Origin of the sequence: Kribbella pratensis (assembly GCF_004366075.1) — a bacterium.
GTDB lineage: Bacteria > Actinomycetota > Actinomycetes > Propionibacteriales > Kribbellaceae > Kribbella > Kribbella pratensis.
On the sequence record NZ_SODU01000005.1, the window covers coordinates 1 to 56,654 of the forward strand.

Below are 56,654 nucleotides of genomic sequence, written 5' to 3' on the forward strand. Positions count from 1 at the left end.
AGAAGAATCATCCAATGCCTGTGAACGGGGATACTACAATTTCGGCATTGACTTTCGGCACGCTGTTGAGTTCTCAAGAATCGGACGCACACCGCGCTTCAGACTTTCGTTTGAAGCTCCGGGGCAACTCGCCCAACTTTACTGTTTCGCTTCCAGCCGGTCAAATCGGCCTTTTTCGATCCAGTCTCCCTGCGTGACCCAGTGTCCGAAACCCGCCGAGGCGTGTTTCGGCTTCCGAGACCTTCAGGGAGTTTGTTGAAGGGCCGGCCGCTTTCGCGTCCTGCGCCTCGCTCCAACAAGAAGAACATTACTGACATTCGCGGTGCAGATGCAAATCGGGGTCCCGGACCCTCGTCCGAGCCTCCCGGCACCTGCCCTCGGCGCCGTCGTCCAGCGTCGAGGGAAGCAGTGCTGGTCCCTCTGGTCACTCCACTCGCACGCGTCTCCGCGAGCGACACTTCCATCATGCCGCACCCACACAAGTCGTTTTCGGCCGGAGCCCCACGCACCACGTGAGACGCCCGAGGGACGACGTACGAGACGGCCAGGAAGACGACGAGGTGGGAGCCGGTCGGCTCCCACCTGTCACGTACCGCACCGCCCAGCAGACGCCTCTCGGCGAGTGGCCGCTCGTAGCGGCTTAGGTTGAGGCCCGGGGTCATGTTCCGGACGGCATGATGTGTAACCCCCCTCCCCCGAGACCTATTCCCGCACAGCTGACGGTACGAACCGCGCCCCGAGCCGTCGATACTGTCGCTCTATGTCTCGTGCTTTTCAGAGAGCGCTGGCCGCCCTGGCTCGCTTCAACGAAGCGCACCCTTGGTCCCACAACGACGTCTACGCGGCGCTCGTACTCCACCATGCACGTCGCGTCCGCGCAGCCGGCGGCACAGAGGCCCTGGACGTCGGATGCGGGACAGGAAACCTCGTTCACCGGCTCGCCGGTGTCTTTCCCGCGGTCACCGGCGTCGAGCGCGATGTCCCGACCGCGGAACAGGCTCGGCGCACGACAGCAGATCTCGCCAACGTCCGCATCTTGACGCAGCCGTTCGACGAGTTCCACGCGAGCAGCTACGACCTGATCACCTTCGTGGCGGTGCTGCACCATCTGCCGTTGGTCGCCACGCTCGAGAAGGCGCGCGAGTTGCTGCGCCCGGGCGGCCGACTCGTCGTGGTCGGCGTCAGCCGCGAGGCGCCGGCAGATCTTCCGTGGTCGATCGCCTCGATGATCCTGAACCCGATCGTTGGCATCGCCAAGCACCCGCGACGATCACACACGATCCCCACGCACATGACCGCACCGACCGCTATGGCCGCGGAATCGTTCGAGGAGATCGCCGTCGCGGCCAAGCGCATCCTCCCGGGGGCACGGGTCAGCCGCAGCCTGTTCTGGCGCTACACGTTGTCCTGGAGAGCCCCGGCCTCGCCGTAGCCGTTATCGCGACGGCTGAGGTGCCGAACAGTCGATCTTCGGGTTGGCGCCGATGTAGTTCAGCGGACCGGCGACGACCGTCACCAAAATCGTACCGACTCGTGCGCAGGTCGCATCGGAGCCTGAGAAGTAGTTCCGTTGCGCGGCAGCTGCCAGTCCAATGAACAACCAGACCACCAGAACGATCGCAACGACGCGGGACCCATTGGTCGACGCTCTACGAGTGCGCATTTCCACCTCCCGGATTGTGCGCACCCCCGTGCGGACGCCTACAGGTGCCCGGTGTGTGACGTGCGGAAACTCAGAGTTCGCGAACGTCGTAGTACGGCTTGATGTGTTTGTTGACGTACGCGCCGATGCTCGGTGCGGCCAGGAGCGCCGCATAGGTCGGCTGCGGTACGTCGAAGTACTGGTAGGTGTAGCCGTTGACGTACTCGACCTCCAGCGTGCCGTCGGACCATCCGACCGATCGCACGCTCGACGAGTTCACCAGGCGTCGCCTCATCCACGGCTCCTTCCGCGCTCGCACTGCGCCGCCCAGTCTGCCTTTCCCGCGGTCAAGGCGAGGGCGATCGCTCCGGGTCCTCGGCCTGCAAGCGTGCCAGGACACGCGTCAGATCACCGAGCGCCGTGTTGAGCTGCGTCAGCACGGTCTTGTCGATCGGTCCCCGATCCTGGTCCAGGCCGAGGTTCGCCGCGAACCGGAGATGGGCTTCGGGCGGCGCCTTCTTGAGGTAGGTGTCGAGGGCCTCCTGGAGAAAGGGACTGGGCACGAGCTCGGGTCTCTCCCGCCACTTCGTGAGCGTGCGCGGCGAGATGCCGAGCTGCTCGGCGAACGCCTCGTTCGTCAGCCGCAGCGCCGTACGCAGGGCGTGCGCATGCCGGCCGGTCCATTCCTCGATGACAGTCATCCGTGCTCTCCCTTGCGTGTCAGTTACTCCCTGCAATGAGAATATTCGTTTCGGTGAACGCCGGTGGGCAGAATTTGTGCGCTGTGGATACCGGTTGAGTTCCTGGTGAGGACGCCCGGGCGCGCGTTGACTTGGGCCATGGACGAGATCAGCGGGAGAACCGCGACGCTGCTGCGCACCACGCGACAGCGTCATCTGCGCATCGCGAGGAAATCCGGGCCACGCCGCTTCGAACTGGTCCGGTACCGCGACGTCTCCGGTGTCAGCGGTACGGGCGTCGTCGCGGAGGGAGTCGAGTGGAGCGACGGGACAGTCGCACTGCGCTGGGGCGGCCACTACCCGACCACGACCGTGTGGCAGGACGGGATCGACGCGCTCCTGAGCATCCACGGACACAACGGCGCGACCACGATCCGCTGGCTGGACGACTAGCGATGCGTACTCGACTCCGGTGGGGCGGGTCCACCCTGCAGACAGCCCGCCTCACCGGCCTATTCGGTGAAGAACTGCTCCCGGTACGTCGTGCCCGGCTCGGAGCTGGAGCCGTTCAGTTCGGACTGCACGGGACCGGTCTCATGACGGCCGTCCTTCCCCGCGCCGGCGTGCCTCGGCACCGGACGCTGAGCCGACTTCCCCGAGTAGTCCCAGCTCGGAGCGGCGCTGTCCTCGCCCCGAACAGTGCCGCCCCGACTCGGAACAGTGCCCTCCCGACTCGGAACAGTGCCGCCCTGACTCGGAGCAGTGCCGCCCCGGCTCGGAGCGATGCTGTCCTCGCCGGGAACAGTGCCGTCCTGGCTCGGAACAGTGCCGCCCTGACCCGGAGCACTGCTGCCCTGATCCGGAGCAGTGGGGTTCTGGCTCGGTGCAATGTCGTCCTGGTTGGCGTCGGTGAGGTTCTCGATTGCCGTGCTGAAGGCGAGTTCGGCGCGGGTCGGCCGTTGGCGTTCGATCTCCTCGGCGGTTGTCCGCCGTACCGGGAGATCGTTCGCCGCGGCCGACAGTTCAGCGAGAGTGTCGAGCAGGCCGAGCGCCGTCTCGACCTCGCCCGGGTGGTTGACCATCCACCAGACCGCTGCCGATCCAGGCGTGGCGAAGACGTCGTCCTTCAGGTACGCGCGTTTGTCCTGCTCCATCCGGCGTTCGAGCAGCGTGGTCTGCTCGCGCCGATGCAGGGCGGCGAGGTGCTGAAGATGTTTCTGATCCGCGTCCGGCAGCCGCAGTCGTACTTCGGTCGCCCAACTCCGGACCTGCCCCTTCTCGTCCAGCGCCGGCTCGCCGAGAAGGGCCGCCAAGCGGTGCTGGTTGAGCGACTCCTCGGTCACCTGCTGCCGCACGGTCAGCGCTCGCGCCCTCTCCAGCAAAGCATCGACCGCGACCGCGCCGAGGTCCGCGTGACGCGAGCCCGACAGCACCGTCGACCACTGCACGACGGCCGAGAAGCTGAACTGGAAGTCCGGCGAAGCCGACGGCAACCGCACATCGGCAACTGTCCGGGACGGCGGTCCGGAGAAGACCGGCTCGGGATCCGGGAGTACGACGGAAGGCGCCGGCGCCTGCTTCGTGGCCGCAGGGCGAGGTTCGTCGGGCTGCTTCCACACAACGGCCAGCAACACCAACAGCACCAGCGTCAACACCACAGCCGCCCACGCCGGCAGCCCGACAATCAGCGAAACGACATACAGAACCAGCACAATCGCGGCGGCCGTGAGGAGAGAGTTCCGGTGGAGTTTCATAGCGGCGTTCCTTCACCGGCGTCAGGCGGACGACGAGTCCAGAAAAGTCTCACACGCCTAACGCAAAGTAGCCGCCGCGCGCGTGTCGTAGACCTGCGGAGAGGACAAGCGAACAGGGCCGCCTGTGAGTCGGCCCCAACTGCCTTGTTCAGCGCACAGAGCGAGGACCGGCCGATCCCTCCACACGGCCGGTCCTCCTGGCTCCGACTCAGCCATTGGGATCGCTGTGACCAGATTCTTCAGTCGGGTGATCAGCATCGGATGGCACGATGGTGCTCTCGCCGGAGGAGTAGAACTGCTCGCGATACTCGGCAGCGGCGCGCTGTTCGATCCCAGGTCGGCCGGTGGATGCAACGTCTGCCGCACTCGTGAACGGCACCGTCGCGATGGCCTCCGGCCGCGATGTGTCCTCCACGGTCAATGGCGCCGCTCCGTGCGGTTCCTGGACAGTCGTGGGCGCATCGGTGGAGGCTTCGACTATTTCAAACGGATCGGCACCCGACGGCGCAGTAGCAGCAGAGGATTCCGCGCCCGCGGGGTTCGCGGATGTGGTCGAGACAGTCGACGGGAGCGCCGACGTCGGCCCGCTGCTTGAGTCGCCCAATGCGGATGAGGACGACGGCTCTCCAGGTGTGTCGAAGAGCTCGCGGATGCGATCGGCGCGATCGGGGCGGCCGAAGCGGGTCTCCAGCATGGCCAGGGAGTCGGCCTTCAGCGACCGTTCGGGTTCGGGGTGATCGTCGAGGAGCCGTTCGACAGCTGCGTCGAAGTCCATTCGGACCTGAATGGTTCCTGCCGAAGCATCTTCCGCAGTTGACCAGCCGTTCGATGCGTTCCCGCCCATCCGCGGAGCTGTGGTCGGGTCTTCGTCTCGGATGGACGAGAGCCCGGCAAGAGCGGCTTCGTCCCGGCGAGCTCCAAACCCGGCTTCGCTACCGATGGACGTGGTCTCGTGGCGGTCGTGAGCCGCTGCGGACAGGTTGGCGAACGTACCGAAGAGCTCCACGGCTCGGTCGACCTGATCAAGGTTCTGGTTGAGCCACCAGACCGTTGTTGATCCAGGCGACGCCAACACATCGTCACGGAGATAGGCACGCTGCTCCTGCTCGATCTTGCGGTTGATCTCCGAGGCGACCTCACGTCGACGGAGCTCGGTTATCCGCCGCAGGTACTCGGAGTCGGAGGCCGGAAGCCGGAGCTCTACTTGTTGAGCCCAGACACGCACACGCCGCTGGTTGTCGTACTCCGGTGAGGCCAGGCGCGCTGCGACGCTGTGGTGCGCGAGTTCCGTCTCGTCAGCCGCTCGAGATTCCGCCATCGCCTCGGCACGGCGGAGCAGTGCATCCACCGCGACACTCCGCGCCTCGCTCTCCGACAAGTCCGGGCGGACCGGCGACCAGAGCACGCGAGCTGCGAACTCGAACCGGCATCCCTTCGTGGCCGAGGACAAGCGCACCCCCGCGACGTCGTACCACGGAATAGGGGGCTCCTCCTCCGAGCTCGGGACCTCGGCGGATAGATGTTCCTTCGCAACGACCTGTGGAACTCCGAGCGAAGAAGCCCGCAAGCCGAGTGCCACCAGGACGAGCGCGGTCAACAGCCCGAACAGCCAGCCAGGCCAGCCGGTGATCAGCGCGGCGACGGAGGCCAGGACGACGATCGTCAGCGCGACGAACAGTGACGTTCGATGCAACTTCATGAGTGTTCTCCTTCAGCGCTCGGTGCGCTCGCCGGACAGTTGACGGCGGTGCGTACCGCCTGGATGACCGCTGCAGCCGCCGCGCGTCGGTCTGTGGTTGCGTTGCCAGCAGGATCACGGAGGCGGGCGCCGGTCATCCGATAGAGCTGCGCGAGTCGCCGTACGTCGTTCGCGCACAGCGCGACGATTGCTCCGAGCATCAACTCGGCAATCGAATCGTCTGTCGAAACCAGCGTTGCGTGTCGATCCAGCCATGGCGCGACCGCAGATTCCCAGTCGGCGTCGGAGGCATCAGCCAGCAGCGCCTGCCATTCGCCGATGACCAGGTCGGCGAATCGCGGATTCTCAAGCGGCGCAGGCGCTCCGCCGGTCAGCCGCACCGGAGACACAACGGCCCGGAACAGTGTGCCGTCAAAGCGTTCGCGGTCGGTCAAGACGGTAAGGAAGAGTTCCAGCATCGCGTTGTCCGCACACACATCGACGATCGCCCGGCGCGCCTCCAGGCCGGTCGACGACGGGTGGTCACTGAGCCAGCGCAACCGGATCAAGGCCTGTCTGGGCTGAATCTCCAGAAGCGCAGTAGCGCATACTCGGACCATCACGCCCCCGAGCCGGGTTGGCAGCTTGCGGTTCCGAGAATTCTTGTAGAGATAGCTTCGGATCGAGTTCCCACTGCGCTCGTCGAGCAGAACCGTTTCCAGTGTGCGCACCGCGAGCTCGCGGAGATCGTCACGACCGTGCAGCGCCCACGCCTGCACCACCTTGCTCAGATCATGAATGCTCCCGGTCCTCGCAACCTGCTCCGCGAATCGTGCTGCGATCAATCCTCCCTCGCCAGCCGACAACCGTCGGCTCTCGACAAATCGACCGACCCAGTCAGCGAACTCCGCTCGAAGATCCGGATAGGCGTCCCAGAAATGTGAGAGGACGGCCGCGCCGAAAGCCGGCTGATTGAAGGCAACCCGGCCTTCGTCCGAGATCCGCAACCGGCTGCCGGTCGTGCCCTCGAGGGTGAGCCTGGCGATCCTGTCGACGATGCCTGTCTGCGCGAGCCGGTGATCCGGATCCTCCGCCCTGTACCGCAGCGACTCCTTCAACTGCTCCTCGGCGAAGAACGTCGCATCGACCGAGCCTCCCTCAAGCAGGGCCGCCGCCAACAGCAGAGTCCGATCCTCGACGCCCGCCCGCTGCGCGACGAGTGCAGAGACTGCATCGCTGTGGTCAACGAATGCGGCAACGGCTCTGGTGAAGCGATCGGCGATGTCGTCCCGCTGACGATCACGCAGGAGGTTGCCTGCGACCCGTGCGACCTCTCGCAGCGGAAGGTGCTCGAAGACAGCACGATCCTCTTCGCGGACCTTGCGACGGTCCAAGATCATCGATCCGGACCTGAGATGCGCCGTAAGCACCCTCCACGGATCAGGTCGAAGCAGATCTACGACCATTCCGTGCCAGTCTTCGAGGACGAGCTCCGCCTGCCGCGCGTGCGCGATCACCACGAGATGTGCGTGCCGGCTCTCGGCAAGAGCGCGACAGCGCCGCAACTCGACCTCGAGCCGCGCAAAAGTCTCGTCGTCGACATCCGCCACGTCGACGACCAGTGCCTCGCCCTCGGCCACGGCCTCGGCCGACAAGTGGCCGGAGTCCAGCAAGTCGTCGGGCGAGAGTTCGCGGAGCGGCGTCGGCGTCCCTTCCGAACCGCACAGCAGGATCCTGGCGGCAGACCGCCGTCCCGTTCCAGGCATACCGCTCAGGACGATCGCTGCGCCGGGTTTACGAACCCGTTCGGCCAGTTCTGCGAAGCCGGGCGGCTCGACGAAAATGTCCCTGAGCCTCACGATCTGCTCGACCGTCCCCGCAACGCCGTACGGACGCCGTCGAGAACTCAGCTCATCATCCGCCGCGAGGGTATGGATCGCGTAGTAGCTCCCCAGGTAGTTGATCTGCTGCCCTGCGCCGGTGTTGACCGGAGCCGACGGGTCCGTGACGACGCCACCGACATTGCCTCCGATATCCCCGGCACCGCCCTGCCGGGTGCCGATGGAGAGCTCATCGGCTGTCATCGCGGCTCATGCGCTGCGTGGTTGTGTTGGGTGCCGGATCCGCTGTTCGTCGGTCCGGTCGGATCGCTGACGATCGAGCCGACATTGCCGGCGATACTGCCGACCCCACCACGGCGATATCTCGTGTTGTCCTCGACGCGTGCGGTCTGCCTCGGCTCCGGAACAACCTCACCCAGCTGCTCGGCCCTCGACCGCTCCCCAGCCGGATCCTCTGCAGAACGGAATCCACTGGTCAGCAGGTCGCCCGAGGGCAGCGGCACACGCAAATACGCCTGTCCTTCGTAGCGCTTGACCTTCACAGGCACTGCGACATAGAGATCCGGGTCCTCGTCCGTGTAGCGGGCCGCGACGGCGTCCTCGAAGGCACGCGCCGATACGATCGCGGCCACCCGGGTCGCGTCACCCGAGCGGGTCAGCAGATCGCGCACTGGCTCACTGTCGAGCAGCCGATGGAGCTCGACCCGCGCGTTCCCGGCCCCGTCGGACACGCCGTCTGCTCCGGAATCGCTGACCGGGCCGACCGTGACGCTGACCCGCATCCGGATGTCAGCGAATCCGGCTGCGGTCAGCATCCGGCTACGATCGGTCAGTTCGTCTTGGAGGGAGCCGAGGAAGGGGTTCAGGAGGAAGGGCAGACGTTCGGCAGGCAGTCCGATGGCATAACCGTCCCCGGTCGAGTCTGCGAACGAGATCTCGTTCCACAATCCCTCCAGGGCACAGCGCGCGAAGGCGCTCTGCAGGATCTCCGGGATGACGGCGTTCAGGTGGGCGTGCTGCCGGCCCGGCGCGCCGCTGTAGTCCTTCATGTCGACTACCAGCATCGAGCGGTACGGCGGCAGCGGGCCGACTCCGAATCCTGAGTCTTGAGGAGTGGTCATGGGAGCAACCTCCAAGTTCGTTGGCGTGATCCGGTGAGACCAGAGTTCCGAGAACGAGTCAGTCTGGTTGTCCGGAATCGGACAGCGCGGGCGTGAGCTGGACCACGACTGCTGTCAACGAGCGGCCCACTCGCCGAGGCGTGCGAGGTCGGCCACCACGAGCTGCGGTCCCGGTGCGAGGGCACCCGCGGCACGGAGTTTCCCGAGTTGATCGGCCACAGTGCTCCGGGCCATCCCTAGAGAACTCGACAGCTCCTCTTGGGTGAAAGGAATCCGTTCCGGATTCGGCAGGCCCGGTGGTGCGGCTAGTACAACGTCGTGCAGGAGCCTCGCGATGCGCCGTACGGCCGGTCGGTGAGCGAGCTCGACCTGACGGTTCACCGCCTGGTCGAACTTGATCCGCTGGTACTGGTGCAGGACATCGCGCAGGTGGTGCTCGTCGACGAAGCGGTCGAAATCAGATCGCCCCAGGTAGTGCGCAGTACAGCGGTCGATCGTCTCGACGCTGGCGGTACGACGGCCGGACGCGTCGCCGGCGAGCTCGCCGATCAGGTGACCGCTGCCGCGGACGGTGAGCATGAGCTCTGCACCGTCCTCGGCGCGGGCCAAGAGCTTGACCCGACCATGTTCAAGAGCGAAGACGAAGCCACCAGGATCGCCCTGCCGGAGGATCGTGCGGCCTGGATGGAAGCTGCGCAGCGAGCCGCGACGGAGGAGTTCTCTCCACAATGTTGCGCCGATGAGGTCCTGGAACGTCTGCAGCGAACCCAAACCGATCACACCCCGTGCCTCACCCGCTGGGACCACAGAAAGTTTCGCATGCGGCACAGACCGTGGCGATCGCTCTGCGTGTCGGTTAGCCGGTTAGGGAGCGGAGGGCTTGGCGGGAGGGGGTTAGGAGGACTGGTTTGTAGGGGCAGGGTTTGTCGGTGAGGGTTTCGTAGGCTCGGATGGCTCGGTTGGCGGCGTCCCAGCCTTGTTCGGCGGGGGTGCGGCCGAGGCCTCGGTTGCGGACCAGAGCGCCGTAGAATGCGGAGCAGAAAACGGTGGCCTCGTACCAGCCGATGACGGTGCTGGTGCCGATGTAGGTGACGTCGCCCTGGATGCAGTCACGGATGGCGCGTTGCCACTTGCCGATACCGGTCTTGCAGCCGTCGGCGATGACGACGCCGCTGGCGATACCCCACTGGTGATCGAGGAACCAGTCGGCGAGGGACTTCAGCGAAACCTGGGTCTCGCCGTCGGTGGACAGGAAGGACGGCTCCTCGCTGTGATCACCGTGTGCCATCACGTGCAGGACGGTCGACGGGGTGGTGAGGGCTGAGAACGCGGTCTCGTGGTCGCGGGTGCGGACGAAGTTCACGTCGATGAAGGGCTGGTCCCAGCCGGCGTTGATGTTGCCGGTGATCCCCTGCACGAACGACATCGACGCGTCGAACGAACTGTCCAGACCGAGATCCACGAGAGTGACCAGCCGATTCTTCATACGCCCACCCCTCCAACGCTTTTCGTCGCCCGTCGCACCATGATGACCCACGGATCCGACAGTTCGCGTACGGATATCCCGGCCCTGAGACAGCCCGTCCCAGCCGTACGCCGTACGGCGGAATCGGGTGACCGCGGCGGCGGGTGCGGACCGTGATCGGCCTATCGTGGCTGGGCGCGTACGCCGAAGGAGGAGACCGGATGAGTCAGGTTCCAATGGTCACGTTGAGTCACGGAACCGCGATGCCGCGGGTCGGGCTCGGGACATCGCCGATGAACGACGCGGATGCCGAGCGGGCGGTGAGTACGGCGCTCGAGCTCGGGTACCGACTGATCGACACCGCGGAGAACTACCGGAACGAGGTCGGCGTCGGACGGGCGCTGAAGCATGCCCCGCGCGACGAGGTGTTCGTGACGTCGAAGTTCAACAAACGCTGGCACAGCGTCGACGGCGCACGCCAGGCGTTCGAGGCGAGCGCGGAGAAGCTCGGCGTCGAGTACCTCGACCTCCTGCTCATCCATTGGCCGAATCCCGAGCAGGACCGGTACGTCGAGGCATGGCAAGGTCTCATCGCGCTCCGGGAGGCTGGCCTGGTCCGCGCGATCGGTACGTCGAACTTCAAGCCCACGCACCTCCAACGCCTGATCGACGAAACCGGCGTCGCGCCCGAGGTGAACCAGGTCCAGCTCAGCCCGGTGTGGACGAAGACATCCGAACGTGCGTTCCACCAGCGGCACGGCATCGTGACCGAGGCATGGAGCCCGCTGGGGAAAGGCACGGATCTCCTGAGCCACCCGACGGTTCAGGAGATCGCGAAGGCCCACGGCCGATCCGCGGGACAAGTTGTCTTGCGGTGGGAGACGCAGCAGGACGTCGTACCGATTCCGAAGTCAGCCGATCGGGAGCGGCTTGCGCAGAATCTGGCGGTGTTCGACTTCGACCTCACCGACGGCGAGCTCGCGTCGCTGGCAGCCCTCGACGGCACCGGCCGGCCCGCGGCCGACTCGGACCACGCCGGCCACTAGCAAGCTCCTCAGCCCTTGCGTGCGATGTAGTACGCGTTGAACGCGTCGGCCTCGATGTGGGTCACGGCGGTGGACGCGAAGCCGGCGTCGGCCAGCATCTCGAGTGCTTTCTGCCTGCCCCAGACGGTGCCGAGGCCGTCGCCGCCGAGGGAGAGCGACACCGTCATGCAATGCATGGTCGAGATGCCGTACAGGAAGGTGGCGAACGGGTGGTCGACGTTGTCCTCGAGTTTGCTCGACGCCTCGATGTCGACCATCAGGAAGACGCCGCCCGGCCGGAGTGCTGCCGCGATGCCGGCCAGGACATCGGCCGGGCGAGCCTGATCGTGGATCGCGTCGAAGGCGGTGATCAGGTCGAATCGCTCGAACTCCCCCAGCGTCGCGGCGTCCCGGACGACGAACTCCGCGTTCGCGAGCCCCAGCGCGGACGCCTCCGCCTGACCCGCGGCGACGGCTTCGGTCGAGAAGTCGTAGCCGACGCACCGGCTGCGCGGGTACGCCGACGCGATCAGGTTGATCGCATGGCCACTCCCGCATCCGATGTCGGCGACGTCGATGCCGGCCGCCAACCGGTCGGGAAGCCCAGGCACCAGCGGCAGGATCGAATCCAGCAACGCGGCGTCGAAGACCGCGCCACTGTCCTCGGCCATCAATCGATGGAACTCCGTGAACTCGGCGTACGGAACCCCGCCACCGTGACGGAAGCATTCGACAAGCCGCGACTCGACCCCGGCCAGTAGAGCGATGAACTGGGTCGCGCCCGCGAGGTTGTCCGGTCCCGCCGACCGCGTCAGGAACGCGGCGTGTTCGCGCGGCAACCAGTACGTCGTCCGACCGGCGTCGTACTCGACCACTCGGGCGGCGGTCATCGCGCCCAGCCACTCACGCACGTACCGCTCGTTCAGTCCCGTCGCGCCGGCGACCTCGTGACTGGTTGCCGGGGGCAACTCCCCCAGCGCGTCGAAGAGGCCGGTCTGATGTCCGATGCTCATCAGCAGCGCGAGCATCCCGTCGTTCAGTACGTCTCCCATCCGCGCACCGAAAGTCTCGATGCGGGTGGTGTCCAGCAATGCCTCGGTCATGATGGTTACCTCCCAGAGCAGCATGTCTGCGAGGGACAGCACCTGGCATCGGTGAATTCGCCTATTCGCTGACCCGGGTGAGGTAGGCGGCGGCTTCGGTCCGGTTCCGTACGCCGAGTTTGGACAGGATGCTCGCCACGTGGTGCTCGACGGTACGTCGGCTGATGTACAGACGGGCCGCGATCTCCGGATTCGGCAGGCCTTCCGCAAGGATCTTCAGTACGTCGAGTTCGCGCTTCGTGAGCAATCCGGCACCACGAGGTCCGAGACGGGCCGCGCTCGCGCCTGCTGCTCGGAGCCAGGCGGCCGCCCCGTCGGCGTCCGCCGCGGCGCCGAGATCCTCGAACACCGCCAGTGCCATCCGCGCCTCGGCAACCGCGGGCGCCGGGTCGCCGGACGACATGGCGTCGGCCAGCATCATCCGGGTCCGCGCGACCTCGAGTGGCATCTCCAGCAGGCCGAACCAGGTCTGCGCCGCGGAAAGCCGCAGTACCGCTTCACGCGACCTGCCTTCGGCCGCAAGGGTCTGTCCGCACAGCCGTGCACCGCGCGCCGCGATCAGCCCGCTGTCTGTCGCCGAACCGAGCGCGGTCAGACGCGCAGCTTCCGCGGCAGCACCGGTGGTGTCACCGGTGATCAGACACGCCTGCCCCAGCACCTCGCGGAACCGAGCCTCCTCCAGCGGCGTGGTCTGACCGAGTTGGCGCTGGATCAGCGAGGTCGCCAACGCCGCCTCGCCACCGGCCAAGTAGACGGCTGCCAAGACCGGCTGCACGATGGTGCGGTCTTCGAACCCGGTGAGGAGTCGACGGGCCTCAGCCAACCGCCCTTGCGCCAGCCGAAGGTCGGCGAGGAACGCGGCGGCCTCCGCTTGCACGGCGGGCAGTGACTCCTGCGCGAGTTCGGCGGCCGCGGTCAGTTCGATCTCGGCCCGTGGCCAATCGCCGGTGCAGGCGAGAACAGCGCCGTACGACGCCCTGCACGTCGCGTGCAGGTACGGGCAGCCGTAGCGGGCGATGAAGCCGTCGAGCGACCGGGTCCACTGCACGACGCGCGTGAAGTCGGCGCCGCGTACGCAGGACCTCATCAGCAAGCAACTCGTGAAAACCACCGTGTCTGGCCGGGTGCCCTCACCGCCCAGCGCGCCCGCGAGCGCCTCGTCGAGCAGCGCCGTACCCTCGAGCACCTGTCCTTGGTTGATCAGGGCCGCTCCCCACAGGCTCAACGCGCACAGCTCCAGGTCGCGATCGCCGGCCTCGGCCGCGATCTCGTACGCCGCCTCGGACCAGGCAGCGACCTGTGGCGGGTCGTCCGAACAACCTGCCCTGGCGAGCGACGCCCAGGCACTCACGACGGGATCGCCGAGTTGCGACGCGATCCGGACGGCCCGCGCGGCCCAGCCTCGCGCCGCGGCGCGGTCGCCGAAGTTGGCGTCGTACAGAAGGCTCAGGCCCAAGGCTGTGAACACAGCCTGACCGGGGTCGGTACGTTGGAACTCGGCGTAGGCCCGCTCCCAGCAGGAGAACGCCGTACGAACGTCGCCGAGCCACCACTGGGCGTCACCCAGCCCGGCCAGGCCCCGTGCCGTTGCCGAGATCCCGACCGAGTCACCGAACGCGGCCCGAGCCGCAACCCAGTCCCCGGCGCCGAGCGCCTTCTCCCCGGCTGCGAGGAGACCGTCGATCCCCTCCACGACTCGACGGTAGACGCGCTGCGGCCCCCGGGGGAAGTGGGAAGTTCCCGGGGGCCGTGGCGCTGTCAGCTGATGGTCAGCGGCAGGTCAGCTGCAGCCGGAGGTGCTGCCGCAGCCTTCGCAGACGTAGCAGGAACCGCTGGGGCGCATCTTCGTGCCGCAGGTGAAGCAGAGCGGGGCGTCCACCGAGGTGCCGGTGATGAGCTCCAGCATCTCGGCCGTGGTGTGGGCCTCGCCCTTGATCGGCTTGGCTGCTGCCGCGTCGGCCGGCTTCGCCGGAGCATCCGCGATCTCGGCGACCGGCTCGACCGTCTTCAGGGACTCGGCCTCGGACACCTCGACCGGGGCCGGCTCGTAGGAACCGGTGTCGAGCTGCCGCGACCGCTCGTCCGCCGAGTAGATACCGAGCGCGGCCCGCTCGTCGAACGGCAGGTAGTCCAGCGCCAGGCGGCGGAAGATGTAGTCCATGATCGACTGCGCCATCCGGACGTCCGGGTCGTCGGTCAGACCGGCCGGCTCGAACTTCAGGTTGGTGAACTTCTGGACGTAGGTCTCCAGCGGTACGCCGTGCTGCAGCGCGATCGAGATCGCAATCGAGAAGGCGTCCATCACCCCGGCGAGCGTCGAACCCTGCTTGCCCATCTTCAGGAAGACCTCGCCCAGACCGTCGTCCGGGTAGGAGCCGGCGGTCATGTACCCCTCGGCGCCACCGACCGTGAAGGACGTGGTCCGCGACGGCCGCGACTTCGGCAGGCGCTTCCGGGTCGGCCGGTACTCGATGACCTTCTCGATGATCTTCTCGGCGACAGCGGGCTCGACCGAATCCGCGGCAGCCTTCTTCGCAGACTTCCCGTCCGCCAGCGGCTGACCGACCTTGCAGTTGTCGCGGTAGACCGCGAGCGCCTTCAGGCCGAGCTTCCAGCCCTGGAAGTAGACGTCGGCGATCTCCTCGACCGTCGCGGTCTCCGGCAGGTTCACCGTCTTCGAGATCGCGCCGGACAGGAACGGCTGCGCCGCCGCCATCATCCGCACGTGGCCCATCGGCTTGATGGCCCGCTCACCCATCGCGGTGTCGAAGATCTCGTAGTGCTCCGGCTTCAGGCCCGGGGCGTCGACGACGTGACCGTTCTCGGCGATGTACTCGATGATCGCCTCGATGGTCTCTTCGGTGTAGTTGTACTGGCGCAGCGCCCGCGGGACGGTCTGGTTGACGATCTGCATCGAGCCGCCGCCGACCAGCTTCTTGAACTTGACCAGCGAGAAGTCCGGCTCGATACCGGTGGTGTCGCAGTCCATCATGAAGCCGATGGTGCCGGTCGGCGCGAGCACCGAGGCCTGCGCGTTCCGCCAGCCGTTCTTGGCGCCGATCTTCAGCACGCCCTCCCACGCCGCGGTGGCGTGCTTCTGGACGTCCTTGTCGATCTCGTGCAGGGTCCGGATCGCGTCGTTGGCCGCGGCGTGCTTGCGCATCACCCGGGTGTGCGCGTCCTTGTTCCGCTCGAAGCCGTCGTACGCGCCGACGATGCCGGCCAGCTCGGCGGAGCGCTTGTACGACGTACCGGTCATCAGCGAGGTGATAGCGCCCGCCAGCGCGCGACCACCGTCGGAGTCGTACGCGTGACCCGTTGCCATCAGCAACGCACCGAGGTTCGCGTAGCCGATGCCGAGCTGCCGGTACGCGCGGGTCGTCTCGCCGATCGCCTCGGTCGGGAAGTCCGCGAAGCAGATCGAGATGTCCATCGCGGTGATGATCAGTTCGACGGCCTTGACGAACTTCTCCGAGTCGAACAGGTCGTCGTCGCGGAGGAACTTCATCAGGTTCAGCGACGCGAGGTTGCAGGACGAGTTGTCCAGGTGCATGTACTCGGAGCACGGGTTGGACGCGGTGATCCGGCCCGTCTCCGGCGTCGTGTGCCAGTCGTTGATGGTGTCGTCGTACTGCAGGCCCGGGTCGGCGCACGCCCACGCGGCCTGCGCGATCTTGTCGAACAGCGTCCGCGCGTCGACGGTCTCGATCACCGAGTTGTCCAGCCGCGCGCGCAGCCCGAACTCACCCTTCGCCTCGACCGCCCGCATGAACTCGTCCGAGACCCGGACCGAGTTGTTCGCGTTCTGGTACTGCACGGAGGTGATGTCGCGACCGCCGAGATCCATGTCGAAGCCCGCGTCCCGCAGGACCCGGATCTTCTCCTCCTCGCGCATCTTGGTGTCGACGAACTCCTCGATGTCGGGGTGGTCGACGTCCAGCACGACCATCTTCGCCGCGCGCCGGGTGGCGCCGCCGGACTTGATGGTGCCGGCCGACGCGTCCGCGCCGCGCATGAAGCTCACCGGGCCGGACGCCGTACCGCCGGAGGACTGGAGCAGTTCCTTCGAGGAGCGGATCCGGGACAGGTTCAGGCCGGCGCCGGAGCCGCCCTTGAAGATCAGGCCCTCTTCCTTGTACCAGTTCAGGATCGAGTCCATCGAGTCGTCCACGGCAAGGATGAAGCAGGCCGACACCTGCTGCGGCGAGGACGTGCCGACGTTGAACCAGACGGGCGAGTTGAAGCTGAAGTACTGGTGCAGGAGCATCCAGGTGAGCTCGTGCTCGAACACCTCCGCGTCCTTCGGCGAGGTGAAGTACCCGTGCTCCTCGCCGGCCTTGCGGTAGGTCTTCACGACCCGGTCGAGCAGCTGCTTGAGGCTCCACTCGCGGTTGTCGTGGCCGATGGCGCCCCGGAAGTACTTCGTGGTGACGATGGTGGACGCGTTCACGCTCCAGAAGTCGGGGAACTCGACTCCGCGCTGCTCGAAGACCGTCTCACCCGTCTTCCAGTTCTGCTGCACGACGTCGCGACGCTCCCACGTCACCTCGTCGTACGGGTGGACGCCTTCGGTGCTGAAGACGCGCTCGATGGTGAGTCCCGTGGGCGCGTTCTTGCGCCCTCGGAACCCGGCCGCCGACCTCTTGGTCGACCCCGAGTGGCCGGTCACCGTCTCTGTCATGGTTGCTCCTCGCCCTGTGTCTACTGCCGCGGTCTGTCGGGACCGCCCCGTTGGAGTACTGCGTAACGCCACTACTGCGACTACCTGGAACTGCCGTTCCCCCGGTTTATGTCTGCTGGGTCGGCTTCAGCGGGTCCGGCTCGGTGCCCTGCGGCTCCTTCTCGGCCCGCAGCAGCGCGATCTCCGTCTCGAAGTCGTCGGCGGACTCGAACTGCCGGTACACGCTCGCGAAGCGCAGGTACGCGACCTCGTCGAGCTCCCGCAGCGGCCCGAGGATCGCCAGTCCGACCTCGTGCGCGGGCACCTCCGGCGAGCCGCTGCCCTTCAGCGCGTCCTCGACCTTCTGACCCAGGCGCGCGAGCTGGTCGGCGTTCACCGGCCGGCCCTTGCACGCCTTTCCGACCCCGTTGATGACCTTCTCCCGGCTGAACGGCTCGGTCGCGCCGGAGCGCTTCACGACCGTGAGCTGCATCTGCTCGACGGTGGTGAACCGCTTCTCGCAGACCGGGCACTGCCGGCGGCGGCGGATCGCTCCGCCGTCCTCGGCCACCCGGCTGTCGACGACCCGGGAGTCGGCGTGTCGGCAATACGGACAGTGCACGACGAATCACTCCTCCCGTACCCACCCCGAGGGGGTGCGTTGTGGATCAGCCTGGGGACAACTTGTGTAGAACCTGTGTGCAACCAACCACTACCTGTGGAAAATTACACCCGTGTAACCACTACATCTAGGGATCCTAGATCGCTGCTCCGACAGTTTGCAAGCACGCCCCGATTGCCCGCGCGTGTCACAGGTTCCAACACTCACGCGGCCCCGTGTACTCCCGCGTGGCGCCACCGCGACGACCCTTTCGAGGCGCAAACTACGGCCCGCACAGACCACTCCCCAGGACCGGCCGAAGCCGCCCTGGGGAGCTTGTCCACAGATCATCGGGTGGTCGAAACGGACTGCCGTTCGGGTTCGGCCGGGGCACGCGGAGTCCGCAGCGACACGGCCGCCAGTACGGCGCCGACCGCCGCGATCACCGCCGCGCCGACGACGGCCGCCGAGTACCCCTCGGTCAACGCCACGACGTCGTCCAGCAGGTCGGCCCCGTTCGCAGCAGCCACCGCGGTCATCGCCGCCAGCCCGAGGGCTGACCCGATCTGGTAGCTGGTGTTCACGATGCCGGACGCCAGACCGCCCTCCTCAGGACGCGCGGACGACAGAGCGATACCGAGACTGGGAATGAACGCCAGCGACATCCCGGCAGCCGCGACCAGCGAGCCCGGCAGTACGTCGACCCAGAACGAGCCGGTGGGGCGGATCAGGGACAGTCCGACCAGGCCCGCGGCGAGGACCGCCATACCGCCCACCAAGGTCCTCTTCGGACCGACCTTGGCGATCACGCGCGGCGCGACGACGATCATCCCGACCATGGTCAGCGTGGTCATCGGCAACAACGCCGAGCCGCTCGGGAACGCGCTCAGCCCGAGGACCTGCTGCAGATACAGGTTCAGGAAGAACCACATCGGCACCCAAGCCGCGCCGAGCAGGAACTGCGCGATGTTGGCGGCGGCCAGGTTCGGCGTCGCGAGGATCCCGAGCCGCATCAACGGCTCCCGCCGCTTCGCCTGCACTGCGACGAACACTCCGAGCAGTACGACGGCCAGCGCACCGACGAGCACCGTCGAAGCCGATGCCCAGCCGACCTCCGGCGCGCGGACGATGGCGTAGACGCCCGCGGCGAGTCCGCCGGTCACGGTCAGCGCGCCGAACACGTCGACCGATCCGGTACGGCCCGCGGCCCGCGGCATCAGGGCAGGCGTGGCGAGCAGGGCAGCCAGCGCGATCGGAACGTTCAGGTAGAACACCCAAGGCCACGACAGGTACTCGGTGATCACGCCGCCGAGGAACACACCCGCCGTACCGCCCGCGGGCGCCGCCGCGCCGTACAAAGCGATCGCCTTGTTCAACTCACGCGGGTTCGCGCCGAACAACATCATCAGCAGGGTCAGGGCGGACGGTGCGATCAGCGCGGCCCCGATGCCTTGGACGGCCCGGCCGGCGAGCTCCGAACCGACGCCGGTCGCCAGGCCCGCCACCAGCGATCCGACCAGCAGGACGCCCCAGCCGGCCGCGAAGACGCGACGCGCGCCGAGCAGGTCCGACAACCGGCCGCCGAGCAGCAACAGCCCGCCGAACGCCACGACGTACGCGTTGAACACCCAAGACAGGTTGCCCGGGCCGAACCCGAGCTCGGCCTGCATCTTCGGCAGCGCGACGCCGACGATCGAGGTGTCCATGATCACCATGAACTGCGCCGCGGCGATGACGGCGAGCGCCCACCACCGTCGCGACGACTTCGTCTCACTCATATGTAACTCCTTACCGGTATGGGGTATGACCCCAGACCGCAGTGGGTTCAGTCGAGAACTGAAGGATGACCGATACCCTAGGGGGGTATCATTGGAAACACAAGGGCGACCCGGCGGGCGATAGGGTTCGGCGGGACCCAGGGAGGATGTGGTGAGCGTGACCGAACCGGTCGACGAGCATGCGCAGCACGGTTACATCGGCGACAAGAAGGCGTACCTGGCGCGGCTGAAGCGGATCGAGGGCCAGGCCCGCGGATTGCAGCGCATGGTCGAGGACGAGAAGTACTGCATCGACATCCTCACCCAGATCTCGGCGATGACGAAGGCCCTCGAATCCGTCGCGCTCGGTCTGCTCGACGACCACCTCACGCATTGCGTGGTCGACGCCGCCGCGGCCGGCGGGCCGGAGGCCGACGCGAAGATCAAGGAAGCGTCCGCCGCGATCGCACGGCTGGTGCGCTCCTGACCGGCGTGCCTGAGGATGTGCGCATGAAGCCGGTGATTCTCGATGTCGACACAGGCCTGGACGATGCGTGCGCGCTACTGCTGGCGGCACGGCACCCCGAGCTCGATCTGAAGGCAGTGACCTGCGTCGGCGGCAACGTCGGCATCGACGACGTCGTACGCAACACGCTCACGGTCCTCGACGCCGCAGGCCGGCCCGATGTCCCGGTTGCCCGCGGGGCTGCCGTACCTCTGATCCAGCCGGTGCGGTCAGCGCGGCATGTCCACGGTGAAGACGGGCTCGGGGATCTGGACTGGCCGCGGTCGACGCGGTCGACGGACCCGCGGCATGCCGTAGAACTCCTCCGCGACGTACTGCTGGACGCGGCGGCGACCGGTGAGCTCATCACGTGGATCCCGTTGGCGCCGTTGACGAACATCGCGCTGTTGCTGCGAACCTATCCGGAGGCGGCGCGCGGTCTGCGCGAGATCGTGTTCATGGGTGGTGCGGCCGGGATCGGGAACGCGACAGCCGCGGCGGAGTTCAACATCTGGACCGATCCGGAGGCGGCCGCGATCGTCTTGGCCGCCGCGAGGGACCTCGGCATCGCGGTGACCATGTACGGGCTGGATGTTTTCTACGACGTCGTGGTCACGCTCGAGCAGGCGCGCGCCTTGAGCGGGTCGCCCTCGGCTGAGCTGGCGTGCAAGCTGATCGAGAAGCGCAGCGAGCGGTACCAGTCGGACGGCGGCAGCATCGGCGACGGCGGCGCGGTGTGCGCGGTGATCGATCCGTCGGGCCTGACGACGCAGGAGTACCCGGTGCGCATCGAGCTGTCCGGGAGTTGGTCGCGCGGGCGGACCATCGTCGACACGCGGGGCGCGTCGGACGTCGCGAACGATCCTCACGGACCGGCGGCGACGATCCGGGTCGCGACGGCAGTGGACGGCAAACGGTACGCCGAGCTGTGGCTGGCGACCGTCAGCTGATCAGACACCCGCCTACCTCGAGAAGGCGGGCGCGTACGCCGTACAGGAACAGGTCGAGGCCGTCGGCGAACAGGTCCGTGTCGTCGGCGTGGTCCGCGACGACCGCGGCCAGGCTCCATCGGGCGGTGACCTCGAAAAGGTGACGCGCCTCGGGCTCCGGTACGCCGATGCGCACGAGGGCGTCGATCTGGGCGCGGATGAGTTCGGCTCGCGAGCCCGCACCCTGGTCGCGGTCCGGCGTCGCCTTCGACTGCATCAGCCCGGCCAGGCCTGGATGGTCCGCATAGAAGGCGCGAAGCTCTAGCGAGCCGGACCGGGTGAGCTCGATCCACTCGTCGACAGTCGTGAGTTCCTCGTACGCCGTCTTGTCGGCCGTGAACTGGTCGAACGCGTTCCGGGCGACCAGGTCGAGGAGCTCGGACTTGTTGTGGACGTGGTGGTAGAGCGACGGGGCGCGGACGTTCAGGCGCTCCGCGACGGCGCGCATGGTGAGGCCGTCCACACCGTCGGCGTGGATGATCGCCAGGGCGGCGTCGGCGATCGCGGCGACGGTGATGCCGGCCGCCGCATGCGACGAAGGATCGCGTCTGGTCACGAAATCTGTTGTCCGCTGTCGTGGATGGTGGGTACTGTCTAACGTCATTAGACAGCTTAGCCGAGGATGGTGCCGTGACTGGATTCCGACCCGCGTACCCGCTGCTGACCGAGCGGCTGGAGCTGCGGCCGCATCGGATGGACGACCTGGACGACCTGTTCGCGTTCCACTCACGGCCGGAGGTCGTGCGGTACACGCCGTGGCCGGCGCGGAACCGGGAGGAGACGCGGGCCGCGCTGGAGCGGAAGCTGCCGCAGGGTGAGTTGACCGCGGACGGTCAGTGGCTGGTGCTGGCGATCGAACTACGCGAGACCGGGACCGTCATCGGTGAGGTGCTGTTGAAGTGGGCGAGCGAGGCCGATCGCCAGGGCGAGATCGGGTTCGCGCTGCACACCGACTACCAGGGCAAGGGGCTCGCGGCGGAGGCTGCGCGGGAGATGCTGCGGGTCGGCTTCGAGGAGCTCGGGCTGCATCGGATCGTTGCGATTCTCGACGACCGGAACACTGCCTCGGCGCGGCTGCTCGAGCGGTTGGGGATGCGGCGCGAGGCGCATCACCTGCACGCCTTGCAGTTCAAGGGCGAGTGGGGCAACGAGTACGTGTACGCGTTGCTCGAGGACGAATGGCGCGCCGGGCGAGGTTGATCAGCCGGCGACGGGGATCTGCAGGGTCTGGCCGGGGATGATGTCCGCGGGCGTGGCGAGGTTGTTGACGTCGGCGATCTTCTCCACGACCGCGGCGGGGTCCTGGCCGGGGTTGGTGTCCTGGGCGATGGACCACAAGGTCTGCCCCGGGGCGACCTGCACCGGAACGGTGTGGGTGAAGTGCGGGCCGGGCTCGAGGACGCCGGCGACCCGGAGGCCGAGGACGAGGATCGCGGCACCGAAGACGAGGACGGACACGGCGGTCAGCAGCATCCGGCCGCGTCGGGTCAGCCGGAGAGTGGCCGGCTCGGGCTGCACAGCCGCACGGCGGCCGAGGTCGTCGCCCGAGCACCCGCGAACCGGCATCCGGTCGGTGGTCGCACCCTCGATCTGCGGACGCCGGCGCGGCGCCACCGTCGGGGCGGGACTCACCGGCGATCCAGCACGTGCGGCCGGGGTCACAGGCGCCTCGGTGCGGGCGGCCGGGGTGATCCGCGCGTCGGTGCGGGCGGCCGGGACGGGGTTGCGGTGAGCGGGTGCTGGCCGCCGGCGTGGCGGGGTGGCCTCCGGCGAGCGGTGTCGGCCCAGTGCGTCGGCCGCTACGGCTGCTGTGCTCATCGGGTCCTCCAGACCTCTGTTCGGTGCGCGTCCTGCGGTGTCGAGTCCTGTCTACCGGCCGCCTCCGACAGTTTCCGGAGGACCAACCCCGTCCGACCGCCCGAACACCTGTTCGATCGAACGTCTGTACGAATGATTAACCGACAGCCGCCCCTCACGCAACCACTTCCAACCAGGACACGCCCAGGAAATTCCCTGCCGCGGCAGCACCCCGCGTGCGCCTTATAACCTGACACCCGAACAAACATGCGAACCGACACGCCTTCGAACAGATGTTTGAAGAATCTCAGGATTCGGTCTACGGTCATCTCAGTCGAGCAAGTTTCGGCCGGTGGGACGATCGCCGGCCCGACCCGAGGAGCTACCACCGATGGCCAGGACGCCGAGCGGTTCCAGCAAAGATGACCGGGGCGGTGGGGCGGGACAGCAAGGGCCCGCGCGCACTGGCGCGGACAAGGGTGCGGGCAAGGCGGACCGGACCGTCGCGGAGCTGCCGGACGGACCGGCGGACGCCACCGGGCTGACGCCGCGCCAGCGCCGCGTGCTGGACGTGATCCGCGACTCGGTGGACAGCCGCGGCTACCCGCCGTCGATGCGCGAGATCGGTGAGCGGGTCGGCCTGACCAGCTCCTCCTCGGTGTCGCACCAGCTGCGAGTGCTCGAGCAGAAGGGCCTCCTCCGCCGCGACCCGAACCGGCCGCGGGCGATCGAGGTCCGCTACCCCGGCGAGCTGGACGCGGCGGCCCGGCGGTCGGCGGTCGGCTCGGTGCGGCAGACGACGTACGACGAGACCGGGGCCGGCGACGCGCATCCGGACGCGGTGTACGTGCCGGTGGTCGGCCAGATCGCCGCCGGTAACCCGATCCTCGCCGAGCAGGACATCGAAGAGGTCTTCCCGTTGCCCAAGGCAATGGTCGGCGAGGGCACGCTGTTCATGCTGAAGGTCAAGGGCGAGTCGATGATCGACGCGGCCATCTGCGACGGCGACTGGGTGGTCGTGCGGCAGGAGCAGACCGCGGAGAACGGCGACATCGTGGCCGCGATGATCGACGGCGAGGCCACCGTGAAGCGGTTCAAGAAGACCAAGACCGAGATCCTGCTGCTACCACACAACCCCGCTTTCGAGCCGATCGACGGCAAGGACGCGGTCATTCTCGGAAAGGTCGTAACAGTTCTGCGCCGAGTCTGACATATCGGACGGCGAGCGAAGTCGGGCGTGTCGTGTCAGCATTGAGCTATGACGACTGTCTATGACTTCAGCGCCACGCGGATCGAAGGCAATGAACAGTCTCTTGCCGATTTCCGCGACCAGGTGCTCCTGGTGGTGAACACGGCCTCGCAGTGTGCCCAGACCCCGCAGTACACGGGTCTGCAGAAGCTCTACAAGACGTACCGTCGGCAGGGCTTCTCGGTGCTCGGTTTTCCCTGCGACCAGTTCGGCCACCAGGAGCCTGGCGACGAGAACGAGATCGCGAACTTCTGCTCGACGATCTACCACGTCACGTTCCCGATGTTCGCCAAGGTCGACGTCAACGGGTCGCGGACGATCCCGTTGTACAACTGGCTGAAACGCGAGCAGGGCGGCCTGCTCGGCGGCCGGATCAAGTGGAACTTCACCAAGTTCCTGCTCGGTCGCGACGGCGGGGTGATCGCGCGCTACGCGCCGACTCACTCACCCGAGAAGCTGGTCGACAAGATCGAGGCCGCACTGGCGGTGCCGGCGCCGTCCCGGGAAACGAACGACTGAAATTCGGTCATTTTCTGCGACAGTTGAACAGAGAATGTCTCAGCGCCGCAGAACCATTCTCCGCATTTCGAACAATTCGGTCCGCGGCCGCAGGTCTCCAATACATTCAGGGGCGCTCCACGAGGACCGATTCCGGGTTGATGTCGAGGCGTAAACCGCGCCATACCGGATGCCGCAGCCGGCCGTCGCCGCCCCAGCCGGAGTAGGTGACTTCGGCGACCAGCGCCGGGTCGAGCCAGTGCGCGCGGCGCCGGTCCGTCATCGGGATGCCCGACGCGTCGAACGCCGGCCGGTCGATCTCCAGACCGGTCAACTCGGCGCTCAGCAGGTCCAGTGTCGCGAAGTCGAGTCCGGAGCCGACCTTGCCGATCAGCACCAGCTCGTCTCCGGCGTACGCGCCACAGTAGAAGGAGCCGATCTTCCCCTCCCGGTTCCCCTCCCCCGGATGCCAGCCGCACAGCACGACGTCTCTGGTCTGCACCGGCTTGATCTTGATCCAGTCGGCGCTGCGCCGGCCCGGCAGGTACCGCGACTTGCGCCGCTTCGCCACCACGCCTTCGAGCCCTTGCGCAGCAGACTGTTCGAGGGCCTGTTCGCTGTCCAGCAGTGCCGGCGGCACCTCCCAGAACGGGTCGCCGATGTCCAGCGACTCGAGCAGCCCGCGACGATCGTCGTACGTTGCCTCTAGCAACCACTCGCCGTCGAAGCGGAGCAGGTCGAACAGCCGCACGGACACCGGCACCTCGGTGATCAGGTGCCGGAGCTGGCGAGGGTCGCGGACATGCATCCGCCGCTGCAGCAGGCCGAAGGACGGTGCCCCGTTCTCGTCCAGCGTGACGATCTCACCGTCCAGTACGGCGGGCAGCCGCAACCCCGGCGCCTCCGCCAGGCCGATCAGCTCGGGGTAACCGCCGGACACGTCGTGGCTGTTCCGCGACCACAGCCGGCAGACCCCGTCGTCGACCTCGGCGATGACGCGGATACCGTCCCACTTCATCTCGTACGACCAGCCCGCTCCGGACGGCATCTGCCCCAGCGCCGCCATCATCGGCAGCACCGGCGGACCGGTCACCGGACTCATGACTGGCTCATGTGGTCTGCAACCGCTTCAGCGCGCCGAGCACCTTCTCACGATCGGCGGTCGGCCACATCGGGGGCAAGGAGGCGCGCAGGAACGCGCCGTACCGCTGGGTGACGATGCGGGGGTCGAGGATCGCGACGACGCCGCGGTCCGAGCTGCGGCGGATCAGCCGGCCGGTGCCCTGCGCGAGCAGCAGTCCGGCGTGCGTCGCGGCCACGGACATGAACCCGTTGCCGCCCGCCTCGTCGACAGCACGCTGGCGCGCCGCCATCAGCGGCTCGTCCGGGCGCGGGAACGGGATCCGGTCGATGATCACCAGGTTGCAGGTCGACCCCGGCACGTCGATTCCCTGCCACAGCGACAGTGTGCCGAACAGTGACGTCTCGGGATCCTCGACGAACTCACGGGCCAGCTCGCCGAGTTGCGCGTCGCCCTGGCAGAGCACCTTGAGGTCGGTGGCCTCGCGGACCGCGGCGGTCGCCGCCTCGGCCGCACGGCGGGACGAGAACAGGCCGAGGGTCCGTCCGCCGGCCGCGGTGACCAGGTCGATGATCTCCTCGAACTGCTTCTTGCCCAGTCCGTCGCGGTGCGGCGGCGGGAGGTGCTTGGCGACGTACAGGATCGCCTGCTTCTCGTACTCGAACGGGGAGCCGACGTCGAGACCGCGCCACGGCAGTGGAGCGGTCTCGGAGGAGTCGTCCAGCTCGGGCATCTCTTCGTCGTCCGCGAGCTTGTCGGACGGCCGCAGGCCGACCTGGCGGGCGATCGCGTCGAAGTCACCGCCGAGTGTCAGCGTCGCGGAGGTGAGCACCGCCGTACGGTCGCGGAGAACCAGTTCGCGGAGCAGGCCGGCGACGGTGAGCGGGGCGATCCGGAGCTCGCGGCCGAAGCGGTCGCGGTCGATCATCCAGACCACGTCGGCGTCGCTCAGCGCGGCGACCCGCTCGGCGACGTCGAAGATCTCCTTGACCGCGCCCTTGGACTGCCGCTTGGCGCCGTCCGGGTCGTCGTCCTTGTCGTCCGACTTCTTGTTCAGGTCGGAGTACATGGCGCGGGCCGCGTCGCGGACCAGGGCGGCGGCCTCCAGGACCGGCGCGTTGGAGGCCTCGATCCGGCCCTCGCGGGTGCCGTCGAGCGCGGCCCGGAGCGCGTCGGAGGCGTCGATCAGGTCGTCGGCCTTGTCGTCGTCGACGAACCGGCGGCCGCGTTTGGCGGCGCGCTCGACCATCTGCGGGGACAGCTCGTCGCCGGCCGCACCGGTGACCCGGGCGGGCAGTTCGTGCGCCTCGTCCACGATGACGACGTCGTGCTCGGGCAGGACGGTCCGGTTCTCGAAGGCGTCGATCGAGAGCAGGGCGTGGTTGGTGATGACGATATCGGCCTTACGGGCGTGCTCCTTGGCCTTCTCGGCGAAGCACTCCTCGCCGTACGGGCACTTCTGCGCGCCGAGGCACTCGCGCGCGCTGATCGCGACCTGCTGCCAGGCCTGGTACTGGTGTGACGGGGCATGGTCCCGATCGCCGGCCTCGCCGTCGGCGAGCTGCTGCTCGGCCCAGTCGCGGAGCTCGACGACCTGACGGCCGATCTCCCCCGACGGCGGCACGTCGACGAGCATGCCGTCGTCGTCCGGCGCGCCCTCCCGGATCCGGTGCAGGCAGGCGTAGTTGTTCCGCCCCTTCTGGATCGCGTACGCCGGTCTGCGCGGCAGGAGCTTCTCGGTCGCGTCGAGCAACGCCGGCACGTCGCGGTCGACGAGCTGGGACTGCAGCGCGAGGGTCGCCGTCGACACGACGACGCGACGGTCCTCGATGGCGTGCAGCAGTGCGGGCACGAGGTACCCGAGGGACTTGCCGGTGCCGGTTCCTGCTTGGACGAGCAGATGCGATCCGTCGTGCATCGCGGTGTCGACGGCCTGCGCCATCTCCACCTGCCCCGGCCGTGTCTGACCGGCGATCCCGGCCACGGCAGCTTCCAGCAGATCCCGCACATCAACACCCACCGCCATACCCTAGCCCGCACCCCGGACAGATTCCGCTCCAACAGGCACCGCTGTGGATAACCGACCTTGCGCCTGCTGCAACCCGCCGGCGGCACAACAACCTGCCAGCCGCGCAAGCTAGACGACGGCGCCTCGGTCGGGCTGGGCGTCGCGGTCTACCTGGGTGCGCTTGGGTCGGGGTGGAGGGGCCGGGTAGCGGCGTTCGAGTTCCAGGAGTAAAGGTGCTGCGGTGAGGTTAGAGGAGTAGGTGCCGACGACGATGCCCAGGAGCAGTGCCAGGGAGAAGTCGGCGAGGGAGTCGCCGCCGAGGAACAGCAGCGCGGCGAGGATGAACAGGGTCGAGATACCGGTGTTGATGGTTCGTGGCAGGACGTTCACGATCGCGGTGTCGATCGTCGTGCCGAGGTTGTCGGTGGCCCGGGCGCTGCGGGTCTCGCGGATCCGGTCGAAGACGACCACCGAGTCGTTCACCGTGTAGCCGATGACGGTCAGGATCGCGGCCAGGAAGATGCCGTCGATCGGCCTCCCGGTCCAGGCGAACACACCGACCACGACCGCGACGTTCTGCAGCAGCGCGAGAACAGCGCCGGCGCCGAACGTCCAGCGGAACCGCGCGGCCAGGTACGCCAACTGGGCGAGCAGGGCGATGCCGAGGGCGATCAGGCCCTTGTTCCGCAGCTCCTCACCGAGCGACGGCCCGATGCTCTCGTTGCGGATCACCTCGGCGTCGCCGCCGATCCGGGCCAGCGACTCCTTGATCTTCACTGCTTCGTCGTCGCTGATCGTGCCGGTCCGCACGGTGATGTCGTCGGTCCCGGACGCCTGCACGACCGCGGTCGGGTACCCGGCCTCGGCGACGGCGGCGCGCGCCTGGTCCGGCGTGATGCGTTGCGCCGTACTGACCTCGATCAGCCGGCCGCCGGTGAACTCGATGCCGAGGTTCAGGCCGCGGACGGCGACGCCCGCGACGCTCACGATGATCGCGACGGCGGTGATGACGAGCCAACGGCGGCTGTGCTTCATCAGTGCCGGCTGCCGGGCTTCCAGCCAGGTCCGGACCCGGCCGTGGCCGGCGATCCCGCTCAGGCCCGGGCGGCGCAGGACGAATCCACGCGACACGACGAACTCGGCGAGAACGCGGGTCACCACGAGGGCCGACAGCATCGACGCGATCACACCGATCGAGAGCGTGACGCCGAACCCGCGGACGGGACCCGCGGCCAGGACGAACAGCAGGCCGGCCGCCAGGAGCGTGGTGATGTTGGAGTCGGCGATCGCGGACAGCGCGTTCTGGAAGCCACTGCGCAGCGATCTGCGCAGGCCGTCGGTGCGGCCGGCGATGAAGTCCTCGCGGGCGCGCTCGAACACCAGGACGTTCGCGTCGACCGCCATCCCGATCGCGAGCACGAATCCGGCCAGGCCGGGCAGGGTGAGGGTGGCTCCGAGCGCGGTGAGTGCGGCGTACGACATCGCGGCGTACCCGACCAGACCGATGACCGCCATCAGGCCGACGAGGCGGTAGACCACGATGATGAAGAGCGCTGTCAGCGCGAGGCCGATGATTGCGGCGAGCGCGCTGGCCTGGATCGCGTCCTGGCCGAGCGACGGCCCGACCGTGCGCTGGTCGATCACCTCGACCGGCACGGGCAGAGCGCCACCGGAGATCAGCGCGGCCAGGTCCTTCGCGCCCGCCTCGGTGAAGGAGCCGGAGATCGTGGTGCTGCCGCCGGCGATGCCGATCTTGCAGAGCTGGTTGCCGCCGTTCGGGTCCACCTGCGGCGAGCTGATGACCTCGTTGTCGAGGACGATCGCGATCAGCCGCTGCGGGGTGCCGACCGGGTTGCAGGCGGCCTTGCCGGTGATGTTCGCCCAGATCTTGCCGCCGTCGCCCTTGAAGTTCATCTCGACGAACCAGCCCTGCGCGACCTGCTGCGGGTCGAGCCGGCCCTCGGCGCCGCTGACCAGTTCGCCGGTCATCGCGGGTTTGGCGAGCCGCAGGAGGCCCTGGCCGCCCTCGGGCGGCAGGTAGGTCTCCCCCGCCGCGGGCTTGGCCGGCTTGGCCGCGACCTGGTCGAGCACCTCGTGGAACGTGAGCTGTGCGGTCTTGCCGATCACCTTGGCGGCCTCGCGCGGGTCCTGGACGCCGGGCAGCTCGACGATGATCCGGTTCTCGCCCTGGCGGGTGACGTTCGGCTCGCTGACGCCGAGCGCGTCGATCCGCCGGTGCAAAACCTGGGTGGCCTTGTCAGTGGTCTCCTTGGTCGCCTTGACCGTCGGCGAGTCCTTCGCCTGGAGGACGATCTGCGTTCCGCCGCGCAGGTCGAGACCGAGCTGTGGTTTCGCCGTCAGCGTGACGTACGTCGACGCCGCCAGGATCAGGAAGGCGAGAAGTGCACGGACAAGGGACGACCGGTTCACCGAATCCTCCGGAGATAGGCACCCGCAGTACAGGTGTCATGACAGAGAGCATCCACGCAGATGTGGAACGCCCAGTGTACGAACGCCATCAAGCGACGGATCTGCAGCTCGACAGGAGGTGTCGGCGCGGCCGGAGCATCTTCACGCTTGGCTGGGGCGACGATCGGCCCTTACTTCGGGACACCTCCTGTCGAGCTGCCGATCGAATCACTCGGGCGCGTCGAGGCCGTTTTCTATGGCGTAGCGGACGAGTTCGGCTCGGTTGTGGAGTTGGAGTTTGCGGAGGGTGTTCTGGACGTGGTTCTCGACTGTGCGGTGCGAGAGGACGAGGCGGGTGGCGATCTGTTTGGCGGTGAGGCCGCGGGCGACCAGGCGCAGTACCTCGGTTTCGCGGTCGGTGAGGTGCGGGACCTCGGGGCCGGTCTCGCCCAGGCGGCGGTACTCCCCCAGCAGCAGTCCGGCCAGGCCGGCGCTGAAGATCGCGTCGCCCTCGGCGGTACGGCGTACTGCCTCGTCGAACTCGTCCAGGGACGCCGACTTCACCAGATACCCGGATGCGCCGTTCTTGACCGCTGCGAGTACGTCGTCCTGCTCGGCGCTGGCCGACAGCACCAGGACGCGCGCGTCGGGGAGGGCCGTGGTGATCTCGCGGGTCGCGTCCACCCCCGAGCCGTCGCCGAGTTGCAGGTCCATCACCACCACGTCCGGGCGGGTCGCGAGTGCGATCTTCACCGCGCTCGCGACGTCCGAGGCAGTCGCGCAGACGTCGTACCCACGGCTCCCGAGGTCGCGCGCCACACCCTCCCGCCACATCGGATGATCGTCGACGATCATGATTCGCGTCACGAAACCTCCACCTTCAGCTCCCACTCGGTTCCTTCGCCGGGGGCGGTCCGGACGGTGACGGTGCCGCCCAGGTCGGCGATCCGGCCGCGGATGGACTGGCTGACGCCCAGGTGCCCGTTCACGCGGGCCTGCTCGAGGCGCGCGGGCGTCGTACCGACTCCGTCGTCGCGGATCGACACCCCGACTTCCTCGCCGAGGTCCTCGACCACCACCCAGGACCGGGCGTCGGGGCCGGCGTGCTTCGCGACGTTGCTCAGCGCTTCTTTGACCGCGGCAACCAGTTCCTCGGCCGTGGCGGCAGGCAGCGGGACCTGCGTGGCCGGTACGACGACGTCGATCCGGGTCGTGGCCAGCGGCAACAACAGTCCACACAGATCAACGCGATCGCCCGACGCAACGGTCAGGCGGGTGGACATCAAGGTGCGGAGGGCAACTTCCTGTTCGGCGGCCAGCTGCGCCAGTTCGGTCGCTTCGCCGCCGATCGCCGTACCGCGCCGCTGCACCTGGGCCAGGACCTGCAGTACGCCGTCGTGAATCGAGCGACTGAGCCGCAGCCGCTCGGCGGTCGCGCTCTCCGCGGCGATCGCCTCGCGCAGCCGAACGCCCGCCTGCCGCAGGGTCGAGGCGGCGTACCCGACGACCAGACCAGCCACCAGCAGCAGTTGGACGTTGCTGAGGATCTTCGAGGCGTGCTCGACGCCCCGCAGCGACAGCAGTGCCAGGCTGATCGTGGCGGCGCCGAGCAGGCCGCCGTCGCGGCCGCGCGAGATGGCGAGCGCGAGGACCGGCCCGGCCGCCCACACCGAGGTCAGGACAGAGGCGCCGGCGCGGATGTCGAGCAGCGGTTGCGCCCACAAGGTCGCGAACATGCAGCCGACGGTGACGATCAGGTCCGCGAACGCGAGCCGCGTGTTGCGGCGGCCCCAGCGGCGGCTGTAGCCGTACGACGAGATCAGCGTCCAGACCCCCATCACGGCCAGCTGGAGCACCGCGCCGTACGGGCGGACGATACCGTCCCAACGCGTCCACACGCCGAAGCACGCGAACGCCCAGGTCAGCAGGCGGAACACGACCAGCGCACGCCACAGCGGCTGCAGCAGGTCGACTGTCTCGCGCTCCACGCGGAACAGTCTGCCAAGCGCCAGGGGTGGAATGCGTGAGCCCTTCTACTCAGAGTGCAGGTTTCCCCGCTCGTTCACAGGAATTCCTCAGTTCCACTTCAGCTGACGCTCATTTCCCCGTACTCTCGCGCAAAACACGCTCGGGGGAGCTACGAACACACTGCGTTATCAGACACGGAGGGGAATCGTGCGCAAGCTACCCGCTGGGCTGTTCAGCCTGGCTTTGGCGGCGACGACCGGGCTCGGCATCGCCGCAGCCACGGCCGGGAACGCCGCCACACCGTCCAAGCAAGGGTCGGCGCCGATCGCAAGTGAGGCCGCACCAGCATCCGACGAGCTGCCCAGCCCGCTCGAGGACAAGCGCCGCGAGCTGCGGCAGGAGGCGCTCACCAAGGTCATCAACGGCCAGGCCAAGCCTGAAAAGCGCAACGGCAGCACGGTCGTCAAGCTCGGCACCAAGGCGGCCGGTACGAAGGGCGTCCTCGGCGCCAAGGCTGTGAAGACCGCCACGGGCCGCGTCGACCAGTACGTCGAGCTCTCCCGGGAGAAGACCGACCGGATCTTCGTCGTACTGGCCGAGTTCGGCAACGAGCGGCACCCGAACTACCCGGACAAGGACCAGGCACCGAACATCCCCGGCCCGGCCACCTTCGAGGGACCGTTGCACAACGCGATCCCGGAGCCGGACCGCTCGGTCGACAACTCCACCGTCTGGCAGGCCGACTACAACCGGCAGCACTTCCAGGACCTGTACTTCGGCAACGGCAACTCGGTGAAGAAGTACTACGAGAAGCAGTCGTCGGGCCGGTACTCGGTGTCCGGCGAGGTCACCGACTGGGTGAAGGTCAAGTACAACGAGGCCCGGTACGGCCGCTCGAACGGCTACCCGTGCACCGGCAACGTCTGCAGCAACACCTGGAACCTGATCCAGGACGCGGTCAACCAGTGGGTCGCCGACCAGAAGGCGGCCGGGCGGACCACGGCGCAGATCACCGCGGACCTGAAGACGTTCGACCAGTGGGACCGTTACGACTTCGACGGTGACGGCAACTTCAACGAGCCGGACGGCTACATCGACCACTTCCAGATCGTGCACGCCGGTGGCGACCAGGCCGACGGCGACCCGCAGCAGGGTGAGGACGCGATCTGGTCGCACCGTTGGTACGCCGGCTTCCCGGGCGGCCCGTCCAACAACCCGGCCGGCGGTGCTCAGGTCGGCGACACCGGCCTCTACGTCGGCGACTACACCATCCAGCCGGAGAACGGCGGCATCAGCGTCTTCGCCCACGAGTACGGGCACGACCTGGGCCTGCCGGACCACTACGACACCTCGGGTGCCGCGGTCGAGAACGGCGTGAACTGGTGGACGATCATGGCGCAGAGCCGGGTCGGCAAGCCGACTGACGGCGGTATCGGCGAGCAGGCGGCCGACTTCGGCGTCTGGGACAAGCTGCAGCTCGGCTGGCTCGACTACGAGATCGTGAACGCGGGCCAGAACAGGACGCTCGAGCTCGGACCGCACGAGTACAACTCGGCCAAGGCGCAGGCCGCGGTCGTCACCTTGCCGAAGAAGCTGGTGACCACGCCGCTGCAGACGCCTCCGGTCGGCAGCAAGTCCTGGTGGAGCGGTGAGGGCGACGAGTTCACCCACACCATGAACCGGCAGGTCGCCGTACCGGCCGGCACCACGACCCTGACGTTCCAGGCGAACTGGGACATCGAGGACTGTGGCCCCGACGCGTGCGACTACGCGTACGTCGAGGTCGACGACGGCACCGGCTACAAGCCGATCGCCGGCTCGATCACCAAGGCGGCCGAGGGCAACGGCATCGACGGCAAGAGCAACGGCTGGGTCCCGGCGACGTTCGACCTGTCCGCGTACCAGGGCAAGACGATCGGCCTGCAGCTGCGCTACACGACCGACGCGAACACCGGTGGCTACGGGTTCTTCGCCGACGACATCAAGGTGAAGTCGGGCTCGACCACGCTGGTCGACTCCGGTGCCGAGGCCACGCCGGAAGGCTGGACCTTGAACGGCTTCAGCTCGGTCGGTGCGACCATCACGACGGCGTACGACAACTACTACCTCGCCTCGAACATCAACTACGTGTCGCACGACCAGTACCTGAAGACCGGGCCGTACAACTTCGGCTGGGCGAGCACCTTGGGCGACAAGGTGGAGCACTTCCCGTACCAGGACGGTCTGCTGGTCTGGTACTGGGACACCTCGCAGCGCGACAACAACACCAACACCCACCCCGGTGCGGGCCTGGTCCTGCCGGTCGACAGCCACCCGGTCCCGATCAACCGGATCGACGGCCAGCTGTGGCGTCCGCGCGTCGGCGGCTACGACGCACCGTTCGGCCTCGAGAAGGCGGACTCGTTCACCCTGCACATCAACGGGCAGGCGAGCTACATCCGCGGGCAGAACGCCGTACCGACCTTCAACGACAGCAAGTCGTACTGGACCGCGGACCAGCCGACGAGCAGCGTCAAGGTCCCGAACAACGGCGTCAACATCAAGGTCGTTTCCAAGACCGGCACCACGATGAAGATCGAGATCTCGAAGCGCAAGTGACCGCATGAGACAGCCCCCGAAGTCCTCGGACTTCGGGGGCTGTTTCGTTGCTCAGGCGACTCAGGCGACTCAGGCGATGGCGTACGGCGTGAGGTCGCCGGCCAGGCCCGGGTGGACCCTGGCGGTCAGGTGGGTGCCTTCGGCGGTGTGTTCGAGTTGCTCGACCGAGCCTTCGGAGTGGATCCGGGAGACCAGGTCGCCACGGTCGTACGGCAGCAGGACCTCGAGCGCCACGAGCGGCTGCGGCAGGGCGCCCTCGAGCAGTTCGCGGAGCTTGTCGATGCCTTCGCCGGTGCGGGCGGACACGACGATCGCGCCCGGCTCGCGGTGCAGGATCGGCGCCAGCGCGAGCGGGTCGGCGGCGTCGGCCTTGTTGATCACGATGATCTCCGGCACGTCGCTCGCGTCGATCTCGGCCAGCACCTCACGGACCGCCTGGATCTGCGCCAGCGGGTCGGGGTGCGACCCGTCGACCACGTGCAGCAGCAGGTCCGCGTCCGCGACCTCCTCCAGCGTCGAACGGAACGCCTCGACGATGTCGTGCGGCAGGTGCCGGACGAACCCGACCGTGTCGGTCAGCGTGTACACGCGGCCGTCAGCAGTCGTCGTACGCCGGGTCGTCGGGTCCAGGGTCGCGAACAGCGCGTCCTCGACCAGCACACCCGCGCCCGTGATCCGATTGAGCAGCGATGACTTGCCGGCGTTGGTGTAGCCCGCGATCGCGACCGACGGGACCAGGTTGCGGCGACGCTCCTGGCGCATCGTCGACCGGGTGCTCTTCATGTTCTTGAGCATCCGGCGGAGCTTCGCGATCTTGGTGTTGATCCGGCGCCGGTCGGTCTCGATCTTGGTCTCACCGGGACCACGGCCGCCGATACCGCCGCCGGCCGCGCCGACGCGTCCACCGGCCTGGCGGGACAGGTTGCCACCCCAACCACGCAGGCGCTGCTTCATGTACTGCAGCTGGGCCAGCTCGACCTGGGCCTTGCCTTCCTTGCTCTTCGCGTGCTGCGCGAAGATGTCCAGGATCAGCGCGGTCCGGTCGACCACCTTGACCTTGAGCCGGTCTTCCAGGTTGCGCAGCTGCGCGGGCGCCAGCTCGCCGTCGGCGATCACGGTGTCCGCGCCGAGCGACGCGACCAGGTTGCGCAGGTCGGCCACCTTGCCGGAACCGATGAAGGTCGCCGGGTCGGGCTTCTTCCGCCGCTGGATCACGCCGTCCAGTACCTCGGAACCGGCGGTCTCGGCGAGCAGCTTCAGCTCGGCCAGCGAGTTCTCCGCGTCTTCGGCGCTGCCCTCGGTCCAGACGCCGACCAGCAGCACCCGTTCCAGCAGCAGCTTCCGGTACTCGACCTCGCTGATGTCGGTCAGCTCGGTCGACATACCGACCACGCGCCGGAGCGCCTGGCGCTCCTCGAGCTCGAGGCCCTCGGTGGTCAGTTCGTTGTCATACTCATCGTGACCCGTCAACGAATCGCCGGAGTCATCGCCCTGAGTCAGGTCGGTTTCGACGTCGGTGGTCTCTTCGTATGCGTGTGAATGGGTCGTCATATACCTTCCATGGTGGCACGGGCCTCAAGTACAAGCGACCCGTTTACCAGGAGTCAACGTCCCACGCAGATCTGGGATTCCCGTTCAGGCCGGCAACCAGGCCCGGTCGAACTCGCCGCGAGCGTGCAGAACGGCCGGTCCGGTCAGTTCCAGGTGGTTGTCCGCACGCCACGTCACGCTCACTTCACCGCCCGGTACGCCGACGCGGTACGTCACCGGGCGCTCGTCACGGGCTGCCCGCGCGGCCGCCACGGTCACGGCGCAGGTCCCCGTACCGCACGACCGCGTCTCCCCCGACCCGCGCTCGTGCACCCGCATCTGGACGTCGCGCGGACCACGCCGTACGACGAACTCCACGTTCACCCCGTGCGGGAACGCGTCGGCCGGCGACCAGGTGGGCTGATCGCACAGGTTGCCCGGCTCGTTCAGGCTGTCGACGAAGGCCACCGCGTGCGGGTTGCCCATGTCGACGTGAACAGCGGGCCACTGGTGACCGTTTGCCTCGACCACGATCCCGGCCGCGTCGGGGAGCTTCGGCTCGCCCATGTCGGCGGTCAGCGTGCCGTCGTCGTTCTGCGCGACCTCCTTGACGCCCGCGCGGGTGCCGACCCGGACCGGCTTGCCGTCGATCAGGCCCGCCTCCGCCAGGTACTTCACGAAGACCCGGATGCCGTTCCCGCACATCTCCGCGATCGAACCGTCCGCGTTCCGGTAGTCCATGAACCAGTCGCCGCCGTCCTCGACGTACGACTGCCTGTCGCCCTGGATCACCCGCAGCACCCCGTCGGCGCCGAGGCCCGCGTGCCGGTCGCAGAGGAACCGCACCACCGACGCGTCCAGCTCGCCGTGCACGGAACCATCGGGATCGGGCAGGATCACGAAGTCGTTCTCGGTCCCATGCCCCTTCAACCAGGGAAACGTACTCATGCGCAAAGCCTACGGCCCGCGGTGAGATCAATGGTCGTACGGTTTGGGCATGATCGCGTACTTCTGGGAGCAGGATGACGCCGTCGCGGTCGCGGAACGGCTCGGCGGGGAGGTACGGCGCGGGCGCTTCCACGGCGAGGACGACGACGAGGACCACCCGTGGCTCGTCGTACTGGAAGAAGTTGACCGCGCCGCCCTGGACGCCCTGCTGACCGAGTACGACGGCTGGCTGGAGACCGAGGCCGACGACACCCCCACGGCCCCTCCCCCACTCCCCACCGCCCCCAAGCGCTTCAAGAAGTAGCCGCCGTGCGTTAGAGGCCGATGATGCGCCCGGGGCGGTGGCCGGTTGGTTTGGCGTTGGTGAGGGCTGGTTGGCCGGCTAGTAGGACGTGGTTGATGCCCACGGAGAGTTGCCAAGGGTTGTCGTACGTCGACTTGTCGGCGATCTTGTCGGCGTCCAGGACGGTCAGGTCGGCGATTGCGCCTGGTTTGATGATGCCTCGGTCGCAGAGGCCGAGGCGGGTCGCGGGGAGGGCGGTCATTCGACGGATGGCTTCGGGCAGGGTGAGGGTGCGGCGGTCCCGGGTGTAGTGGCCGAGGACGCGGGGGAACGTGCCGAAGTTGCGGGGATGCGGGTGTCCCGGGCCGGTCGCGTCCATGATCCAGCCGTCGCTGGCGATCGCCGTCCGGGGATGTTCGAGGACGGTCGTCACGTCGTCCTCGCTCATCGCGTGGTTCACAACGCTGACCGCGGCCTGGTGGGACTCGAGGATGCGAAGCACGATCTCGGCGGCGTCCACCCCGTCGCGCTGCGCGACGGCGGTGAGGCTGAGTCCACGGCTGTCCTCGTAGCGGCCGGGTGGAAGGGACGCGATCACGACGGAGTCCGGCGAGAGCAGGTCATCGGCGCGGAGGGCTTCGGCGATCCGAGCGCGTTCGGCCGGGTCGGCGAGTCGGTCGAGCAGAGCGCCACCTGCGAGGGCCCAGGTCGGGAGCCTGGTGGTGAGTGTCGTGCTGGTGGCGGTGTACGGGTAGGCGTCCCAGCCGAGGTCGACGTCGTCAACCTGGTCCAGGTGTTCGAGCGCGATGTCGACCAGACCGTAGTTGGATCTGCCAACGGCCTTCAGGTGCGAGATCTCCAGCCGCGCGCCGCCCGCCCGCGCCGTCGCGATCGCCTCGTCCAACGCGGCCGGCAAACCCGCACCCTCGTTGCGGATGTGAGTCGAGTACATGAGGCCGCATTCGGCAGCGGTGGCGACCAACGCGGCCACCTCTTCGGATGATGCGTACGCACCCGGCGCGTAGATCAGTCCGGTCGAGAACCCGACCGCACCCTGGTCGGCGGCCGCGCGCAGCAGGTCCTGCATCGTCCGGAGTTCCTCGGGTGACGGCGGCCGTTCCGCGCTCCCCATCGCGGCGATCCGCAGCGTGCAGTGGCCGACCTGCAGCGCCAGGTTCACCGCCGGTTGCAAGGTTGCAGCGAACCCGGCGAGATCGTTCCAGGACCAGTCGTGCTTCGGATCGAGGAACGCCGTACCCGCACGCAGTGTCTCGAGGTCGGTGATCGGGAACGGCGACCAGCCGCAGTTCCCCCCGACCAGCGTGGTGACGCCCTGGGCGAGCTGCGATTCGGCGGCCGGGCTCGCGCCGAGACTGAAATCCGCGTGGGAGTGCAGGTCGACGAACCCTGGTGCCACAATGTTGCCCGTGGCATCGATGACCTCGGCTTCGGCGACCGGCTCACCGGGCGGCAGCACCGCGGTGATGCGCTCGCCCTCGACCAGCACGGTCCCGGGCACCAGTTCGGAACCGGTGCCGTCCGCGATCAGGCCGCCGGTCACTGCCACGCGCATCAAATCACTCCTGTTCTTGTCCGAAGGATTGCTGAGCGACCGTGTTGGCGGCGATCAGTTCGCGGTCCACGGCGTGACCGAGCCCGGTCGCCTCGGGCACCTGTACGACGCCTTGGACCGCGACCACGGCGGGTACGACGAGGTCCCGGGCGTAGTACTTCTCCGAGGCGGACACATCCGATGGGAGGGTGAATCCGGGGAGACTGGACAGGGCGACGTTCGCGAGCCGCCCGATGCCGAACTCGTGCATGCCGCCGCACCAGACGGCGATCCCGGCCTGCTGCGCCCGATCGTGCGCCGCACGCGCCGCGCCGAGGCCGCCCATCCGCGACACCTTGATATTGAGGACCTGCAGCGCTTCTAACGCCAGCGCGGTCTCCAGATCGTCGACGGTCTCAACACTCTCGTCGAGACAAACCGGCGTACTGATCGTGCGTTGCAGCGCAGCGTGCGTGAGCAGATCCCGGGGCGCGAACGGCTGCTCGATCATCGTCAGCCCGAACTCGTCCAGCTTCCGGACGGCAGTCAGGTCGTCGGCCGTGTAGATCCCGTTCGCGTCCACATGCAGATCAAGCTCGGGGTACGCCGTACGCACAGCACGGACCGGCTCTATGTCCCAGCCCGGAGCGATCTTCAACTTCACCCGCGGATACCCGGCAGTGACCTGACGCTCGACCTCGGTCAGCAGGTCGTCGATCGTCGGCTCGATACCCAGCGAGACACCCGCGACCACCTCGGTCCGCGTACCACCCAGGACGGTTGCCAGCGGCACCGATTGCGTCTCGGACCACAGAACCCAGGCGGCCATGTCGACACCGGCCTTGGCGAAGTTGTTGCCGCGGACCTTCGACCACAGTTTGGCCAGCTGGTCAGGGTGCGTCCACGGCCGCCCCAGCACTGCGGGCAGCAGGTACTGCGAGGCGATGTGCCAGCAGGATTCGACCGTTTCCGGCGCGTAGTACGGATCCGAGGACGACGCGATCTCGCCCCACCCGGTCGCGCCCGACGCGTCCTCCAGCTCGACCAGCACGTGATCGAGGTAGGTCTTGCGGTGCGAGCTGGTCTGGAACTCGTGCACCAAGGGCATCCGCACCCGATGCAGCCGAGCGGCGACGATCTTCAGCTCAGTTGACATACAGCCCCAGCTCCGTGTTCAACCGATCCCGCTCCATCAGCCGTCGGCGCGCGCCCTTCGAGCTCGCCGTGGTCAACGTCGCGAGCACGTGCAGCACCGATGCGACGACGGTCGGCGAGTCGACGTACGACGCACTCCCGGTCGCGACGTAGATGCACTGGTCGGCGAGTTTCGCCAGCGGCGCGTCCTCGAAGTCCGTGACGGCGACGAGCTCACCACCGGCCTCGACGAACCGCCGGGCGATCTCGACGGTGTCGCGGCGGTATCGGCGGAACGAGAACGCGACCATCAGGTCGTTGGACCGGACGTCGGACAGGACGTCGACACCGCGGACGACGGTGCCGTCGATCAGCGTCACCTGCGAGAGGCCGACACCGAGGTCGAACGCCAGCAACGACGCGTACGAGTACGACTTCGCCGAGCCGATGATGAAGCGCCGGCGGGCGGCGACGATCCGGGCCGCCGCCTGCGCGATCGACTCGTCGGTGAGGATCTGGTCCAGGGCCTCGTCGATCGAGGCGCGTTCCTGCTCGACCACGCGACGCTGCAGCAGCGTCGACGATCGGCGTTGCAGTCGAGCGTCGTACCGCTCGTGAGGGCTCGCGAGCTCGCGGTTGTGGGGATCGTCAGGCATGGTCGGCCGGCCCGAAGTAGTAGGCGCCGTTGCCGTCCGGAAGGCGGCGGCACCAGACGGCGACGAGTCCCTTGCCGAGCAGTTCCTCGAACGACCTGCGCAGTTCGCCCGGGTCGGCCGGCACGACCAACTCGGTCAAAGAGTCCGGGGTGGCGGGCTCGTCGCGGGTCAGGTCCCACTCGACGACCACACGATCGGTCCCCGGACCGTACATGTCGGGCGCGAACCAGCGGCCGCGAGCGCCGAGCACGTCGAGGTTGAAGTGCGCGTTGCGGATCTGCGCCGGGTCGTAGGTCCAGCGCATCCGCGACATACCGTGGCTGAGGGCAACTTCGCGCTGGGCGTGCTTGAGCATCCGGCCGAGACCGCGGCCCTGCTGCCCGGCAGCCACCACGGCCGACTGCGAGTAGTGGTAGAACCCGCGCCGGTCGGTACCGCAGAAGCCGTACGCGAACGCGACCAGCCGGTCGCTCTCGTCGAGGATGCCGACCACCGAGCCGCCGTTGCTCGCCAGCGCGCCGAGCAGCCGCGGGTTCAGCCCGTACGCCGGGTCGAGGTAGCCGAAGACCTCCCGGTACAGCGCCGAGGCCTCGGCGAACCGGGATGCCGTGGTGAGCGAGACCGCGCGAAAGCTCACCTCAGAGATACGATTCATATCTTGATCCTATCCCCGCGCAATCATTGCTGGTCAATCGCTGATCGGATGATGATACGTTGACTATCTATGATGATCGAGCGACTCAGGGAGTACGTCGGCGCGGAGACCCCGACCGGTGACGCGGCTGCGCTGAACGCGTTCGCCGACCGGCTCGGGACGCGGTACGCCGAGCTCGGCGGCACCGTCCGCCGGATGCCGACGCCGACCGGCGACCACCTGGTGGCGGACTTCCCCGGCCGGGGTCCACGCGCGACGGAGGCGCCGCTGCTCTTCCTCGCGCACCACGACACCGTCTGGCCGATCGGGCAACTGCAGGGCGCGATGCCGTGGCGCGAGCAGGACGGCGCCATCCACGGACCCGGCGTCTTCGACATGAAGGGTGGCCTCGTCGTCTTCGAGACCGCCCTGGAGCAGATCGCCGGCCGCGATCACCGGCCGCTGCGGATCGTCGTGGTCGCCGACGAGGAGATCGGTTCTCCGTCCGCGCGTTCGCTGGTGACGGCCGAGGCGAAGGGTGTGTACGCCGCGTTCGGGTTCGAACCGCCGCATCCGAACGGCGATCTCAAGACGTCGCGCTGGGGCAGCACCAGGGTCCGCATCGAGGTCACCGGCCGCGAGGCGCATGCCGCTCTCGATCCGGCGAGCGGCGTGTCCGCGATCGACGAACTCGTCGACCAGTTGATCGCCGTACGGCGGATCGTGGCCGACCACGACGAGGTGTTGTGCAACGTCGGCACGATCACGGGTGGCGGACGCACGAACGTCGTACCGGGATCGGCGGCGGCCGACATCGGGTTCCGCTTCGTCGACCCGGCGACCGAAGAGTCCGTGCTGCGGGCGGTTGGCGAACTGCAGCCGGTACGGGATGCACAGCTGGCGGTGCGCGTGCTGTCCAACCGGCCGGCCTGGCAGCCGTCGGCAGCGACTGACGAGTTGCTGGCGAAGGTGATTGCGGCGGGGCGGTCCGTCGGCCAGGAGGTCGGCGGTGCGGCCGCGACCGGCGCGGCCGACACCAATCTGACCGGATGGTTGGGGATACCGACACTGGACGGCCTGGGCCCGCTCGGCAAGGGCGCCCACGCCGTCCACGAACAGGTGATCGCGGCGACCCTGACCGAACGAGCGGACCTGGTCGCCGCCATCATCAAGACAATCTAGTATTTCGTCACTTTAGGGGCCACGCCGTTCCAGCTGCTCCCCCGCCACGTCGGCTCGGTTCTGCCGCCGCGAGGATCGCACCGCCGGGCAGGAATTCGAGCGCCGCGACCGCACCGATCTCGGAGGCCGAGCTCCCCGGCGCACCGGCCGGCGTGAACGTGTGACCGTAGGGCGCCAGCGAAGCGCCGTACCGATCGATGAACGCCTGTTCGGCCGTCACCGACGCGGTGTTTCGCTGCGACGCCCGCGGCGCCGCGATCGCCTCCGGCAGCGTCATGCCGCGATCGAGACGGTTGGTCAACGTCTGCAGGACGGTCGTGATGATCGTCGACCCGCCCGGCGAACCGAGCGCGATGTACGGCTTGCCGCCACGCAGCACGATCGTCGGCGACATCGACGACCGCGGCCGCTTCCCGGCCTCGACCCGGTTCGGGTCCGTCGGGTTCGGTACGGCGGAGAAGTCCGTCAGCTCGTTGTTCAGCAGGAAGCCACGCCCCGGCACGGTGATCCCGCTGCCGCCGGTCTGCTCGATCGTCAGCGTGTACGAGACGACGTTGCCCCATTTGTCGGCCGCGACCATGTGCGTCGTCGAACGTCCCTCGGTATCCGGGCGCTTCTCGACGGAGCTGCCCTGCGCACACCGCGAGTACTGGCCGTCCGGCGAGCCCGCCGGCACCGGCTTGGTCGCCGCGTGCTGCGGGTCGATCAGGCAGGACCGCTCGACGCCGAACCCGCGCGACAACAGTTCCTTCAGCGGTACGTCGACGTACGCCGGGTCGCCGACGTACGCGTTGCGATCCGCGAACGCCAGTGCGGACGCCTCGAGGTACGTGTGCAGCGCCTGCGTCGTCGACTGCTGCCGAAGGTGCTGCGGCTGGAGGATGTTCAAGGCCTCGCCGACGGTGCTGCCACCCGAGGACGACGGCGGCATGCCGTACACGTCCAAGCCGTCGTACCGGACCTTGGTCGGCTTGCGGTCGATCACCTGGTACGACGCGAGATCGCCGGTCTCCAAATAGCCGGGGAAGAACGGCAGCGTCGCGCCGGGCGTCTTCGGCGGGTTCTTGGCGACGGCCGCCATCTCGCCGGCGAGCGGACCGCGGTAGAACACCGACGGACCCTGCTGACCGATCAGCTTGTAGGTGGCGGCGAGCTCGGGGTTCTTGAACAGCGAACCGACCTGCGGCGCGTCGCCGTTCGGCAGGAACAGCTTCGCGGTCGGCACGACCTGCGCGAACCGGTCCTTGTTCTCCAACGTCTGCAGGCGGAACGTCGGGTCCACCACGAACCCGCGATCGGCGAGCTCCGCGGCCGGTTTCAGCGCGTTGCCGAGTGACAGCGAGCCCCACTGTTTCAGGGCCTTGTCCCAGGTCGCCAGCGTTCCCGGTACGCCGATCGACACCCCCGACGTCACGAGCTGCGCGAACGGGTACGCCGCCCCGGTGGCCGGATCCACGAACGCGTTCGGTGGCATCGTCGCGGGCGCGGTCTCGCGGCCGTCGAGCGTGGACACCTTGTGCGTCTTGGCGTTGTAGTACACGAAGTACCCGCCGCCGCCGATGCCGGCCGAGTACGGCTCGGTGACACCGAGAGCGGCGGCCGTGGCGACCGCGGCGTCGACGGCGTTACCACCACGACGCAGTACGTCGAGACCGATGTTCGTCGCGTCGGGGTCGACCGAGGACACCGCGCCGCCGTACCCGACAGAGGTCGGCTGCCGCGTCGGAGCTTGCGCTTCCGCGGTGGTTGAGGCGGTGAAGGCAGTGAGAACGAGGGTGCCTGCAGACAGAGATGCGACCAGCTTCTTCACGAGTTCCCCCACACGGGCTCGGGGACAGGGACAAGCCCTGCCTATCTCACCTGGAGGTTGTGCGCCAGTCGCAGCGCGTCTACTTGACTGTGCAGGAGTCGAGGAAGCGGCGGAATACGTCGTCCGGCCACTCGACCGTGCCGGTCGGGAGCTCGACCAGCAACCACTGGTCGGACAGCTTCACCTGACCGGTCAGGCGGCCGTCGAGGGTGCCGATGTGGAAGGTCTTGCCGCTGGCGTCGGTGACGCGGACCTTCGACAGGCTGCGGGCCTGCGGCGCGGCTTGCAGCACCACCTTGGCGGCACTGTCCGCGGTCCGCATCTCGGGCTGGGACAGCACGACGCGGGTGGCCGTCATCGGGGTCTCGGGGCTCCACCCCTTCGGCGCCAGCGTGCAGTCGAACGCGCTCCACGCCTGCTTGTTCGCGACCAGCTCGACGACGGACGCGCCGAACATCGACATCGTCTGGCTGCTCGACGGCGTGGTCCGCGGCTGCGTCGCAGGAGTCGCAGGAGTCGCGGGAGTCGCGGACGTGGCGGCCGTCTCCTGCTCGGGAGGGCGGCCGGCCACCTCGTTGCCGTTCCCCCACCACTTCACCTGGTTGCCGATCGAGAGCACGAGTGCCGACGCGGCGGCGACGCACAGCACCCCGGCGACCCGGCGCCGGCGCTTGATCCGGCGTAGCGCGAGCCGGCCGCGGGTCACGTCCGCGTCGATGTCCGCGTCCGGCAACCCTTCGGCGGCGCGGTCCGCGAACCCCTCCAACAACCTCTTGACCTCGTCCATCGGCGGTCTCAGCTACTCCCCGTCTCTTCCGTCATCAGTTCCTTCAGGCGCTTGAGCGCCTTGGCTGTCTGGCTCTTCACCGTGCCTTCGGTGCACTCCAGGATCCGTGCGCAGCTGGCGACATCGAGATCCTGGAAATACCGCAGTACCAGGACCGCCCGCTGCCGCGGCGCGAGATCCAGCAGTGCGTCCCGGATGGCTAGCGTGTCCGTCTGGTCCGGTACGTCGGTCAACCGCGGCTCGACCGCATCCGCGGTCATCACCTCCGGATGGCGGCCGGCCCGGCGGCGTTCGTCGAGGAAGGCGTTGACCAGGATGCGGTGCGCGTACGGTCCGGCGCCTTCGTGCTTGATCCGGTGCCAGTGCACGTACACCCGGGTACAGGCGGTCTGGACCAGATCCTCGGCGGTGTGCACATCCCCCGCGGTGAGCAGCAACGCCGTGCGCATCAGCCGCGTGCGGTCCGCGAGCAGGTACTCACGGAACTCGGCCTCACGGTCACCCCCTCGCATCGACGGCCCCTGCTTGGGTGTCCGGGCCGTTGTTCACCTCGACTACGCCGGAGGCGCCTTCGCGGTTGCCTTGGGCTATCACTTGAAGTGCCTTCTCCACGAGATCGGGGGCGTCGTACGGGAGCCAGGTGATGCGTTGGTCCTTACGGAACCACGAGTCCTGCCGGCGCGCGAACCTGCGCGTGGCCTGGGCGGTCCGCTCCCGGGCCTGCTCTTCGTCGATCTCACCGTTCAGCAACGCGATCACCTGCGAGTACCCGAGTGCGCGGTTGGCGGTCCTTCCTTCAATCAAACCCTTGTTCAGCAGACCTCGCACCTCGGCGACGAATCCGGCGTCGAACATCCGGTCCACCCGGCGGTCGATCCGCTCGTCGAGAACCGGCCGCGGTACGTCGAGACCGAGCTGGATCGCGCCCGGATAGACGTAGCGGTGCTCCGGCAGCGTGGCGAAGTACGGGCCGCCGGTGATCTCGATGACCTCGAGCGCGCGGACGATCCGCCGGCCGTTGCTCGGGAGGATCTGTTCGGCCGCCTTCGGGTCCCGCGCGGCCAGCTCCTGATGGAGTGCTCCGGGTCCCTTCGCCTCGAGCTCGGCCTCCAGCCGGGCGCGGACGTCCGGGTCGGTGCCGGGGAAGACGAAGTCGTCGAGGATCGCGCGCACGTAGAGCGCCGAGCCGCCGGCGAGCACCGGCACCTTGGTCCGGTCGATGCAGTCGTCGATCGCCTGCCGGGCGAGCTCCTGGAACTCGGCCACGGTCGCGGTCTCGGTGACGTCCAGGATGTCCAGCAGGTGATGCGGTACGCCGGCGCGCTCCGTCGTACTGATCTTCGCCGTACCGATGTCCATGCCGCGGTACACCTGCATGGCGTCCGCGTTCACCACTTCGCCACCGAGATGTCGAGAGAGGGCGACGGCAAGGTCGGACTTCCCGGCCGCGGTGGGACCGACGACCGCGACGACGAGTGCAGCAGGCATCGCTCCAGTCTGGCAGCTCCGCACTCAAGACTTGGCCAAGAGGTCTGGACCGGCCTTGTGGATGACCCGCGAAGAGCGGTAGGAACTCTGGAGTTGGCGACATTTCTACGGGAGGAACGCAAGTGACGAATCCGTTCGATGAAGAGGCGGACGCGGCCAAGGACGCGACCAAGGACGCGCTCGGCCTGGGGGACGAGGCGGAGGCCCAGTCCGGCGGTGACGTGGAATCCGGCGGCGACGTCGAGTCCGGCGGCGATGTCGAGTCGGGTGGCGATGTGGAGTCGGGCGGCGACGTCGAGTCCGGCGGCGGCACGACGGACAGCGGCGGCGACGTGGAGTAAGTGCCGTCCGGCATCGTTCTGGGTACGGCGCTCGCGGAGATCCCACAGTTCCGGCGTCACAGGTGCGAAGATCGCGCTAGCTGTCTGTAAGCACTCAACTACGCAGGAATGGGAGCCCCGAGATGGGCATCTTCGACAAGTTCAAGGGCAAGGCCGAGGACCTGAAGGACAAGGCCGCCGACCTGGTCGACAGCCACGGCGACAAGGTCGGTGACGGCCTGGACAAGGCCGGCGACTTCGTCGACGAGAAGACGGGCGGCAAGTACGGCGACAAGATCGACACGGGCGTCGACAAGGCCAAGGACGGGTTGGACAACCTGGACGGCCAGAACGACGACATCCCCGACGGACCCAAGCCCGCCTGACGTACGTACCCCGAAGGGCCGCAAGCACCCCGCTTGCGGCCCTTCGCCATACCCACCCGCTGGCGGTGCCCCTGGCGGACTCGGGATAGGCGGCGGACTCGGGATAGGCGGCGGGGACTGGGAACAGGCAATTGCCGGTGCCCAGTCCCCAGCGCCTATCCCCAGTTCGCCGGACACGGTGGACATGGCTGCTGGCGCGGAATGGTGTCGGTGGAGGTGTTTAGGGTGCTTGTATGGATCGGTTTCGGGTGGTGCCGGCGGCTTATGTGATTGTTCGGCGTGGGGACGAGGTGTTGTTGTTGCTGCGGGCCAACACCGGTTACATGGACGGGTATTGGGCGGTTCCGGCCGGGCATGTGGAGCGTGGTGAGTCGGCGGTGGCGGCCGCGGTGCGGGAGCTCAAGGAGGAGGTCGGGCTCGACGTGGACGCGGCGGATCTCGTGCCGGTGACCGCGATGCATCGGACGGGTGGGAACGGCGATCCGATCGACGAGCGGGTCGACTTCTTCTTCATGGTGTCGAAGTGGACCGGCGAACCGCACCTGATGGAGCCGGAGAAGGCGGCCGGCCTCGACTGGTACCCGCTGGACAAGCTGCCCGAGCCGCTGGTCCCGCACGAGGCGCGAGTGCTCGCAGCGGTCGCCGACGGCGATGCGCTTCCTGCGGTGATCGCCCAGGGTTTCGCCTGAGTTCACCCTTCCTGGGATTACCAGACAGGGCCTAGAGGTGGGAGCGGATCAGTGCTTCTTGAGCGGGGAGGAGGGCGAGCTCGGCGGGCGTCAGCGTCCGGTTGTTGCCGCGCCGCTCCAGTGCGTCGGGTAGCCCTGGTGTGGGGTCGATCGAGTTGGCCAGGTACGTCGCGAGCGCGTCGCGCAACAGGTCCGTGAGGTTCTCGTATGCGGGGTCGAGGGCGACCTGGGCGAAGATGATCGCGGTCATCGCGACGTCGAACTCCGCGGAGCCCTCCTCCGCGTTGCGCCAGTCGATGACGACCGGGCCGTCGGCGGTGGCCATCACGTTCAGCGGATGCAGGTCACCGTGGACGACGACGCGGCCCGGCGTACCGCTCGGGGCCGGGATCGCCTGCAGCCGGCGGTGCAGGTCGGCGTGGATCAGGCCGATCTCGGTCGCGCTGAGGTCGCCCGCGATCGCGGCGTCGCCGAGCGTCGGCCCGTCGAGCCGCTGAATGACCATGTCCGCACCGTCGACGTCACGCACCGCGGGCACCGGGTAGCCGTACCGTGCGACGTGCCGCATGAAGTCGGCCTCGTCACGCACCGGATGGCCGTTGCGGTACCGCCGCAGCACCCACTCGTCATCGATCGAGTAGATGTCCGCGTCCCGTCCGAACGCGATCGGCTCGGCGTCCGGCGGCAGGAGCGCCGCCGCGCGATCCGATCCTGCGGACTCGTCGGTCATCCGACCTGGCAGCCGCCGGTGGCCGGCTCGAGGGGCGTGGCGCCGATGGTCGGCATGCCGAGCATCACGCCGGGCGTAGCTGCAGGTGCGTCCACCGAGCGCTGCCACGCGTCGCCGGCGCGCGTCCGCCGTACGGCGCCGAACACGTCCGCGACCAGGTGATGCGGAGCGGCGTACGTGACCTCGACCGTTGCCAGGTCACCCGGTCGCGGCGCCTCGACACCATCCGGTACGGCGAAGTGGACGAGCCGGTTGTCCGCGGCGCGACCGCTGAGCCGGTGGGTGGCGGCGTCCTTCCGCCCCTCCCCCTCGGCGACGAGCACCTCGACGGACCGGCCGACGATCCGCTTGTTCTCGGCCCAGGCCATGTCGTCCTGCAGGGCGACCAGTCGCTCGTACCGGTCCTGGACGACGTCGCGCGGGACCTGGTCCGCCATCGACTCGGCCGGCGTCCCGGGACGCTTCGAGTACTGGAACGTGAACGCACCCGCGAACCGTGCCTGCCGAACCACGTCGAGCGTGCCCTGGAAGTCCTCCTCGGTCTCCCCCGGGAAGCCGACGATGATGTCGGTCGTGATCGCCGCGTCCGGCATCGCCGCCCGCACGTCTTCGATGATCTTCAGATAACGATCCCGCCGGTAGGACCGCCGCATCGCCTTCAGAACGGTGTCCGAACCCGACTGCAACGGCATGTGCAGCGAGGGCATCACGTTCGGCGTCTCGGCCATCGCCTCGATCACGTCCGCGGTGAAGTCCCGCGGATGCGGCGAGGTGAAGCGGACCCGCTCCAGTCCGTCGATCTCCCCGCACGCGCGGAGCAGCTTCGAGAACGCGTACCGGTCGCCGAACTCCACGCCGTACGAGTTCACGTTCTGCCCGAGCAGGGTCACCTCGAGCACGCCCTCGCCGACCAGCGCCTCGACCTCGGCGAGGATCTCGCCCGGCCGGCGGTCCTTCTCGCGGCCGCGCAGCGCCGGCACGATGCAGAACGTGCAGGTGTTGTTGCAGCCGACGCTGACCGACACCCAGGCGGAGTACGGCGATTCGCGGCGGGTCGGGAGCGTCGACGGGAACACGTCGAGCGACTCGAGGATCTCGACCTGCGACTCCTGCTCGATCCGGGACCGCTCCAGCAGCACCGGCAGCGCGCCGATGTTGTGGGTGCCGAAGACGACGTCGACCCACGGCGCCTTCTTCGTGATCGACGCCTTGTCCTTCTGCGCCAGGCAGCCGCCGACGGCGATCTGCATACCGGGCTTGCGCGCCTTCACCGGCGCCAGGTGACCGAGGTTGCCGTACAGCTTGTTGTCGGCGTTCTCCCGGACCGCGCACGTGTTGAACACGACCACATCGGCCTCGTCACCCTCGGGCGCGCGGACATAGCCCGCCTCCTCCAGCAGACCACGCAGCCGCTCGGAGTCGTGGACATTCATCTGACACCCGTAGGTGCGGACCTCATAAGTACGCATAACAGCCACCAAGAGTACGTGAGACGGCCCACCCCTGCTTGGGGGTGGGCCGTCGACAGTCCGCAGGTCAGGCGGGTGGGGTGATGCTCCAGATGCCGCGGCCGTGGGTTGCCGCGTAGATGTTGCCGTCGGGACCGGACTCGATGTCCATGACCGTTGTCGTCGGCAGGCCGGTGCCCAGGACCTGCCAGTTCGTGGCACCCGGTGCGCGGTAGAAGGTGGCGAGGTCGGACCCGACCACCAGCGCTCCGTTGGCCAGCTGCTTGACGGCGCTGGTCGGGATGTCCGGCAGGTTCGCCGAGATGTCCGACCAGGTCGTGCCGCCGTCCTTGGTCTCGTACACGTGGCCGACACCCGCACCCGGGCCCTCCGTGAAGCGGCGCGAGAAGCCGTTCACGGCGACGTACGCGTGCTGCCCGTTGGCCGGATCGATGCCGACGCCGGCGAGGTAGCGGTTCGGGAAGCTCGACGGCAAGGTCACCTGGTGCCAGGTGCCGCCCGAGTTGGTGGCCAGACCGCGAGCGAAGCCCTCGTTGTTGCACGGCCCGCACCAGCTGACCCACCCGACGCCGCCGCGCATCGCGACCGCCGTTGCCGAGTGTCCGGCGCCGAGATCGAACGCCTTGGTCCACTCGGACGCGCTCCGCATGCCCCAGCCCTTGGCGGAGGTGTAGACGTACTGCCCGCCCGCGATGAAGCCGCTCGAGTTCGCGGAGTCGATCGCGATCGGGGCGATGAACCGCGGGCTCGGGTCACCCGGGTCCAGGCTCCACGAGCTCGCCTCGGCCTCGCTCAACGCGCCCTTGTTCAGCGCGCAGTTGTTGGTGATCTTGACGGCCAGGGCGACGTACTCCTGCAGCTGGTTGCAGCCGTTCTGCGGATCGGCTGCACCGTCGCCGCCGTCACCGCCGAAGTTCGAGCCCATCTTGGTGTCGGAGTTGCCGCCGCTCGGCTTCACTCCGAACAGGTTCGAGACGCCGTTGTCCTGCAGGCCGCCGGACACCACCACGCCGCCGTTCTTGGTGTCCTTGCCGACCGAGACCGAGTAGTACTGAAGAGCGTCCATCGTCCCGTCGGTGGTCAGCGACTGCCAGTCTGTGGCGTTCTTGTTGGCGTTGACCTGCCCGTTCACCGGACGCTTGTAGATGCCGCCGTCGTTGCCGACGAAGACGACCGGCTTGCCGCCCGACGTACCCACGGCGACCGAGTGCTGGTCGGAGTGCGGCGCCATCGGACAGGTGTTCTTGGAGTCGTCGATGTTCCAGCACGAGAAGCCGAAGTTCCAGTACGGCCCGACGGTGGCCCAGTGCGACCCTGCGTCGGTCGTCTCGAACACTTCCTCCAGGCCCGCCCACACGTGGTCGGCGTTGGCCGGGTCAACGGTCAGGAACTGGTTGTACCAGGCCTGCACACCGACGGCGTACCCCTTGCGGTCCAGAGCGGAGCCGCTGTTGTGCAGGATCTGCGGATCGGCGATCTTGTTCCACGGACCGGACGGGCTACCGGTCTTGGAGACGAAGATCCCGGCGAGGCTCGTGCTGCCGTTGATCTTGCTCGGCTGCTGCACGAGCGCGTACAGACGGTCGCCGGTCTTGCTGAACGCGAACGTCGTGTAACCGACGTCGGTGCTGTTCTTGATGCCGCCCAGCACCACGCTCAGCCGCTTCCAGCTCGACGGTCCGGCGGTGTAGTCGTTGGTCTCGTAGAACCCGTTGTAGGTGTCGCCCGAACGCCATCCGATCGCGGCGATGATGTGCTTGGGGTTCTTCGGGTCGATCGCGATGTCGTTGACGATGTTCTTGTACGCCGCGTTCGTCGCGCCGCCGGTCTGAGTACCGGCCGGCACCAGCACGTTGCCGGCGTCGTCCTTGATCTCCGGCATGAAGTCCGGGTTCGGGTAGAACGCGACCTTCCAGGCGCCCGCGCTGGTCGACGCGTCGTGGTACCAGACGCCGCGGTTCGTCGCGGCGAAGACCTGCCCGCCGCCCCACCGCAACCGGCCGACGGTGGTCGATTCCAGTTCCTTGCCGCCGACCCGGTCGGACGGCGCATAGGTGCCGGTCACCGGGTTCGCGAGACGGTAGACACCGGATCCGACGTACGACGTACCGCCGGTGTTCGCCTCGCCCGTCGCGTACCAGAGCGAGCCGTCACCGGCGAGCTGCAGGTCGCCGCCGCTGAGGGAAGGTAGCGAGTCGCTGAGCGGTGTCCAGTTGCCACCGCCCGACGTGGAACGCCATACGCCTCCGTTCGCGCCGGCGGCGTACACGTGGTTGGCGTTGTCAGCCGCCAGGCCGGTGACGCGGCCGGTGACGTAGCCGGCGCCGCCACTGGAGTTGGAGTACCAGTCACGGTAGCGGGAGTCGTCCGCGTCGTACGGGACTCTCGTGACGTCGTGCCAGGTCCCCGAGGTGTGCGGGAGCGCCGTGAGCTGGGCGAACGCGGCCGAGTATGCGCCCGGGGCGACGATGCCGCCCGGCGCGGTCCTGGCCTGCTCGAACTCGTCGGCGATCGTGAAGGCTTCCTTGGACTCGCTCTGCATCTCCGACGGGTTGCCGCCGGCGATCATCAGAGCCTTCTCCATCACGGCGGCGTTGTAGTGCCGGCCGGCCCACTGGTGCTTGAGCCACTCTTCCTTCAGCTCGTAGCGGCCGGCGTAGCCGCCGATTCCGGCGGCGATCAGGGCGGCCCCCAGGCCGCCGGCTATGACTTTGCGGGTGCGTGTGGCCAGCGAGATTCGCATGACGTACTCCGGATGTTTCTTGACGGGTCGCCGTCCCGAGGCGGCGCTCCCGTAGCCCTGGGTCAACGCACAGAGCCGCGGAGACCATACGTCCGTTGTATCGGCCATGGAAGTAATTGGTCGCGCTCCGCGACAGGCAAGGGAAAACCTGCGGCTCCCAGCCTGGGCGGGTCCGGCGCGAGGGAGCCGTCGGGAGCCACGTGGGCAAAGATCTGCTCGACCAGTGCGATCACGTGGGGGTCCTGGACGGTGTAGAACTGCCGGCGGCCCTCGCGCCGGGCGCTGACCAGGCCGGCGAGGCGGAGTTTGGCCAGGTGCTGGCTCGCCGTCGGCACGCTGACTCCCACCCGGGCGGCCAGCGTGCCGACGTCGTACTCGCCACAACTCGCCAACGCGACCAGGTGCAGTCGGACCGGCGCCAGCAACAGGCCGAACGTCCTGGCCGCGGTGGCGAGCTGAGGCGAGGTCGGCTCGATCATGCGTCCGCGTGCACCCTGGGTTGGATCGGCGTCCCGTGCGGATCCCGGGTCGGGTACCCGAGAGCCGCGTCGATCAGGTCCTCGAGCCGATCACTCAACCCGTGTGCGAGTACCAGGGCCTCGCCGTGTACCTCATCGAGGGGTACGCCGAGGACTCGGTGCAGGAAGGTCTCCAGCAACTGATGACGTCGATCCGGCATGACGCCCTCCACTCAGTAGATGTTGGACGGCCGGACCATGCCCTCGGCGAGGTCGCCGAAGCCGGGCGCCATGATCGCGCCGGGGTTGCCGATGATCTCCTCGACGACCGCGGTCTCGGTGGTGATCAGCAGCGCCGCGATCGAGGCCGCGCTCTCCAGCGCGGCCCGGGTGACCTTCAGCGGATCGATGACCGCTTCGGCGACCATGTCGCCGTACTGGCCGGTGAGCGCGTTGAAGCCGTGACCGCGCGGCAGTCCGGCGACCTGGGCGACCACCTCGTCGCCGTCGTACCCGGCGTTGATCGCGATCCACCGCAGCGGTTCCGGCAGCGCCCGCCGGACGACCTCGCGACCGATCGCCTCGTCCCCGGTCAGCTCCAGCTTCGACAGCACCGCCTGCGCCTGCACCAGGGCGGTGCCACCCCCGGCGAGGACACCCTCCTCGAGCGCGGCACGGGTCGCGGCGAGTGAGTCGTCGACCCGCAGCATCCGTTCCTTCAGCTCGACGCTCGTCGCGCCGCCGACCCGGATCACCGCGACCTTGCCGGCCAGCCGCGCCATCCGCAGTTGCAGGCTGTCCTGGTCGGCGTCGATCTTGGCCCGTTCGAACTGCTTCTCCAGCTGGGCGATCCGCGCCTCCACCAGGGACGCGTCGCCGTGACCGCCGACGATCGTGGTGCTGTTCTCGGTGATCGTGATCCGGTCGCAGGAACCCAGGTGCTCCCGGCTGACCTCGTGCAGGTCGAGGCCGGTGTCCTTCGCGATCACGGTGCCGCCCAGCGCGGTGGCGAGATCCTCCAGCTCCGCGATCCTGCGGTGCCCGAAGCCGGGAGCGTGCACGACGACGGACCGCATCGTGTTGTGCATGTTGCCGCCGACCAGCAACTGCAGCGCCGGGCCGTCGACGTCCTCGGCCAGTACGACGAGCGGACGGTCCATGCGCTTGGCGACCTCGATGGTCGGCATGATGTCCTGCACCTGGGTGATCTTCTTGTTCGTCAGCAGGATCACCGGGTTGTCGTAGACGGTCTCCATCCGCTCCCGGTCGGTGACCATGTACGCCGACACGTACCCGTGGTCGAACTCGATGCCGTCGACAACCTCCACCGACATCCCGAGCGTGTCGGACTCCTCGGTGGTGACGACGCCGTTGCGCCCGACCCAGTCGACCGCGTCCGCGATCACCGCGCCGATGGTCTCGTCGTCGCTGGCCGCCAGGGTCGCGATGTGCCGCAGCTCGTCCCGGCCGCCGACCTCGACGGCCCAGCTCCGCAGCGTCTCGATCACCACCGGCACGGTCTGCTCGATGCCGCGCCGTACCCGCATCGGATTCGCGCCCGCATCGACCTCGCGCAGCCCTTCGCGGACCATCGCCTGGGCGAGCACGGTCGCGGTGGTGGTGCCGTCGCCGACCACACCGTTCGTCTTCATCGCGACTTCCTTTACCAACTGCGCGCCCATGTTGGCGAACGGCTCGCGCAGCTGGATCTCCCGAGCGATCGTGACACCGTCGTTCGTGATGGTCGGCGGGCCGGTGAGCTTCTCCAGCACCGCGTTGCGGCCTTTCGGCCCGAGCGTCACCTTGATCGCGTCCGCGAGCGCGTTCACCCCCGATTCGAGCAACCGTCGCGCGTCCGTGTTGAATCGCAGTTCCTTCGCCATGGTCAGACCGCCTTCGCTGTCACGGGATGAGGATCGCCCGGCCGCGGACCCGGCCGTGGTCGAGATCGTCGAGAGCCTGCTGGAAGTCCTCCAGCGGGTACTTCGTGGTGTGCAGCGCGACCTTGCCCTGCGCCGCGAGCTCCATCAGGTCCTGCAGGTCGTTGTAGGAGCCGACCAGGTTCCCGATGAAGTTGATCTCGGTCGAGATGACGTCGATGGTCGGTACGTCGAGGTTCTCGCCGTACCCGACGACGTAGTAGTTGCCCGCCCGCCGGAGCATCGCCACCCCGTCCGCGGTCGCGCCGCCCTCACCGACGAAGTCGATCACCGCCTCCGCGCCGGCGCCGCCGGTCAGTTCCCGGACCTTTTCGACGTGCGTGCCATCGGCAACGATTCCGTGATCGGCGCCGATCTCCACCGCCAGATCCACTGCCGCCTGGTTGCGATCGACCACAACCAGCGTCGCCGCCGAGATCGCCTTCATCACCTGGATCCCGATGTGCCCGAGCCCACCGGCGCCGATCAGCACACAGACGGCGCCGGGGCGCAGCGCTCGCGCCGCCTTCGCTGCCGCGTGGTACGCCGTGAGCCCGGCATCGGCCAGCGCCGCCACGTCGGCCGGCTCCAGGCGATCGTCGATCGCGACGACGCTGCGGGCAGTCGTCCGCAGATACTCGGCGTACCCGCCGTCGGTGTCGATGCCTGGGAAGCTGCTCGCCTCACAGTGCACGTCGTCGCCCGAGCGGCAGGCCCGGCACAGACCACAGGTGATCAGTGGGTGCAGGATGACCTTGTCGCCGACCGAGACGTGCGTGACGGCGTCGCCGACCGCGTGCACCCAGCCCGCGTTCTCGTGCCCGATCGTGTACGGGAGCCGTACGCCGCTCTTCTCGGCCCACTGGCCTTCGAGGATGTGCAGATCGGTCCGGCAGACGCCCGCGCCGCCGATCCGCACGACGACGTCCAGCGGTCCGGTGATCTTCGGTTCCGGGATCTCGGTGAGCTGAAGCTTGGTGTGGTAGCCGATCACCTGCACGGCTCTCATGTGGTCCTCCTCGTATCGGTGATGAGGCCGCCCGGCTCGTTGTCGTAGCGGGTGGCCAGCAGGCCGCGGCAGAAATGCGCGTTGCCCTCGACGGAGATCCGGACCGCCTTCGCGAACCGCAGGCGCATCGGGATCGCCTCGGCCGGCACCGGTACGCCGTCGTCGCCGACCAGCACCAGGTCGTCCGGCCGGATGCCCAGTCCGATGGCAGTCCGGCGACGCAGCAGGGCTTCCTTGTGGGAGCCGCCGGGCAGTTGCCCGAGCGTGAGCCCGGGCAACTGCTCGACGGTCGTACCGGTGGATCTGAGCAGTGCCATCACGCTGCGCTCCATCGCGGCGGTGTGCGCCTTGCGCTGGAAGATCCTGCGCAGCTCGTCCAGGTCCTGCTCGGCCTCGGATCCGAAGGTGCCGACGTACCCCGCGTCCGCGGCCAGGCCGGCGTTGATCTTGTCCGAGTCGTGGTGATCGTCGAGCAGGACGGTCACCTTCCCCACCTCG

At 68.1% G+C, this 56,654-nt stretch carries 52 protein-coding genes (1 of these 52 running past the window's edge); 14 read left to right on the top strand and 38 right to left on the bottom strand.

The window, feature by feature from the left end; genetic code table 11:
- Window positions 1-760: 760 nt before the first annotated feature.
- The gene (locus tag EV137_RS36645) at window positions 761-1,432 is read left to right on the top strand and encodes a class I SAM-dependent methyltransferase (protein ID WP_134132781.1); all 672 of its coding nucleotides are present in this window, start codon (window positions 761-763) and stop codon (window positions 1,430-1,432) included.
- A gap of 301 nt (window positions 1,433-1,733) precedes the next feature.
- On the opposite strand, the gene EV137_RS36655 is transcribed toward EV137_RS36645, so the two are convergent.
- Window positions 1,734-1,937, bottom strand: a complete 204-nt coding sequence (locus EV137_RS36655; RefSeq protein WP_134011427.1) for a KTSC domain-containing protein — start codon at window positions 1,935-1,937, stop codon at window positions 1,734-1,736.
- A 52-nt stretch (window positions 1,938-1,989) separates the two neighbouring features.
- Entirely contained in the window at window positions 1,990-2,343 is a 354-nt protein-coding gene (locus EV137_RS36660; RefSeq protein ID WP_134011425.1) for a helix-turn-helix domain-containing protein, read from the bottom strand.
- A 138-nt stretch (window positions 2,344-2,481) separates the two neighbouring features.
- Here EV137_RS36660 and EV137_RS36665 point away from each other — a divergent pair, with 138 nt between their 5' ends.
- Window positions 2,482-2,775, top strand: coding sequence for a hypothetical protein (locus EV137_RS36665; protein WP_238175812.1), 294 nt, complete (start codon window positions 2,482-2,484; stop codon window positions 2,773-2,775).
- Window positions 2,776-2,834: 59 nt separating this feature from the next.
- Here the strand turns inward: EV137_RS36665 and EV137_RS36670 are convergent, their stop codons facing one another.
- The 6 genes from EV137_RS36670 to EV137_RS36695 all read right to left on the bottom strand — a co-directional run bounded on the left by EV137_RS36670 (window position 2,835) and on the right by EV137_RS36695 (window position 10,202).
- Window positions 2,835-4,076 carry a hypothetical protein gene (locus tag EV137_RS36670; protein WP_134132783.1) on the bottom strand — a complete coding sequence of 414 codons (1,242 nt, stop codon included), beginning with the start codon at window positions 4,074-4,076 and terminating at the stop codon, window positions 2,835-2,837.
- 208 nt (window positions 4,077-4,284) lie between these two features.
- Window positions 4,285-5,424, bottom strand: coding sequence for a hypothetical protein (locus EV137_RS36675; RefSeq protein WP_134132784.1), 1,140 nt, complete (start codon window positions 5,422-5,424; stop codon window positions 4,285-4,287).
- A 347-nt stretch (window positions 5,425-5,771) separates the two neighbouring features.
- On the bottom strand, window positions 5,772-7,838 hold the full coding sequence (locus tag EV137_RS36680; RefSeq protein WP_134132785.1) for a hypothetical protein: 2,067 nt from the start codon (window positions 7,836-7,838) through the stop codon (window positions 5,772-5,774).
- The gene (locus EV137_RS36685; protein WP_134132787.1) at window positions 7,835-8,716 is read right to left on the bottom strand and encodes a hypothetical protein; all 882 of its coding nucleotides are present in this window, start codon (window positions 8,714-8,716) and stop codon (window positions 7,835-7,837) included. Before EV137_RS36685 ends, EV137_RS36680 begins: the two co-directional genes overlap by 4 nt.
- Window positions 8,717-8,830: 114 nt before the next feature.
- The gene (locus EV137_RS36690) at window positions 8,831-9,496 is read right to left on the bottom strand and encodes a Crp/Fnr family transcriptional regulator (protein ID WP_166680124.1); all 666 of its coding nucleotides are present in this window, start codon (window positions 9,494-9,496) and stop codon (window positions 8,831-8,833) included.
- Between the two features lie 76 nt (window positions 9,497-9,572).
- Complete coding sequence (locus tag EV137_RS36695) at window positions 9,573-10,202, bottom strand: hypothetical protein (protein WP_133791506.1); 630 nt, start codon at window positions 10,200-10,202, stop codon at window positions 9,573-9,575.
- A gap of 200 nt (window positions 10,203-10,402) precedes the next feature.
- On the opposite strand from EV137_RS36695, the gene EV137_RS36700 reads away from it, so the two are divergent.
- Complete coding sequence (locus tag EV137_RS36700) at window positions 10,403-11,227, top strand: aldo/keto reductase (protein ID WP_134132790.1); 825 nt, start codon at window positions 10,403-10,405, stop codon at window positions 11,225-11,227.
- Between the two features lie 8 nt (window positions 11,228-11,235).
- On the opposite strand, the gene EV137_RS36705 is transcribed toward EV137_RS36700, so the two are convergent.
- From EV137_RS36705 to EV137_RS36725, 5 genes are all read right to left on the bottom strand, one after another.
- Window positions 11,236-12,309, bottom strand: coding sequence for a class I SAM-dependent methyltransferase (locus tag EV137_RS36705; protein WP_134132791.1), 1,074 nt, complete (start codon window positions 12,307-12,309; stop codon window positions 11,236-11,238).
- A 61-nt stretch (window positions 12,310-12,370) separates the two neighbouring features.
- Complete coding sequence (locus EV137_RS36710; protein WP_134132792.1) at window positions 12,371-14,002, bottom strand: helix-turn-helix transcriptional regulator; 1,632 nt, start codon at window positions 14,000-14,002, stop codon at window positions 12,371-12,373.
- Window positions 14,003-14,089: 87 nt separating this feature from the next.
- Window positions 14,090-16,990, bottom strand: coding sequence for a vitamin B12-dependent ribonucleotide reductase (locus tag EV137_RS36715; protein WP_134132794.1), 2,901 nt, complete (start codon window positions 16,988-16,990; stop codon window positions 14,090-14,092).
- A 106-nt stretch (window positions 16,991-17,096) separates the two neighbouring features.
- Window positions 17,097-17,591, bottom strand: a complete 495-nt coding sequence (gene nrdR / locus EV137_RS36720; RefSeq protein WP_130387741.1) for a transcriptional regulator NrdR — start codon at window positions 17,589-17,591, stop codon at window positions 17,097-17,099.
- A 326-nt stretch (window positions 17,592-17,917) separates the two neighbouring features.
- Complete coding sequence (locus EV137_RS36725; protein WP_134132795.1) at window positions 17,918-19,348, bottom strand: MFS transporter; 1,431 nt, start codon at window positions 19,346-19,348, stop codon at window positions 17,918-17,920.
- A gap of 157 nt (window positions 19,349-19,505) precedes the next feature.
- Here EV137_RS36725 and EV137_RS36730 point away from each other — a divergent pair, with 157 nt between their 5' ends.
- Window positions 19,506-19,814 carry a metal-sensitive transcriptional regulator gene (locus tag EV137_RS36730; protein ID WP_130387805.1) on the top strand — a complete coding sequence of 103 codons (309 nt, stop codon included), beginning with the start codon at window positions 19,506-19,508 and terminating at the stop codon, window positions 19,812-19,814.
- Window positions 19,815-19,837: 23 nt separating this feature from the next.
- A complete protein-coding gene (locus EV137_RS36735) occupies window positions 19,838-20,782 on the top strand; it encodes a nucleoside hydrolase (RefSeq protein WP_134132796.1) in 945 nt (314 codons plus the stop codon).
- Here EV137_RS36735 and EV137_RS36740 read toward each other — a convergent pair.
- The gene (locus EV137_RS36740) at window positions 20,775-21,377 is read right to left on the bottom strand and encodes a TetR/AcrR family transcriptional regulator (RefSeq protein WP_238175813.1); all 603 of its coding nucleotides are present in this window, start codon (window positions 21,375-21,377) and stop codon (window positions 20,775-20,777) included. The genes EV137_RS36735 and EV137_RS36740 overlap by 8 nt on opposite strands.
- 74 nt (window positions 21,378-21,451) lie before the next feature.
- Here EV137_RS36740 and EV137_RS36745 point away from each other — a divergent pair, with 74 nt between their 5' ends.
- Window positions 21,452-22,021 carry a GNAT family N-acetyltransferase gene (locus EV137_RS36745; protein ID WP_238175814.1) on the top strand — a complete coding sequence of 190 codons (570 nt, stop codon included), beginning with the start codon at window positions 21,452-21,454 and terminating at the stop codon, window positions 22,019-22,021.
- On the opposite strand, the gene EV137_RS36750 is transcribed toward EV137_RS36745, so the two are convergent.
- Entirely contained in the window at window positions 22,022-22,639 is a 618-nt protein-coding gene (locus tag EV137_RS36750) for a LysM peptidoglycan-binding domain-containing protein (RefSeq protein WP_134132799.1), read from the bottom strand.
- Between the two features lie 370 nt (window positions 22,640-23,009).
- Between EV137_RS36750 and lexA the strand changes: the two genes are divergently transcribed.
- The gene (gene lexA / locus EV137_RS36755) at window positions 23,010-23,828 is read left to right on the top strand and encodes a transcriptional repressor LexA (RefSeq protein WP_134132801.1); all 819 of its coding nucleotides are present in this window, start codon (window positions 23,010-23,012) and stop codon (window positions 23,826-23,828) included.
- Between the two features lie 48 nt (window positions 23,829-23,876).
- Window positions 23,877-24,386, top strand: a complete 510-nt coding sequence (locus tag EV137_RS36760; RefSeq protein ID WP_134011406.1) for a glutathione peroxidase — start codon at window positions 23,877-23,879, stop codon at window positions 24,384-24,386.
- A gap of 106 nt (window positions 24,387-24,492) precedes the next feature.
- On the opposite strand, the gene ligD is transcribed toward EV137_RS36760, so the two are convergent.
- From ligD to macS, 5 genes are all read right to left on the bottom strand, one after another.
- Window positions 24,493-25,467 (bottom strand): non-homologous end-joining DNA ligase, encoded by a 975-nt coding sequence (ligD, locus tag EV137_RS36765; protein ID WP_134132802.1) that lies wholly within the window; start codon window positions 25,465-25,467, stop codon window positions 24,493-24,495.
- 7 nt (window positions 25,468-25,474) lie between these two features.
- Window positions 25,475-27,472, bottom strand: a complete 1,998-nt coding sequence (locus EV137_RS36770; protein ID WP_134011402.1) for an ATP-dependent DNA helicase — start codon at window positions 27,470-27,472, stop codon at window positions 25,475-25,477.
- A 111-nt stretch (window positions 27,473-27,583) separates the two neighbouring features.
- Window positions 27,584-29,884: a protein translocase subunit SecD gene (gene secD / locus EV137_RS36775; protein ID WP_134132803.1), complete on the bottom strand. Its 2,301-nt coding sequence runs from the start codon at window positions 29,882-29,884 to the stop codon at window positions 27,584-27,586.
- A 207-nt stretch (window positions 29,885-30,091) separates the two neighbouring features.
- On the bottom strand, window positions 30,092-30,730 hold the full coding sequence (locus tag EV137_RS36780; protein ID WP_238175815.1) for a response regulator: 639 nt from the start codon (window positions 30,728-30,730) through the stop codon (window positions 30,092-30,094).
- Window positions 30,727-31,851, bottom strand: coding sequence for a MacS family sensor histidine kinase (gene macS / locus EV137_RS36785; protein WP_134132805.1), 1,125 nt, complete (start codon window positions 31,849-31,851; stop codon window positions 30,727-30,729). The genes EV137_RS36780 and macS overlap by 4 nt, the downstream gene beginning before the upstream one ends.
- Before the next feature lie 187 nt (window positions 31,852-32,038).
- Here macS and EV137_RS36790 point away from each other — a divergent pair, with 187 nt between their 5' ends.
- The gene (locus tag EV137_RS36790; RefSeq protein WP_134011394.1) at window positions 32,039-34,429 is read left to right on the top strand and encodes an immune inhibitor A domain-containing protein; all 2,391 of its coding nucleotides are present in this window, start codon (window positions 32,039-32,041) and stop codon (window positions 34,427-34,429) included.
- A 69-nt stretch (window positions 34,430-34,498) separates the two neighbouring features.
- Here the strand turns inward: EV137_RS36790 and hflX are convergent, their stop codons facing one another.
- Together hflX and dapF are read right to left on the bottom strand one after the other, a co-directional pair.
- Entirely contained in the window at window positions 34,499-35,980 is a 1,482-nt protein-coding gene (gene hflX, locus EV137_RS36795; protein ID WP_134011392.1) for a GTPase HflX, read from the bottom strand.
- Window positions 35,981-36,064: 84 nt separating this feature from the next.
- Window positions 36,065-36,907, bottom strand: a complete 843-nt coding sequence (gene dapF, locus EV137_RS36800) for a diaminopimelate epimerase (protein ID WP_134132806.1) — start codon at window positions 36,905-36,907, stop codon at window positions 36,065-36,067.
- A gap of 49 nt (window positions 36,908-36,956) precedes the next feature.
- Here dapF and EV137_RS36805 point away from each other — a divergent pair, with 49 nt between their 5' ends.
- Window positions 36,957-37,211, top strand: coding sequence for a hypothetical protein (locus EV137_RS36805; protein WP_134132808.1), 255 nt, complete (start codon window positions 36,957-36,959; stop codon window positions 37,209-37,211).
- Window positions 37,212-37,221: 10 nt separating this feature from the next.
- On the opposite strand, the gene EV137_RS36810 is transcribed toward EV137_RS36805, so the two are convergent.
- The 4 genes from EV137_RS36810 to EV137_RS36825 are packed head-to-tail and all read right to left on the bottom strand — an operon-like array spanning window position 37,222 to window position 41,187.
- Window positions 37,222-38,763, bottom strand: a complete 1,542-nt coding sequence (locus EV137_RS36810) for an N-acyl-D-amino-acid deacylase family protein (protein ID WP_134132809.1) — start codon at window positions 38,761-38,763, stop codon at window positions 37,222-37,224.
- A gap of 4 nt (window positions 38,764-38,767) precedes the next feature.
- Window positions 38,768-39,898, bottom strand: a complete 1,131-nt coding sequence (gene menC, locus EV137_RS36815) for an o-succinylbenzoate synthase (RefSeq protein ID WP_166680125.1) — start codon at window positions 39,896-39,898, stop codon at window positions 38,768-38,770.
- Window positions 39,888-40,532 (bottom strand): MurR/RpiR family transcriptional regulator, encoded by a 645-nt coding sequence (locus EV137_RS36820; protein WP_134011386.1) that lies wholly within the window; start codon window positions 40,530-40,532, stop codon window positions 39,888-39,890. Before EV137_RS36820 ends, menC begins: the two co-directional genes overlap by 11 nt.
- Window positions 40,525-41,187, bottom strand: a complete 663-nt coding sequence (locus EV137_RS36825; protein ID WP_134132810.1) for a GNAT family N-acetyltransferase — start codon at window positions 41,185-41,187, stop codon at window positions 40,525-40,527. The genes EV137_RS36820 and EV137_RS36825 overlap by 8 nt, the downstream gene beginning before the upstream one ends.
- Before the next feature lie 69 nt (window positions 41,188-41,256).
- Between EV137_RS36825 and EV137_RS36830 the strand changes: the two genes are divergently transcribed.
- Window positions 41,257-42,348 carry a M20/M25/M40 family metallo-hydrolase gene (locus EV137_RS36830; RefSeq protein WP_134132812.1) on the top strand — a complete coding sequence of 364 codons (1,092 nt, stop codon included), beginning with the start codon at window positions 41,257-41,259 and terminating at the stop codon, window positions 42,346-42,348.
- Between the two features lie 7 nt (window positions 42,349-42,355).
- Here EV137_RS36830 and ggt read toward each other — a convergent pair whose 3' ends face one another.
- From ggt to miaA, 4 genes are all read right to left on the bottom strand, one after another.
- Window positions 42,356-44,158: a gamma-glutamyltransferase gene (gene ggt, locus EV137_RS36835; RefSeq protein WP_238175816.1), complete on the bottom strand. Its 1,803-nt coding sequence runs from the start codon at window positions 44,156-44,158 to the stop codon at window positions 42,356-42,358.
- Between the two features lie 79 nt (window positions 44,159-44,237).
- Window positions 44,238-44,945, bottom strand: coding sequence for a hypothetical protein (locus EV137_RS36840; protein ID WP_134132813.1), 708 nt, complete (start codon window positions 44,943-44,945; stop codon window positions 44,238-44,240).
- 8 nt (window positions 44,946-44,953) lie between these two features.
- Complete coding sequence (locus tag EV137_RS36845; protein ID WP_130387717.1) at window positions 44,954-45,457, bottom strand: SigE family RNA polymerase sigma factor; 504 nt, start codon at window positions 45,455-45,457, stop codon at window positions 44,954-44,956.
- A complete protein-coding gene (gene miaA / locus EV137_RS36850; RefSeq protein ID WP_134132814.1) occupies window positions 45,444-46,433 on the bottom strand; it encodes a tRNA (adenosine(37)-N6)-dimethylallyltransferase MiaA in 990 nt (329 codons plus the stop codon). Before miaA ends, EV137_RS36845 begins: the two co-directional genes overlap by 14 nt.
- A 122-nt stretch (window positions 46,434-46,555) precedes the next feature.
- Between miaA and EV137_RS36855 the strand changes: the two genes are divergently transcribed.
- From EV137_RS36855 to EV137_RS36865, 3 genes are all read left to right on the top strand, one after another.
- Window positions 46,556-46,774, top strand: a complete 219-nt coding sequence (locus EV137_RS36855; RefSeq protein WP_133788654.1) for a hypothetical protein — start codon at window positions 46,556-46,558, stop codon at window positions 46,772-46,774.
- A gap of 122 nt (window positions 46,775-46,896) precedes the next feature.
- On the top strand, window positions 46,897-47,139 hold the full coding sequence (locus tag EV137_RS36860; RefSeq protein ID WP_134011374.1) for an antitoxin: 243 nt from the start codon (window positions 46,897-46,899) through the stop codon (window positions 47,137-47,139).
- 233 nt (window positions 47,140-47,372) lie between these two features.
- Complete coding sequence (locus tag EV137_RS36865) at window positions 47,373-47,828, top strand: NUDIX hydrolase (protein WP_134011372.1); 456 nt, start codon at window positions 47,373-47,375, stop codon at window positions 47,826-47,828.
- A 31-nt stretch (window positions 47,829-47,859) separates the two neighbouring features.
- Here EV137_RS36865 and EV137_RS36870 read toward each other — a convergent pair whose 3' ends face one another.
- From EV137_RS36870 to EV137_RS36905, 8 genes are all read right to left on the bottom strand, one after another.
- Window positions 47,860-48,558, bottom strand: a complete 699-nt coding sequence (locus EV137_RS36870; protein WP_166680126.1) for a phosphotransferase — start codon at window positions 48,556-48,558, stop codon at window positions 47,860-47,862.
- Window positions 48,555-50,027 carry a tRNA (N6-isopentenyl adenosine(37)-C2)-methylthiotransferase MiaB gene (gene miaB, locus EV137_RS36875; protein WP_134132815.1) on the bottom strand — a complete coding sequence of 491 codons (1,473 nt, stop codon included), beginning with the start codon at window positions 50,025-50,027 and terminating at the stop codon, window positions 48,555-48,557. The genes EV137_RS36870 and miaB overlap by 4 nt, the downstream gene beginning before the upstream one ends.
- Window positions 50,028-50,094: 67 nt before the next feature.
- On the bottom strand, window positions 50,095-52,770 hold the full coding sequence (locus EV137_RS36880) for a WD40/YVTN/BNR-like repeat-containing protein (protein ID WP_134132816.1): 2,676 nt from the start codon (window positions 52,768-52,770) through the stop codon (window positions 50,095-50,097).
- 62 nt (window positions 52,771-52,832) lie between these two features.
- Complete coding sequence (locus EV137_RS36885; protein WP_134011366.1) at window positions 52,833-53,249, bottom strand: ArsR/SmtB family transcription factor; 417 nt, start codon at window positions 53,247-53,249, stop codon at window positions 52,833-52,835.
- A complete protein-coding gene (locus EV137_RS36890) occupies window positions 53,246-53,449 on the bottom strand; it encodes a metal-dependent transcriptional regulator (RefSeq protein WP_134132818.1) in 204 nt (67 codons plus the stop codon). The genes EV137_RS36885 and EV137_RS36890 overlap by 4 nt, the downstream gene beginning before the upstream one ends.
- A 12-nt stretch (window positions 53,450-53,461) precedes the next feature.
- On the bottom strand, window positions 53,462-55,111 hold the full coding sequence (gene groL, locus EV137_RS36895) for a chaperonin GroEL (protein ID WP_134132819.1): 1,650 nt from the start codon (window positions 55,109-55,111) through the stop codon (window positions 53,462-53,464).
- Window positions 55,112-55,130: 19 nt separating this feature from the next.
- On the bottom strand, window positions 55,131-56,156 hold the full coding sequence (locus EV137_RS36900) for an NAD(P)-dependent alcohol dehydrogenase (RefSeq protein ID WP_134132820.1): 1,026 nt from the start codon (window positions 56,154-56,156) through the stop codon (window positions 55,131-55,133).
- Window positions 56,153-56,654: the 3' portion of an iron-sulfur cluster assembly protein gene (locus tag EV137_RS36905; protein ID WP_134011359.1), read on the bottom strand. The gene runs 224 nt beyond the window's last position; 502 of the gene's 726 nt are visible here — the last part of the coding sequence; the start codon falls outside the window, past its right edge — the gene reads right to left on this strand; the stop codon is at window positions 56,153-56,155. Before EV137_RS36905 ends, EV137_RS36900 begins: the two co-directional genes overlap by 4 nt.

Bases quoted from the DNA above. Each gene is read 5' to 3' on its own strand.
- EV137_RS36645 (WP_134132781.1), top strand. From the start codon at position 761: ATGTCTCGTGCTTTTCAGAGAGCGCTGGCCGCCCTGGCTCGCTTCAAC.
- EV137_RS36655 (WP_134011427.1), bottom strand. From the start codon at position 1,937: ATGAGGCGACGCCTGGTGAACTCGTCGAGCGTGCGATCGGTCGGATGG.
- EV137_RS36660 (WP_134011425.1), bottom strand. From the start codon at position 2,343: ATGACTGTCATCGAGGAATGGACCGGCCGGCATGCGCACGCCCTGCGT.
- EV137_RS36665 (WP_238175812.1), top strand. From the start codon at position 2,482: ATGGACGAGATCAGCGGGAGAACCGCGACGCTGCTGCGCACCACGCGA.
- EV137_RS36670 (WP_134132783.1), bottom strand. From the start codon at position 4,076: ATGAAACTCCACCGGAACTCTCTCCTCACGGCCGCCGCGATTGTGCTG.
- EV137_RS36680 (WP_134132785.1), bottom strand. From the start codon at position 7,838: ATGACAGCCGATGAGCTCTCCATCGGCACCCGGCAGGGCGGTGCCGGG.
- EV137_RS36685 (WP_134132787.1), bottom strand. From the start codon at position 8,716: ATGACCACTCCTCAAGACTCAGGATTCGGAGTCGGCCCGCTGCCGCCG.
- EV137_RS36695 (WP_133791506.1), bottom strand. From the start codon at position 10,202: ATGAAGAATCGGCTGGTCACTCTCGTGGATCTCGGTCTGGACAGTTCG.
- EV137_RS36700 (WP_134132790.1), top strand. From the start codon at position 10,403: ATGAGTCAGGTTCCAATGGTCACGTTGAGTCACGGAACCGCGATGCCG.
- EV137_RS36705 (WP_134132791.1), bottom strand. From the start codon at position 12,309: ATGACCGAGGCATTGCTGGACACCACCCGCATCGAGACTTTCGGTGCG.
- EV137_RS36715 (WP_134132794.1), bottom strand. From the start codon at position 16,990: ATGACAGAGACGGTGACCGGCCACTCGGGGTCGACCAAGAGGTCGGCG.
- EV137_RS36725 (WP_134132795.1), bottom strand. From the start codon at position 19,348: ATGAGTGAGACGAAGTCGTCGCGACGGTGGTGGGCGCTCGCCGTCATC.
- EV137_RS36735 (WP_134132796.1), top strand. From the start codon at position 19,838: ATGAAGCCGGTGATTCTCGATGTCGACACAGGCCTGGACGATGCGTGC.
- EV137_RS36750 (WP_134132799.1), bottom strand. From the start codon at position 22,639: ATGAGCACAGCAGCCGTAGCGGCCGACGCACTGGGCCGACACCGCTCG.
- lexA (WP_134132801.1), top strand. From the start codon at position 23,010: ATGGCCAGGACGCCGAGCGGTTCCAGCAAAGATGACCGGGGCGGTGGG.
- EV137_RS36760 (WP_134011406.1), top strand. From the start codon at position 23,877: ATGACGACTGTCTATGACTTCAGCGCCACGCGGATCGAAGGCAATGAA.
- ligD (WP_134132802.1), bottom strand. From the start codon at position 25,467: ATGAGTCCGGTGACCGGTCCGCCGGTGCTGCCGATGATGGCGGCGCTG.
- EV137_RS36770 (WP_134011402.1), bottom strand. From the start codon at position 27,472: ATGGCGGTGGGTGTTGATGTGCGGGATCTGCTGGAAGCTGCCGTGGCC.
- hflX (WP_134011392.1), bottom strand. From the start codon at position 35,980: ATGACGACCCATTCACACGCATACGAAGAGACCACCGACGTCGAAACC.
- dapF (WP_134132806.1), bottom strand. From the start codon at position 36,907: ATGAGTACGTTTCCCTGGTTGAAGGGGCATGGGACCGAGAACGACTTC.
- EV137_RS36805 (WP_134132808.1), top strand. From the start codon at position 36,957: ATGATCGCGTACTTCTGGGAGCAGGATGACGCCGTCGCGGTCGCGGAA.
- EV137_RS36810 (WP_134132809.1), bottom strand. From the start codon at position 38,763: ATGCGCGTGGCAGTGACCGGCGGCCTGATCGCGGACGGCACCGGTTCC.
- menC (WP_166680125.1), bottom strand. From the start codon at position 39,898: ATGTCAACTGAGCTGAAGATCGTCGCCGCTCGGCTGCATCGGGTGCGG.
- EV137_RS36820 (WP_134011386.1), bottom strand. From the start codon at position 40,532: ATGCCTGACGATCCCCACAACCGCGAGCTCGCGAGCCCTCACGAGCGG.
- EV137_RS36825 (WP_134132810.1), bottom strand. From the start codon at position 41,187: ATGAATCGTATCTCTGAGGTGAGCTTTCGCGCGGTCTCGCTCACCACG.
- EV137_RS36830 (WP_134132812.1), top strand. From the start codon at position 41,257: ATGATGATCGAGCGACTCAGGGAGTACGTCGGCGCGGAGACCCCGACC.
- EV137_RS36840 (WP_134132813.1), bottom strand. From the start codon at position 44,945: ATGGACGAGGTCAAGAGGTTGTTGGAGGGGTTCGCGGACCGCGCCGCC.
- EV137_RS36845 (WP_130387717.1), bottom strand. From the start codon at position 45,457: ATGCGAGGGGGTGACCGTGAGGCCGAGTTCCGTGAGTACCTGCTCGCG.
- miaA (WP_134132814.1), bottom strand. From the start codon at position 46,433: ATGCCTGCTGCACTCGTCGTCGCGGTCGTCGGTCCCACCGCGGCCGGG.
- EV137_RS36860 (WP_134011374.1), top strand. From the start codon at position 46,897: ATGGGCATCTTCGACAAGTTCAAGGGCAAGGCCGAGGACCTGAAGGAC.
- EV137_RS36865 (WP_134011372.1), top strand. From the start codon at position 47,373: ATGGATCGGTTTCGGGTGGTGCCGGCGGCTTATGTGATTGTTCGGCGT.
- EV137_RS36870 (WP_166680126.1), bottom strand. From the start codon at position 48,558: ATGACCGACGAGTCCGCAGGATCGGATCGCGCGGCGGCGCTCCTGCCG.
- miaB (WP_134132815.1), bottom strand. From the start codon at position 50,027: ATGCGTACTTATGAGGTCCGCACCTACGGGTGTCAGATGAATGTCCAC.
- EV137_RS36880 (WP_134132816.1), bottom strand. From the start codon at position 52,770: ATGCGAATCTCGCTGGCCACACGCACCCGCAAAGTCATAGCCGGCGGC.
- EV137_RS36885 (WP_134011366.1), bottom strand. From the start codon at position 53,249: ATGATCGAGCCGACCTCGCCTCAGCTCGCCACCGCGGCCAGGACGTTC.
- EV137_RS36890 (WP_134132818.1), bottom strand. From the start codon at position 53,449: ATGCCGGATCGACGTCATCAGTTGCTGGAGACCTTCCTGCACCGAGTC.
- groL (WP_134132819.1), bottom strand. From the start codon at position 55,111: ATGGCGAAGGAACTGCGATTCAACACGGACGCGCGACGGTTGCTCGAA.
- EV137_RS36900 (WP_134132820.1), bottom strand. From the start codon at position 56,156: ATGAGAGCCGTGCAGGTGATCGGCTACCACACCAAGCTTCAGCTCACC.